Genomic DNA, 56,472 nt, shown 5'->3' with positions numbered 1-56,472 from the left:
ACCTTCATCGAGTTTCTGCACAACCTGCCGTTCTACGGCCTCGCCGTGCTCTGCGTGGACGATCCGGTGGTGCGCGAGCTGCTGCCGCAGGTTGGCCGTCCGACCGTGACCTACGGCTTTGCCGAAGACGCCGATGTGCGCGCGATCAACGTGCGCCAGGAAGGCATGCGTACCTACTTCACCGTGCTGCGCCCGGACTGCGAGCCGCTCGACGTGTCGGTGAACATGCCGGGCAACCACAACGTCCTCAATGCTTTGGCCACCATCGCCATCGCCACCGACGAAGGCATCGACGATGCCGCCATCGTCGCCGGGCTGTCGGGCTTTCAGGGTGTAGGCCGGCGCTTCCAGGTCTACGGCGAACTGCCGGTCGACGGTGGCAGCGTGATGCTGGTGGACGACTATGGTCATCACCCGCGTGAAGTGGCCGCAGTGGTCAAGGCCGTGCGTGGCGGCTGGCCGGAGCGCCGTTTGGTGATGGTCTACCAGCCGCACCGCTACAGCCGTACCCGTGATCTGTACGACGACTTCGTACAGGTGCTCGGCGAAGCCAATGTGCTGCTGTTGGTGGAGGTCTACCCGGCTGGCGAAGAGCCGATTCCCGGTGCCGACAGCCGCCAGCTGTGTCACAGCATCCGTCAGCGTGGCCAGCTCGACCCGATCTACGTCGAGCGTGGCGCCGACCTGGCGCCGCTGCTCAAACCGCTGCTGCGTGCCGGCGACATCCTGCTGTGCCAGGGCGCGGGCGATATCGGCGCGGTGGCACCGCAACTGATCAAACACCCGCTGTTCGTGGGGGAGTCGAAATGAGTTTGCACAGTACCCTCGATCCCAAGGCTTTCGGTCGCGTTGCCGTGCTGTTCGGCGGCAAGAGCGCCGAGCGTGAGGTGTCGCTGAAATCCGGCAATGCCGTGCTTAGCGCCCTGCAGGCCGCAGGCGTGGACGCCTTCGGCATCGACGTGGGCGATGATTTCCTGGCTCGTCTGAACAGCGAGAAGATCGACCGTGCCTTTATCGTGCTGCACGGGCGCGGTGGCGAGGACGGCTCCATGCAGGGGCTGCTCGAATGCGCCGGCATCCCCTACACCGGCAGCGGCATCCTCGCTTCGGCGCTGGCGATGGACAAGCTGCGCACCAAGCAGGTCTGGCACAGCCTCGGCCTGCCGACGCCGCGTCACGCCGTGCTCACTTCGCAGGCCGACTGCGAAGCGGCAGCTGCCGAACTGGGCTTCCCGCTGATCGTCAAGCCGGCCCATGAAGGCTCCAGCATCGGCATGGCCAAGGTCGACAACGTCGAGACGCTGACCGCTGCCTGGCAGGACGCCGCGCGCTACGACAGCCAGGTGCTGGTCGAGCAGTGGATCGCCGGTCCCGAATACACCATCGCCGTGCTGCGTGGCGAAGTGCTGCCGCCCATTGGCCTGGGCACGCCGCACACCTTCTACGACTACGACGCCAAGTACCTGGCCGATGACACCCAGTACCGCATTCCCTGCGGCCTCTCCGCCGAGAAAGAGGCGGAACTGAAAGAGCTGACCGCACGTGCCTGTGAAGCCGTAGGCACCCAGGGCTGGGCGCGTGCCGATGTGATGCAGGATGCCAGCGGCCAGTTCTGGCTGCTGGAAGTGAACACCGTGCCGGGCATGACCGACCACAGCCTGGTGCCAATGGCCGCGCGTGCTGCCGGTCTGGATTTCCAGCAACTGGTGCTGGCGATCCTGGCTGACAGCGTCGAGGCGAGGGGTTAAGCGATGAGCATCGCTCTGCGTCATCAGGACTCGCTGAGGGCTCCGCAACGCGGCAAGCCCGCGCCGCGTGGCGCCAGCCGTCTGGTGGCCAAGGAGCCGATGCGCCTGCGCATGCCCAAGGCGGATTTCTCCTGGGTGGGACGGCTGCTCTGGCCGCTGCTGTTGGTTGGTCTGGGCTTTGGCGCCTACGAGGGCGCGTTGCGTCTGCTGCCCTACGCCGACCGCCCGATCGCCCGCATCAGCGTGCAGGGTGATCTGGCTTATGTCAGTCAGCAGGCGGTGCAGCGGCGGATCGCGCCGTATATCGAGGCGAGCTTCTTCAGCGCCGACCTGCGCGGCATGCGCGAGGAGCTCGAGCGCATGCCCTGGATCGCCCATGCCGAAGTGCGTCGTGTCTGGCCGGATCAGATCGACGTGCGTCTGGAGGAACAACTGCCCATCGCCCGTTGGGGTGACGAGGCGCTGCTCAACAACCAGGGTCAGGCCTTCGCGCCACAGGAGCTGGACAACTACCAGCATCTGCCGCAGCTGTCCGGCCCGAAGCGGGCGCAGCCGAAGGTGATGCAGCAGTACCAGATGCTCAGCCAACTGCTGCGGCCGATGGGCTTCACCGTGGTCGGGCTGCAGTTGCGCGAACGCGGCAGCTGGTTTCTCTCGGCTACCGAGAACGCCAGCGGCCAGCGCATCGACATCCTGCTGGGACGTGATCACGTGGTGGAAAAAATGCGTCGTTTCGCCGCCATCTATGAGCGGGAACTGAAAGAACAGAGCGCGAACATCGCGCGCATCGACCTGCGTTATGCCAACGGCCTGGCCGTGGCCTGGCGTGAGCCGGTGGAGCCGGCCGCGGCCGAGCAGAAAGTGAATTGAGGAGAGGCTGGACTAATGAATAGCGCGCAGAGCGGCAAGATGATCGTTGGCCTGGACATCGGCACCTCCAAGGTGGTGGCGCTGGTGGGCGAGGTGACGGCCGACGGCCAGCTGGAAATCGTCGGTATCGGCACCCATCCGTCGCGCGGGCTGAAGAAGGGCGTGGTGGTCAATATCGAGTCCACCGTGGCCTCGATCCAGCGCGCGGTGGAAGAGGCGCAGCTAATGGCCGGCTGCCGCATTCACTCGGCGTTCGTCGGTGTGGCCGGCAATCACATCCGCAGCCTCAACAGCCACGGTATCGTCGCCATCCGTGATCGTGAAGTGAGCCCGGCCGACATCGAGCGCGTGCTTGACGCCGCGCAGGCCGTGGCGATTCCCGCGGATCAGCGCGTGCTGCACACCCTGGCCCAGGATTACGTGATCGATAACCAGGAAGGCGTGCGCGAGCCGCTGGGCATGTCCGGCGTGCGCCTGGAGGCCAAGGTGCACGTCGTCACCTGCGCCGTGAATGCCGCACAGAACATCGAGAAGTGCGTGCGCCGCTGCGGCCTGGAAGTCGACGACATCATCCTCGAGCAGCTTGCATCCGCTTATTCGGTACTGACCGAGGACGAGAAGGAGCTGGGCGTGTGCCTGGTGGACATCGGCGGTGGCACCACCGATATCGCCATCTTCACCGAAGGCGCGATTCGCCACACCGCGGTGATCCCGATTGCCGGTGACCAGGTCACCAACGACATCGCCATGGCCCTGCGTACGCCGACCCAGTACGCCGAGGAAATCAAGATCCGCTACGCCTGCGCCCTGGCCAAGCTGGCCGGTGCCGGCGAAACCATCAAGGTGCCGAGCGTCGGTGATCGCCCGCCGCGTGATCTCTCGCGCCAGTCTCTGGCCGAAGTGGTCGAGCCGCGTTACGACGAGCTGTTCACCCTGGTTCAGGCCGAGCTGCGCCGCAGCGGTTACGAAGACCTGATCCCGGCCGGCATCGTCATGACCGGCGGCACGGCGAAGATGGAAGGCGCGGTCGAACTGGCCGAAGAAATTTTCCACATGCCGGTTCGACTGGGCGTACCGCACAGCGTCAAGGGCATGGGCGACGTGGTGCGCAACCCGATTTATTCCACCGGTGTGGGTTTGCTGTTGTACGGGCTGCAGAAGCAGAACGACGGCATTTCCATGTCGGTGGGCAGTCTTTACCAGGACGAAAACAAAACCCCGGTACTCGAACGCATCAAGCGTTGGGTGCAAGGCAATTTCTAAATTTGCAGTAGGCGTTACAACTAGAAAGGAAGGAGAGGGATCATGTTCGAACTAGTAGATAACATTCCGCAAAGCGCGGTAATCAAAGTAATCGGTGTCGGTGGTGGCGGCGGCAACGCAGTCAATCACATGGCCGTCAGCAACATCGAGGGCGTCGAGTTCATCTGCGCCAACACCGATGCGCAGGCGCTGAAGAACATCGGCGCACGTACCGTGCTGCAGCTCGGCCCGGGCGTGACCAAGGGCCTGGGTGCCGGTGCCAATCCGGAAGTCGGTCGTCAGGCCGCGCTGGAAGATCGCGAGCGCATCGCCGAAGTGCTGCAAGGCACTGACATGGTGTTCATCACCACCGGCATGGGTGGCGGTACCGGCACCGGCGCTGCGCCGGTGATCGCTGAGGTGGCCAAGGAACTGGGCATTCTCACCGTGGCAGTGGTGACCCGTCCGTTCCCGTTCGAGGGCAAGAAGCGCATGGTCATCGCCGACGAGGGCATCCGCGCGCTGTCCGAGAGCGTCGACTCGCTGATCACCATTCCCAACGAAAAGCTGCTGACCATCCTCGGCAAGGACGCCAGCCTGCTGTCCGCCTTCGCCAAGGCTGACGACGTGCTGGCCGGCGCCGTGCGCGGTATCTCCGACATCATCAAGCGTCCGGGGATGATCAACGTCGACTTCGCCGACGTGAAAACCGTGATGAGCGAAATGGGCATGGCCATGATGGGCACCGGCTGCGCCAGCGGTCCGAACCGTGCGCGCGAAGCCACCGAAGCGGCGATCCGCAACCCGCTGCTGGAAGACGTCAACCTGCAGGGGGCGCGCGGCATTCTGGTGAACATCACTGCCGGTCCGGACCTGTCGCTGGGTGAGTACTCCGACGTGGGTAACATCATCGAGCAGTTCGCTTCCGAGCACGCCACCGTCAAGGTCGGCACCGTGATCGACGCCGACATGCGCGACGAGCTGCACGTTACCGTGGTCGCTACCGGCCTCGGCGCGCGCATGGAGAAGCCGGTGAAGGTGGTCGACAACACCGTTCAGGTCGCCGTCAGCCAGCCGGTTGCCCAGCAGCCTGCCGCGCAGCCGCGCAGCGAGCAGTCGGTCAACTACAAGGACTACGAGCGTCCCACCGTGCAGCGCCAGAGTCATGGCGGTGCGGCCACTGCAGCCAAGCTCAATACCCAGGACGACCTCGATTACCTGGATATTCCGGCTTTCCTGCGTCGCCAGGCTGATTGATGGAATTTATCAGGAGTATATGGGTGATTGGTGTTCAGCAAAGGTCGGTTCTGCTATCATTCCCGACCATTGTTGAAAACAGTTCGCAACTAGCGATATAGCGGCCAAGCCATGATCAGACAACGCACCCTGAAGAACATCATCCGTGCCACCGGCGTTGGCCTGCATTCGGGGGAGAAGGTTTACCTGACCCTGAAGCCGGCACCGGTGGATACCGGTATCGTGTTTCGTCGTACCGACCTCGACCCCGTCGTGGAAATCCGCGCGCTGGCCGGGAATGTCGGTGAAACCACCATGTCGACCACGTTGATCAATGGTGATGTCAAGGTGGATACGGTAGAGCACCTGCTTTCGGCCATGGCAGGCCTGGGCATCGATAACGCCTACGTCGAGCTCTCCGCGTCCGAAGTACCGATCATGGATGGTAGCGCTGGTCCCTTTGTATTCCTGATTCAATCCGCTGGCCTGCAGGAGCAGGAAGCGCCGAAGAAGTTCATCCGCATCCTGCGTGAGGTGACGGTGGAGGAGGGCGACAAGCGCGCCACCTTCGTACCTTTCGACGGCTTCAAGGTGAGCTTCGAGATCGACTTCGATCACCCCGTGTTCCGCAATCGTACGCAGAGCGCCAGTGTGGATTTCTCCAGCACGTCTTTCGTCAAGGAAGTCAGCCGGGCCCGCACCTTCGGCTTCATGCGTGACATCGAGTTCCTGCGTTCGCAGAACCTGGCACTCGGTGGCAGTGTGGAAAACGCCATCGTGGTCGACGAATATCGTGTGCTCAACGAAGACGGCCTGCGTTACGAGGACGAATTCGTCAAACACAAGATTCTCGATGCCATCGGCGATCTGTACTTGCTGGGCAACAGCCTGATCGGCGAGTTCAAGGGCTTCAAGTCGGGTCACGCGCTGAACAATCGTTTGCTGCGTACGTTGATCGAACAGACCGATGCCTGGGAAATGGTGACCTTCGAGGACGCCAAGCTCGCACCGATCTCTTACATGCGCCCGGTTGCGGCGGTGTAAACCTACTCTCTTTCCAGCTTTATTTGAGGCCACCTTCGGGTGGCCTTTTTTATGGCCGGTCACTCTGTGGAGTGGGATTTGGGGTGAGGGTCTCTGGCGCCATTTGTCTGGCGCCTGCCTCGAAACGAGTTTTACCGACGAGCGGAGCGGGGGCTTATTGGTCTTTCTGCGTGTGGCTGGCCAGGCGCTCGAGTGCCGCGCGTAGCCTGGGGTCGCTGATACCTTCGGCCGTTGCCTGGATGCTTTGTGCGGCGCTATTCGACAAGTGCAAGGTGCGACCGGTTCCACGATTCTGGCCGCCTTGAGGTTGCACCTTGAACATGATTTTCGTTAAGGTCGCGAATTCTTCGAGTGCCTGTAGTTGTCGTTGCAGTCTTCTTTGCTGATAACGCAGGCGTGTTGCCCAGTGGCCATCGGTCACGATCAATAACAAGCAGCCGTCGCGCCAGGACGCTACATGACAGTGTTCCCGGGCAGCAGGCTGCAGCTGGCTATCGACAAGACGCTGCAGGTGGGTAAGGCGTTGCGCCTGACCGAACAGCGCTTTCAGGGGCTTGGCTTCGCGTAACAGCTTAGCGGGTGCCTGGGCCGGCAAGGGACGAAACGTCATGGCAGGAAGCCTTAAGTTGCAGAGCCGTCATGGTAGCAGAGCGTGCTACCGGCCTGTGTTCTGCGAAAAGGGGAAGCCATTGCATATCATCTTGCTCAATAGCCGTCACGGTTCGGCGCGAACGATCAATCTGGACCTGCGCTGGTTGCTGCTCTCGGTCGTCCTGCTCCTGGTCCTGAGCCTTGCTGCCGGTGCTGCGATGGGCGCCAAGTGGTTGACCGCCGAACCGGTGGTCGACACCTCGCTGGTCGAAGCCCTCGACCAGCAGCGCGAGCAGGTCGGCGCCGTGCGCCAGGACGCGCAACGTCAGCTCGACGCCTTCGCTGTGCATGTTGCCGAGCTGCAGGCGCGTCTCACCCGGCTCGATGCCCTGGGTGAGCGCCTCACCGAACTGGCGGAACTGGACGCCGGTGAGTTCGACTTCTCCCTCAGTGTCGGTCAGGGCGGCGCGGAAGATCCACTGGGGGCTTCGGCCTATGCGCCGCCGCCTTTCATGAACGCTCTGGATGAGCTGGCACTGCGCGTGGAAAGTCGTGAGCAGCAGTTGGAAGTGCTGGAACAACTGCTTGGCGAGCGCCGCCTGAGTGAAGCGGAAACACTGTCCGGTCGCCCAGTCTTGCAAGGTTATGTATCGTCACCTTTCGGCCGTCGTGTGCATCCGCTGACCGGCCGCGCCAGTGTCCACAAGGGCATCGATTTCGCGGCCAAGCCTGGCAGTGACGTGGTTTCGGTGGCGGCGGGTGTGGTGACCTTTTCCGGCAGGAAGAATGGTTACGGCAATACCGTGGAAATCAGTCACACGGATGGTTACGTCACGCTCTATGCCCACAACCAGAGCAATACCGTGCAGATCGGCGATCTGGTGCAGCGCGGCCAGACCATCGCCAAGGTCGGCCGCAGTGGTCGCTCCACCGGTTATCACGTGCACTTCGAAGTCAGCAAGGATGGCCGACAGGTCAATCCCGCCCTCTATATCGCACGAGCCAACGGCGTCGAGTGAGTCAACGGCGATGGCTGGCCTTGAATTGCCAGCATTCATCCCCATATAAAGTTTCACGCCGCGCCCCTGGCTGACCGGGGATGCGTGGCCTGCGCCATCACACGGCAGCAACGGGCTGACAACGTCACTTTCCTCCCTGAGTTTTCCGGGTAGAATGCCCCCTTCGCCCGCAGCCATGCTGGCTGCCAGGTCGCGATTTGCGCCGACCTCCATCCATTCGCCGGAAGATCCTGTCGATATGTTTGCGCCTCTGTTTAAAAAACTTTTCGGAAGCAAGAATGAGCGTGAAGTCAAACGCTTGCTCAAGGCGGTGCAGTCCGTCAACGTCCTCGAAGAGCAGATGATCGCCCTCTCGGACGAGCAACTGCGTGGCAAGACCGAAGAGTTCAAGGGCCGTCTGGCTCAGGGCGAAACCCTCGACAAGCTGCTTCCCGAAGCCTTTGCCGTGGCCCGTGAGGCCGGTAAGCGAGTGATGGGCATGCGCCACTTCGATGTGCAGCTGATCGGCGGCATGACCCTGCATGAAGGCAAGATCGCCGAGATGCGTACCGGTGAGGGCAAGACCCTGGTAGGTACCCTGGCGGTTTACCTCAACGCGCTGTCCGGCAAGGGCGTGCACGTGGTCACGGTCAACGAATACCTGGCCCGCCGCGACGCCAACTGGATGCGTCCGCTGTACGAGTTCCTCGGCCTGACCGTGGGTATCGTCACCCCCTTCCAGCCGCCGGAAGAGAAGCGCGCCGCTTACGCCGCTGACATCACCTACGGCACCAACAACGAATTCGGTTTCGACTACCTGCGCGACAACATGGCCTTCAGCCTGGAAGACAAGTTCCAGCGCGAGCTGAATTTCGCCGTGATCGACGAAGTCGACTCCATCCTCATCGACGAAGCGCGTACCCCGCTGATCATCTCCGGTCAGGCCGAGGACAGCTCCAAGCTGTACATCGAGATCAACAAGCTGATCCCGCGCCTCAAGCAGCACATCGAGGAAGAGGAAGGCGTGGTGACTCAGGAAGGTCACTACAAGGTCGACGAGAAATCGCGCCAGGTCGAACTCAACGAGGCCGGCCACCAGTACGTCGAAGAGATGCTCACCGCTGCAGGCCTGCTGGCCGAGGGTGAGAGCCTGTATTCCGCGCACAACCTCGGTCTGCTGACTCACGTTTACGCCGGCCTGCGTGCGCACAAGCTGTTCAATCGCAATGTCGAGTACATCGTGCAGAACGGTCAGGTGATTCTGATCGACGAGCACACCGGCCGTACCATGCCGGGTCGCCGCCTCTCCGAGGGCCTGCACCAGGCCATCGAAGCGAAGGAAGGGGTGAACATTCAGGCCGAGAGCCAGACCCTCGCCTCGACCACCTTCCAGAACTACTTCCGTCTCTACAACAAACTGTCCGGCATGACCGGTACCGCCGACACCGAGGCTTTCGAGTTCCGCCAGATCTACGGTCTGGACGTGATGGTGATCCCGACCAACAAGCCGGTTGCGCGCAAGGACTTCAACGACCTGGTCTACCTGACCCAGGAAGAGAAGTACCAGGCGATCATCGCCGACATCAAGGATTGCCAGGCCCAGGGGCGTCCGATTCTGGTCGGTACCGCCACCATCGAAACCTCCGAGTACGTCAGCCAGTTGCTCGACAAGGAAGGCATCGAGCACAAGGTGCTCAACGCCAAGTTTCACGACAAGGAAGCCGAGATCATCGCCCAGGCCGGTCGTCCGGGAGCGCTGACCATCGCTACCAACATGGCCGGTCGTGGTACCGACATCCTTCTCGGTGGCAACTGGGAAGTGGAAGTCGCGGCGCTGGAAAACCCGACCGACGAGCAGATCGCGCAGATCAAGAGCGAGTGGCAGAAGCGTCACCAGCAGGTGATCGAAGCCGGCGGCCTGCATGTGATCGCTTCCGAGCGCCACGAATCGCGTCGTATCGACAATCAGCTGCGCGGTCGTGCCGGCCGTCAGGGTGACCCGGGCTCCAGCCGCTTCTACCTGTCGCTGGAAGACAACCTGATGCGCATCTTCGCCTCGGATCGGGTGAAGAACTTCATGAAGGCTCTTGGTATGCAGCCCGGCGAGGCCATCGAGCACCGCATGGTCACCAACGCCATCGAGAAGGCCCAGCGTAAGGTCGAGGGCCGCAACTTTGACATGCGCAAGCAACTGCTCGAATTCGACGACGTGGCCAACGAGCAGCGCAAGGTGATCTACCACATGCGCAACAGCCTGCTGGCTGCCGAGAGCGTTGGCGACACCATCGCCGAGTTCCGCGAGGAAGTGCTGACCGCTGCGGTCAACAACCACATCCCGCCACAGTCGATGCCAGAGCAGTGGGACGTCGCCGGCCTGGAGTCGACGCTGCAAAGCGACTTCGGCATCAAGCTGCCGATCCAGCAGTGGCTGGATGAAGACGACAAGCTGTACGAAGAAACCCTGCGTGAGCGCATCCTGGCCGAGCTGCTGAGCGCGTACAACGAGAAGGAAACCCAGGCCAGTGCCGAGGCCCTGCGTACCTTCGAGAAGCAGATTCTGCTGCGCGTGCTGGATGACCTGTGGAAAGACCACCTGTCGACCATGGATCACCTGCGTCACGGTATTCACCTGCGCGGTTACGCGCAGAAGAACCCGAAACAGGAATACAAGCGCGAGTCCTTCGCCCTGTTCCAGGAGCTGCTGGAGTCGATCAAGCGCGACACCATTCGCGTGCTCAGCCACGTTCAGGTACGTCGCGAAGATCCGGCCGAAGAAGAAGCCCGACTGCGTCGCGAGGCTGAAGCGATGGCCGAGCGCATGCAGTTCCAGCACGCTGACGCTTCGGCCCTGGCGGCTGAAGAGAGCAATGGCGAAGAGGGCGACGTCGCTGTGGCTGCAGCGCCAGTACGCGCCGAGCCGAAGGTCGGCCGCAACGAACCGTGCCCTTGTGGCTCGGGCAAGAAGTACAAGCACTGCCACGGTCAGATCGGCTGATCATGGCAGCTGCGCGCCGCTAAAGGCGCTTGCAGTAGAGAGGGCTTCGGCTATGCTGTCGCCGCCCTCGATGACGCCGCGACGGCTCTGCCGCTCGCGGCGTTTTACCATCTTTCAGACCGCCTGGCGGTCGGCAACGTCTCACAAGGAGCTCACCTTATGGCTGTTGGTCTTGGCCCGCTGTCTACCCTGCACCCGGTTCCTGGTTTCGAGCTGGGCATCGCCTCAGCCGGCATCAAGCGTCCCGGGCGCAAGGATGTGGTGGTGATGCGCTGTGCCGAAGGTTCGCGTATTGCCGGGGTGACCACCACCAACGCCTTCTGTGCGGCGCCGGTACTGATCACTCGCGAGCGCCTGGGTGGTGAAGTGCGTTATCTGCTGACCAATACCGGCAATGCCAATGCCGGTACCGGCGCCGATGGCCTGGCCCGTGCACGCCGTGCCTGTGCACGCCTGGCCGAGCTGACCGGTGTAACCGAAAGCGCCGTACTGCCGTTCTCCACCGGTGTGATCGGCGAGCCGCTGCCGGTGGAGAAGATCGAGTCCGCGTTGCAGGCCGCGCTGGATGATCTCAAGGCCGACAACTGGCAAGCGGCTGCCACCGGCATCATGACCACCGACACCCTGCCCAAGGGCGCCAGCCGGCAGTTCCAGCATGATGGCGTGACCATCACCGTGACCGGCATCTCCAAGGGCGCCGGCATGATCCGGCCGAACATGGCGACCATGCTCGGCTACATCGCCACTGACGCCAAGGTCGCTCAGGGCGTGCTGCAGGATCTGGTGCGCGACGCGGCGAACAAGTCGTTCAACCGCATCACCATCGACGGTGATACCTCCACCAACGACTGCTGCATGCTGATCGCCACCGGCCAGGCGGCCCTGGCGGAAATCACCGAGGCCTCCGGCGAGTTGTTCGCCAAGCTCAAGCAGGCCGTGTTCGAGGTGTTCATGGAGGTGGCGCAGGCCATCGTCCGTGACGGCGAAGGTGCGACCAAGTTCGTCACTGTTCAGGTCAATGCTGGTGGCACCCATCAGGAGTGCCTGGACGTGGCTTACGCGGTGGCCCACTCGCCGCTGATCAAGACCGCACTGTTCGCCTCCGACCCGAACTGGGGACGCATCCTCGCTGCTGTCGGCTATGCCGGCGTACCGCAACTGGATGTGAGCAAGATCGATGTGTTCCTCGGCGAAGTCTGCATCGCCAGCAAGGGTTGCCGTGCGACCACCTACACCGAAGAGCAGGGTGCTGCGGTGATGGCCCGTGAGGAAATCACCATCCGTATCGAGCTGGGTCGCGGTACCTGCAGCGAGACCATCTGGACCACCGACCTGTCCCACGAGTACGTCAAGATCAACGCCGAATACCGCACCTGATCGCGTCCTGCTCGTCCGTATTCCCGCGCCTCATGACCCTATGACGCGCGGGAATTTGCTATTCGGGAGGCAGGCTTTTAACGTCGAGTGACTTCATTCCCGAGGACGCGCGAGATGGCACTGAAACTGGTGATTGGCGACAAGAACTATTCCTCCTGGTCGTTGCGCGCCGCTCTGGCGGTCGAGCTGGCCGGTGTGGAATGTGAAGAAGTGCTGGTGCGCCTGTATCAGCCCGACAGCCGCGCGCAATTGCTGCGGCACTCGCCCACCGGCAAGGTGCCTGTGCTGCTCACCGAGCAGGGACCGGTGTGGGATTCGCTGGCGATAGCCGAATATCTGGCCGAGTGCTACCCCGAGGCGCAGCTGTGGCCGCAGGATCGCCAGGCCCGCGCCTTGGCGCGTAGTGTCTGTGCGGAGATGCACAGTGGCTTCAGCGCTCTGCGCAGCCACCTGCCGATGGATCTGGCGCGTGACAAGGCACTGACCGAGCTGCCGGACGCGGCGCAGGCGGATATTGATCGTATTTGCGCGATCTGGGCCGATTGCCGCGAGCGCTTCGCCACTTCAGGCAACTATCTGTTCGGTCAGGCCAGCATTGCCGATGCCTTCTATGCGCCGGTCGCCGCGCGTCTGCGCAGTTATCATGTGGCGCTACCGACAACGGCAGCAGCCTATGTCGAAACCATCTACCGCTGGCCGGCGTTCCGGCGCTGGTATCAGGCAGCATTGCAGGAGGTAAAGGGGTGAAGCGTGTGCATGTCGCAGCAGCGGTGATTCGGGGTGTCGATGGACGCATCCTGATCGCCAGGCGACCCGATGATAAACACCAGGGCGGTCTGTGGGAGTTTCCCGGCGGCAAGGTGGAGGACGGTGAGGCCGTGCGCGTCGCCCTCGATCGTGAACTGCAGGAGGAACTGGGGATTCGTCCGCAGGCAGCGCGCCCGCTGATCCAGATTCGCTACGACTACCCGGACAAGCAGGTGTTACTGGACGTCTGGGAAGTCTCGGCCTTCAGTGGTGAGCCGCATGGCGCCGAGGGCCAGCCATTGGCCTGGGTTAACGAACGGCAGTTGCTGGAATACGAATTCCCCGCCGCCAACAAACCCATAGTCGCTGCCGCGCGCCTGCCGGAGCGCTACCTGATCACCCCGGATGGCCTGCAGTCGAGTGAGCTGCTTGCTGGCATCCGCAGTGCTCTGGCGCAGGGGGTAAGGCTGATACAGCTGCGCGCGCCGAACATGTTCGACCCGCAATACCGCGACCTGGCTGTCGACGTGCAGGGCCTGTGTGCCGGCAAGGCGCAACTGATGCTCAAGGGACCGCTGGAGTGGTTGGGCGATTTTCCCGCGGCTGGCTGGCACCTGACGGCCGAGCAGCTGCGCAAGTATGCCGCTGGCGGCCGCCCTTTCCCTGAGGATCGCTGGCTGGCGGCGTCTTGCCATAATGCCGAGGAGCTGTCGCTGGCCATGCAGATGGGCGTGGATTTCGTCACCCTGTCTCCGGTGCAGGCGACCGCCACTCATCCCGAGGCGCAGCCGCTGGGCTGGCAAGCCGCAAGCGAGATGCTGACTCATTTCAACCTGCCGGCTTATCTGTTGGGTGGTGTCGGTCCGGCGGATATCGAGCGCGCCTGGCAGATCGGCGCCCAAGGCGTGGCCGGAATCCGCGCGTTCTGGCCGTAGTAGGGTGCGCCGTGCGCACCGCGAGCAGCTATCGCAGTATTTCAGGTGCACACGGCGCACCCTACGCTCAAGTTTCTGGTTTTAGGGTTTGTCTGCCGCCTTCCACAGCACCTCGGCGATGCCCTGGCGTTTGGCGATCAGGCGAGCCGCGACGAACAGCAGGTCGGAGAGGCGGTTGACGTAGGCGAGGCCCTCACCACGTAGCGGTTCCACGGCGTTGAGGTGCTGACAGCGGCGTTCGCAACTGCGGGCCAGGCTGCGGCAGACGTGAGCCTGGGCGATCAGCTGGGAGCCGCCGGGCAGGATGAAGTTTTCCAGGGGGCCGACTTCTTCGTTCCAGTTGTCGATGGCCGTCTCCAGGCGCTGCACTTCTACCTGCTGCAAGGCCTGGTACTCGGGCATCGCCAGTTCGCCACCGAGGTCGAACAGGCGGTGTTGGCAGGGGCTCAGCACCTCGCTGATCTCCTTGAGTGCCGGCCAGGTCGTGGCGGCATCATCCAGTTCGGCAAGCAGCAGGCCGAGCTGGCTGTTGAGTGTATCCAGCTCGCCGATGGCCTCGATGCGAGGATGGTCTTTGCCGACCCGTCGGCCGTCGGCCAACCCGGTTTCGCCTTTGTCGCCAGTGCGGGTGTAGATCTTCGAGAGGCGAAAGCCCATGTCTCAGAGTCCTGTGTGATCGGGCAGCGAGGCCAGCGGCAGGCGCAGGGTGAAACAGGTGCCCTGGCCTGGCGTGGAGTGCACCTCCATCTGCCCTTTGTGATTGTTGGTGATGATGAAGTAGGAGACCGCCAGGCCGAGCCCGGTGCCCTGACCCACCTCCTTGGTGGTGAAGAAGGGTTCGAAGATGCGTTTGCGCACCGCCTCGCTCATACCGGTGCCGTTGTCTTCCACCTGGACCTCTGCCCAACTACCGGCCTGCCGAGTGCGCAGGATGATGCGGCCGGGCTCGGTATCCTCGTCGCGCTGGTGAATGGCCTGGGCGGCGTTCTTAAGCAGGTTGAGCAGCACCTGCTCCAGTTCGTTGGCGGTGCCGGCTACCGGGCCCAGCAGCGGATCGAACTGGCGCACGATCTCCAGGGTCTTGAAGTCGAAACTGTCGGTCAGGTCGAAGTCGTTACCGGCGATCTCCAGGGCTTGGTCGATCAGCGCCGGCAGATCGCAGGGCGATAGCTGGCGGTCGCTGCGGCGGCTGAAGCTGAGCATGTGGCTGACGATCTTGGCGGCGCGCTGGCCGGCCTGCTGGATTCCGTCGAGCAGGCGCGGTACCTCACGAGCTTCCATATAGTGCTCAATGGCAGGCAGGCTGACGCCGGCCTGCTCGGCCTGTTCGACATTCTTTTCCAGACCCGGGGACAGGCGCCGGCGGATGTTCTGCACGTTATGCAGGATGGCGCCGAGCGGGTTGTTGATTTCGTGTGCCATGCCCGCCGCCAGGCCGCCGACAGAGAGCATCTTCTCCGACTGCACCATCATTTCCTCCAGGGCCAGGCGCTGGGTGATGTCGTCGATACGGATCACCACGCCCCGGCCGGCGCTGCCCATCAGCGGGTAGAAAGTCAGGGCGTAGTGATGGGGTTCCTCGTCCTTGTGCCAGGTCACGCGCTCGATTTTTTCCACACGATGCTGCTCGGCGGTGCGCTTGAGCTGTGGGAGGAAAGGCTTGAGTGGCGGGAAGGCGAGAAACACCGGCTGATTCAGCGCCTCCTCCAGGCGCGTCCCGGACAGGGCGCTGGCCTCCTGATTCCACTGCGTCACATAGAGCTGTTCGTCGAGGGCGATCAGCGCCGAGGGCATGGAGTCGATGATACTGTTGAGGTAGTTCTGAAAGCCGGTGAGTTTCTTCTCGATCTTGCTGCGGACCTGCACTTCCAGCTCCAACTTGCGGTTGGAGTGGCGGGTTTCCTCGGCCAGGCTCTGCGCCTGATCGAAGGCCTGCTGGGCGTCGTCGCGGGCACGCTTGAGCTGCTGCTCGCGGGCCTCCATGCGCATCAGCATAGTGTTGAAGGCATCGGCCAGGCTGCCGATCTCGTCCTGATTGCCGCGATTGGCGCGCAGCGCATAGTTCTCTTCGCGGGTGACCTGGCGTGACAACTCTTCCAGGCGGCGAATGGGTTTGGTCACCAGGCGTTTGATCTGCCTGGCCACCAGCATCCACAGCAGCACGCTGAACGCCAGAATCACCAGGCTCGCGGTCAGGGTGCCGGTATAGAAGGCACCAGGCAATTCGCTGGAAGCCACCAGCAGCAGGGCGCCGGGGCGACCGCTGGGATGGGGCAGGTCGACCAGGAGGTTGGTGCGAAAGGCCGTTTCGCGCCAGTTCTGCAGATGGCTCAGTTGCTGCGGTAGCTGCAGTTTTTCGCCGCGCTGCAGTTGTGCCAGGCTGTTGCCGTTGCTGTCGTAGATAACCGCTGCACGCAGGGGCGCGTAATCGTCGAGGCGTTTGAGCAGGGCCTCGGCCGAGGCGGACGAGTGCAAGGCTTCCTTGCTCAGCGTCGGGCTGGCAATGAGCCGGCCGAGGGTGTGCAGGGCCTGTGGCGCCATGCTTTCCTGGGTGATCCAGTAGGCTGCGCTGATGAAAGCCAGATTGGCCACCAGCATCACGGCGGCGAGCAACACCAGCAGTGCGGCGAGCAGTTTGCGGCCCACCGGCAGGTTTTCGAGGCGCTGACGCAGTCTCATGAGGTTATCGTTGTGGCGAGTGAGGACGGCAGGTTAGCGCGCCAGGGCAGTCATTGCCACGGCTCGGGCCGCTAGTTCAAGGGCAAGCCACGGTCGTCGAGATGCCTGAGCAGGCGCTGCTGCAGATGCTGCAGGTGCGGCACATGCAGTTGATGACGCTGCGCCGCGGCGCAGGCGTAGCCAAGCAGATAGCTGATCTCGGTGCGACGCCCCTGTGCAACGTCCTGATGCATGGAGGAGTAGTTCGCCGCCGTGGCGCTGATCACGCGTTGTACCTCTTCATGCAGATTCTCTGCGGCTGCGGGCTGGCCGCAGCGTTGCAGCAGCTCGTCGAGTTCGATGCACAGGGTGGCGACTTCGGCAGGGTGCTCGATCAGGCCGCCATTGCGACAGTCATGCAGTACGGTGAGCGGGTTGATCGCGCAGTTCAGCGCCAGTTTGCGCCACAGGCGCGTGAGGATATCCGGGCTCCACTGGTGAGCGATGCCTGCGCGCTGCAGTTCGTGCAGCCAGGTTGGTGGTTGGGCATCGCTCGGGTCACCCAGCCAGTTGTGGCCATTGCCGGCGAACACCACCTGAAAATCGGCGGGACGAAAAGCCCCTTCGGTGCTGGAGACGAACAGGCAACGTTGCTTGGGTAGGCGTTGGGCAACTTCATCCTGGCTGCCCAGGCCATTTTGCAACAGCAGCAGCTCGGCGCCCGGGGCGAGCCGTTCGGCGATGGTTGCCACCGCGCTTTGCGCGTCATAGGCCTTGCAGGCCAGCAGCAGGCGATGGATGGGCGTATCGGCTTGCGGCAACTCCGCGGCAATAGCGTATTGCTGAGCCTGGCCTGATTCGATCAGCGTCAGGCCGCCTGCCTGCTGATAGGCTTCGAGGCGTTGCCGGTTGCGCAGGATGAGCCTGACCGGCATGCCGGCACGGGCCAGGCGTGCGGCCCAGAGGCTGCCGAGGCTGCCAGCGCCGAGGATGTGCCAGGTCACGACAGAGGCAGGCGCATGGCTGCTACCCGGCCGCTGGCGTAAGACTCTGGCAGCAGATTTTGCGCGTGCTGAATCAGTTGCTCTGGATCGGTGGGCAGCGCCTTGGCGTCCAGACCGACCAGGCTGATGCCGGCTTTCAGCGTAATGAACCCTTCGCTGGTCTTGAACGCTTTGTAGTTGAGGCCTTCGTGCAGGCGCTTGAAGCTGCTCGGCGAGCACTCGTGCAGGTCGTCGAGCAGGGTGATCAGGCCGAAGTGGTTGTCGTCCAGGCGCGTCAACACGTCCAGTGGCCTGACAAGCTGCTGCAGGCGCCGTGCGACGCCATGCAGCAGCTCGTTGAAGAAGCGGTCACCGTACTGGTGGCGCAGCTGACCGGCGTCCTGCAGGCCGATCAGCAGGTAGCACACGGCGCCGCCGCGCGACTCGATCTGGCGCAGGCTGTCGGTGAGCTTCTGGCGCAGATAGCGCGGGTTGCCAAGGCCGGTGAGCGGATCGACCAGATTGCGCCGCTCCAGGCTGGCGATGTTCTGCGTGAGCATGCGGTTCTCGTGCAGCAGGCGCTGCAGGGTGTTGCACAGGCGATCCGCGGCGTACACGCGTGGCACCAGTTGTTCGTTCATTGCCGCCTTGCTGATGAAGTCATCGACGCCACGGTCGAAGGCTTCGCCCAGGACGTTTTCGCCTTCCTTGCCGGTCAGCAGGATGATGTAGGTGTAGTGGTCGGCGGTCTCGTCCAGCTGGCGCACCCGCGCGGTCAGCTCCAGGCCGTCGATCTCGGGCATCAGCCAGTCGGCCAGAAGCACGCTGGCGGGACGCTGTTCGAGCAACTGCAGCGCTTCGCTGGCGCTGCTGGCGAAACGCACGTCCTGATAGCCGGCCTGGCTCAGTGCACGACCGATCATGGCGCTGGAGAACTTGGCGTCGTCCACCACCAGGATGCTGAGATGGGGGTTGGGCATGTGGCTGGCTCGCAGACAGAGAGGAAGGACGCCAAACGGCGCGTATCAGTCTGGATATAATGGGCCCGCCATAGTTATCGTCAAGTCAGGCGCGTTCACTCCGTGAAGAGGATCGCGCCGTCCATCAGGAGCCCACTCATGCCTTCGTTCGACATTGTGTCTGAACTGGACAAACACGAACTGACCAATGCGGTCGACAATGCCATCAAGGAGCTCGACCGCCGTTTCGACCTGCGTGGCAAATGCAGCATCGAGAGCAAGGACAAGGCGCTGACCTTGACCGCCGAAGCCGAGTTCATGCTCGAGCAAATGCTCGATATCGTGCGCAGCAGCCTGATCAAGCGCAAGATCGACTGCCAGTGCATGGAAACCAAGGAGCCCTACGCCTCGGGCAAGGTGATGAAGCAGGAGGTCACCTTCCGTGAAGGTATCGACAAGGAGCTGGCGAAGAAGATCGTCGCCCACATCAAGGACGCCAAGCTCAAGGTGCAGGCCGCCATCCAGGGCGAGCAGGTGCGCGTCACCGGCAAGAAGCGTGACGACCTGCAGGAAGCCATCGCCCTGCTGCGTGGCCATGACTTCGGCATGCCGCTGCAGTACAACAACTTCCGCGATTGAACCTTTGCGGCGCTGCGGCGTCGCAGGCTAGGTTGATAGCATTTTGACCGCCATGGCATGCCATGGCGGTTTCGTTTCATGCACAGGAAAACGGGAGTACCCCTATGGAGATGAACGTCGACGAACTGGTCAAGCTGTCCGAGGCCTGGCTGCCGGTGGTGCTTGAGTACAGTGGCAAGCTGACCCTGGCCGTGATCACGTTGCTGGTAGGCTGGTGGCTGATCAGTCGGCTGACGTCGAGCATCGGGCGCATGCTCGAAGCGCGCAAGGTCGATCGCGCGCTGAGCAGCTTTATCAGCAGTCTGGTCAGCATCGTGCTGCGCATTCTGCTGCTGATCAGCGTGGCGTCGATGATCGGCGTGGAGACCACTTCGTTCATCGCCATGATCGGTGCGGCGGGGCTGGCCATCGGCCTGGCGTTGCAGGGCAGCCTGGCCAACTTCGCAGGCGGCGTGCTGATCATGCTGTTTCGTCCCTTCCGCGCGGGTGACTGGATCGAGGCTCAGGGGGTGTCCGGCAGCGTCGATAGCATCCAGATCTTTCATACCACGTTGAAGACGGCGGACAACAAGGTGGTGATCGTGCCCAATGGCGCGCTGTCCAACGGACATATCACCAACTACTCGCGCGAGCCGCGTCGGCGTGCCGACATCAATATCGGTATCGATTACTCCAGCGACATCAAAAAAGCACGCGAGGTGCTGCTGGAGATTGCCCAGGACCCGCGCGTGCATGTCGAGCCGGCGCCAGTGGTATTCGTCACTGGGCTGGGTGACAGTGCGGTGAACCTGTCGCTGCGCGTGTGGGTGGCGACTGGCGACTTCTGGCCGGTGACATTCTCCTTTACCGAACTGGCCAAGGAGCGTCTGACCGAAGCGGGGATCGGCATTCCGTTCCCGCAGCGCGTGGTGCATCTGGCCAAGGCTGATTGAGGCACCTGGAAAGGTTTTTCTTCGCGTAGTTTGGGAGAGGTGCCGATTGATACCGGACTGGAAATTAAGTGTTAGCTGTCGAAGAGTTGGCACTCTCCATTAGCACGCGGCCTGGCTTGATGGGTTTCGCCCCTTACGGGCGACTCACTTTCTTTGCTTGTGCAAAGAAAGTAAGCAAAGAAACACACCCCTACATACGGCCCCGGCTGCGCCGGGGTTCCCTCGCTCCATCACCACTCCAGGGGCCCGCCACGAAGGGCCATCCCTGGCCCATCGTGGCTCTCGCGACATCCATGTCGCTCAACCCCTTACGTGGCGATTCCACTCGGCCTCCTGAAGGGGATTTGGGCGTCGTCTGTACCATCGCAGTTGAAGAGCAAAGGCCAGACGCCTCCAATTCCGCAAAGATTACGCAGGCTCGCGAACTGGTCCCCTTCAGGAGGCCGAGTGGAGGTGTTGCGTAGGGGAGCGAGCCGCATGGATGCGGCGAGAGGCTTAATGGGCCAGGGATGGCCCATGTAAGCCGGCCCCCGGAGCGGCGCCGGAGCGAGGGAAGTTTCGCGTAGCGAAACCCGGATATCGGGGTGCCCTTCTTTGGCACACCTTTCTTGGGCAAGCAAGAAAGGTGTGGCGCCCGTAAGGGGCGCAACCCAAACGCTCAGCGCACGCGGTAATGGATAGTGCTAAGTCAGCAAGCAAGACGCACACAAACTTGCCAGTCCGGTATCAAGCCCGTTCCACCGGGGCCACCGGGGCATCGCCGTTGGGCTGGCGCTTGTCGCGGCGCCACTGAATGACGATCAGCAGCAGTGTCGGTATACCCATCAGCGCCGTGGCGAGGAAGAAGTGGGCGTAGCCGAGGCTTTCCACCATCACGCCGGAATAGCCACCGATCAGGCGCGGCAGCAGCAGCATGATGGAACTGAGCAGGGCGTACTGGGTGGCCGAGAATTTCAGGTTGGTCAGGCTCGACAGATAGGCGACGAACGCCGAGGTGGCCAGGCCTGCGCTGAAGTTATCGCAACTGATGGTGACGATCAGCATGTTCAGGTGCGGGCCCATGCCCACCAACAGCATGAACATCAGGTTGGTGGCCGCCGATGCGGCTGCACCGATCAGCAGAATCGGCATGATGCCGAAGCGCACGATCAACAGGCCGCCGACCCCGGCGCCGAGCAACGTCATCACCAGGCCGAATACCTTGCTGACACTGGCGATCTGCTCCTTGGTGAAACCCTGGTCGATGTAGAAAACGTTGGCCATCACGCCCATCACAGTATCGGACAGGCGATAAGTGGCGATCAGACTCAGCAGCAGCAGTGCCTGCCAGCGGTAGCGCACGATGAAATCGTTGATCGGCGTGAGCACGGGGGCCATACCGCCCCAGAACAGGCTGGAGATCGACAGGCTGGTGAGCAGGGTATAGAGCAGCGCACGCAGGAAGGCGCGGTCGTAGTACAGCAACTCCTGCAGGCTTATCTGGCCCTGGAACAGCAGCATCAGGTCACTTTCGTAGAATTGGGTGACCATGGCCGGTACGGCGATCAGCAGGATGATAAGCAGCAGCACGGAGAGTAACTGGTGGAAGAACCCGTACCTCGCTGCCGCGGTTTTCAGCACCGGTGCCAGCCCGCCCCAGAACAGCCCGGATGCACAGACGCAGGCCAGGGTGCTGTAGAGCATGGCGCGGAGGAAGGCGCGGTCGTTGTAGAGCAGCTCTTGCATGCTGACGTCGCCGAGCAGCATCGGCACCAGATCGCTCTGGTAGAACTGGATGAACATGGTCGGCACGGCGATGATCAGCATGATGACCGCGCTGATTGCCAGCAACTGGTGGAAAAATCCGTGCTTGGGCGGTGCGACATGGATGTGCGGCGGTGCTGGCGGCTCGCGCATCCAGATGGAGGTGAGCAGGCCTGGCAGCATCAGCAGGGCGAAAAGCATATAGGTACCGGTCCAGGCGCTGAACTGGTAGTCCTTGGCGGTCGAGCCGAAGCCTTCGGCGAAATACAGCGCGCCGGCGGTGGCCAGCAGCGCGGCCACCCGGTAACCGGTCATGTAGGCGGCAGCCAGCGCGGCCTGATGTTCGTCGCCGAGAATTTCCAGGCGGTAGGCGTCGACGGCGATGTCCTGAGTGGCCGAGGCGAAGGCCACCAGTACGGCGAGGGCGATCAGCGAGGACAGGTGCGTTTGCGGGTCGTAATTGGCCATGCCGATCAGGCCGATGGCTACCAGACCTTGCGACAGCACCAGCCAGGAGCGGCGCCGGCCAAGCTTGCCCAGCAATGGCAGGCGCCACTGGTCGAGCATGGGCGCCCACACCCATTTGAAGGCGTAGGCCAGGCCGATGAGGCTGGCGAAACCGATGGTTTCACGCGCCACTCCGGCTTCGCGCAGCCATACCGACAGGGTGGAGAACACCAGCATGTAGGGCAGGCCGGCGGCGAAGCCCAGAAGCAGCAGCGCCATTGTGGCGGGGTTGGCGTAGGTCGCGAGGGCTTCTCGCCAGGATTTGCGTGGCATCAGGCTCGAATCTGGGCTGGGGGGAGTCTTGGTAGGGCGCACTCTAACTGCTGTGCTCCATCGGACGCCAGCCGTGACGGCGCATATCCACCCGTTCGTTCAGGATGCTGATGCCCTCCGCACGCAGGCGCGCCCGTTGTTCGGCCCCGGAAGGATTGTCGGCAGCCAGGCTGAGGCGTCCGCCAGCGGCAATCACCCGATGCCAGGGCAGCGTGGTGCCGTTCGGTAATTGGCTCAGCGTACGACCAACCCAGCGTGCAGCGCGGCCAAGACCGGCCAACTGGGCCAGTTCGCCATAGCTGACGACCTTGCCTTCCGGTACCTGTGCCAATACCAGATACAGCGCTTCGCGACGCGCCTCGACGCTTGCCGGTGGTGGTGCCTGCCATGCAGACTCTGGCGGTTTCGTCTTGCCCATAGGGTTCGTCCTTATCATGCGCGTACTGATCGCCTTGTTCTTTCTTATCCTGGCCGCCCCGGCCTGGGCCGATACCGTGTGGCTGGACAACGGTGATCGACTCAGTGGTGAGATCATCCTGCTCGACGGCGGCAAGCTGGCGCTCAAGACCAAATATGCCGGCCAGGTGCTGATCGACTGGAAGGATATCGATACCCTCAGTTCGGACAAGCCCCTGCTGGTGCGCCTTAGCGGCTTCGACAACGAACGCAGCGAAAGGTTGTCGGCTGCTGGTAGCGGTATGGTAAGGGTGCAAGGCGAGCGCGAGTACACCCTGCCGCTGGCGCAGATCAAACGCCTGGTGCCGCCGCGGCCGCTGCTGGAGGACCGTCTCTGGGAAGGCAACCTCGATGCCAAGCTGGACATGAAGCGCAACCAGAACGATGTCGATGAATGGAAGCTCAAGGGCAATACCCGTGTCGAGCACGGGCGCTGGCGCCATGTGCTCAGTGGCGAGCTGGAGCGTGAAACCAAGAACGACAGAAAGGTCGAGGACAACTGGGAACTGGAGTACGACCTCGATCGCTTTTTCACCGAGCACTGGTTCTGGCGGGTGGGCGTGGAGCAGGCCGAGGACGAATTCGAGACTGTCGATCGCCAGCGCATCGTCGGTACCGGCCCCGGTTATCGCTTCTGGGATGACGAACTCGGGCGTTTCGACCTGATCGGCCAGTTCAATCGCGTGCGTCTGGAGTCGGACGTTGCCGACCTGGCGTTCAACACCACATCATTGGAACTGGATTACAAGCGCCTGCTGTGGGGCACGCGGCTGGAATTCTATGCCAACGCTCAGCTGCAGATCCCGCATATCGAAGAAATCGACTACGTGCTCGATAGCGAATTCGGCCTGCGCTACCGCCTCAACCAGTGGGCGCGCTTGTCGCTTTTGTACGAGCTGGATCAGTTGCGTGCCCCAGGGCAGACGGTTTCGGATCGGCATTATCTGATCGGTATCGGCGTGGGGTGGTGATACCGCCGGGCGGCGCGCTGCCCAACGGCACGCCGCCCGACGGAAAAAGCTGAACTCTGCGTATTCGGCCCGGTCAGCTGTTGCTCTGGCGCCGGGGTTGCGGATAATGCCCGGCTTTCGCCCACCAACGCCATTACCCAACTTATGTCGCGCTCTACATCGCTGTCCCTGCTAGGCCTGAGCATCGCTCTGTGCAGCTCCGCCACCTTCGCCGATATCGTCTGGTTGAAGAACGGTGACCGTCTCTCCGGCACCATCCGCTTCTTCGACGGCAGCAAACTGCTGCTGGAAACCGACTACGGTGGCTCCATTCCGCTGGACTGGAAGAAAATCGCCACCCTGGAAAGTGATCACGAGCTGCTGGTCAAGCTCGGGCCGGTAAATGGCGAGCGTGCCAAGTCGCTGCTGGCGGCTGAGCCGGGCAAGGTCACCCTGGCCAATGGCGAGTCGCCGAAGACCATCGAGCTGTCGCAGATCGAACAGATCATGAAGCCCAAGCCGCTGGTGGAGGATTTCACCTGGAAGGGCAACATCGACCTTGGTCTCGACTACAAGCGCGGCGAGCGCGACTCTGATGATTACGACGTCGATATCAAGACCCAGGCCCGCCACGGTCTCTGGCGGCACAATGCGCTTGCCGACTACAACCGCGAGCTGAAAGACGACGTTGTCAGTACCGACAACTGGAGCGCCGAGTACGCGCTCGACCGCTTCCTCACGGAAAAATGGTTCTGGCAGGGGCGCTTCGAGTACAAGCGCGACCGTATCGAAGAGGTGGAGCGTCAGCGCACTCTCGGTACCGGCCCGGGTTACCAGTTCTGGGATGACGAGCTGGGTGCGTTCTCCATTGCTACCCTGGCCAACCGCAGCGATTACCGCTACAGCAATGGCGAGCAGGATCGCTTCTACGCCATGAGCGTGAAGTGGGACTACAACCGCTACCTGATCGGCAAGACCGTCGAGCTGTTCAGTGTCGGTGAGCTCGGGCGTCCGCTCAGTGGGGCGGCGGACTACAGCCTGGATGCCGAGGTCGGTCTGCGCTACAAGGTGACCGACTGGGCGTCGCTGAACATGAAGGCCGAGAAGGATATCGTCAGTGGTGCCGAGGGCGATCTGGACGAAACCCGCTATACCCTTGGCTTCGGTGTCGGCTGGTAGGTTCTGGCATTGCAAACGAAAAGCCCGCGATCTGCTCGCGGGCTTTTTATTGGGCGGCAGACTCAGGCTTCTTCCGGTTCCCGTTGTTTCCAGCCAGCGCCACCGGGCAGCACCAGATTGAGCAGCAGCGCAGTGATCGCGCACAGGGAAATCCCTGACAGGGCGAATTCCTTGCCGCCGATGACCATGCCGCCGATGCCGAACACCAGGGTCACCGAGACAATGATCAGGTTGCGCGCTTCGGAGAGGTCGACCTGGTGGCGAATCAGGGTGTTTAGGCCGACCACGGCGATGGAGCCGAACAGCAGGCAGAGAATGCCGCCCATCACCGGGACCGGAATACTCTGCAGGGCCACACCGAACTTGCCGATGAAGGCCAGGGCGATGGCGAATACCGCAGCCCAGGTCATGATCTTCGGGTTGTAGCTCTTGGTCAGCATCACCGCGCCGGTGACTTCGGCGTAGGTGGTGTTGGGTGGACCACCGAACAGGCCGGCTGCCGAGGTGGCGAGGCCGTCACCGAGCAGGGTGCGGTGCAGGCCTGGCTTCTTGACGAAGTTCTTGCCGGTGACGTTACCGATCGCCACCACGCCGCCGATGTGCTCGATGGCTGGCGCCAGGGCGACCGGGACCATGTACAGAATGGCGCCCCAGTGCAGTTCCGGGGTGACGAAGTTGGGTATGGCGAGCCAGGCGGCTTGTTCAACGGCACTGGTGTCGATCACGCCGAGCACCGCGGCGATGGCGCAGCCAACGGCGATGCCGGCGAGGATCGGCACCAGGCGGAAGATGCCGCGCCCTAGCACTGCCACCAGCAGGGTGGTGATCAGCGCCGGCATCGAAATCATCATCGCCGTGCTGTACGGCACCAGTTCGACGCTACCATCACCGGCCTTGCCCATGGCCATGTTCACCGCTACCGGCGACAGCGCCAGGCCGATGGAGATGATCACCGGGGCGATCACCACTGGTGGCAGCAGGCGGTCGATGAAGCTCGGGCCGCGCAGCTTGACCAGCACCGAGAGCAGGATGTAGACCACACCGGCCGCGATCACGCCGCCCATCACCGCCGGCAGGCCGAACTCGCCTTTGGCCGCCAGAATCGGTGCGATGAAGGCGAAGCTGGAGGCCAGGAAAACCGGCACCTGGCGCTTGGTCACCAATTGGAACAGCAGGGTACCGATGCCGGCGGTGAACAGCGCGACGTTGGGGTCCATGCCGGTGATAAGCGGCATCAGCACCAGGGCGCCGAAGGCCACGAACAGCATCTGTGCGCCGGAAATGCCCTGGCGCCACAGCGGATCGTTGAATTCCGTTTGCGACATGTCAGGCGTCCTTCTGCTTGGTGCCGAAGATCTTGTCACCGGCATCGCCCAGGCCCGGAATGATGTAGCCGTGTTCGTTCAGGCGCTGATCGATGGAGGCGGTGAATATGGTCACGTCCGGGTGAGCCTTCTCGACCGCCTTGATGCCTTCTGGCGCGGCGACCAGGACCATGGCGCGAATGTCCTTGCAGCCAGCTTTCTTCAGCAGGTCGATGGTGGCGACCATCGAGCCGCCAGTGGCCAGCATCGGGTCGATGATCAGTGCCAGGCGCGAGTCGATTTCCGGCGCGAGCTTTTCCAGGTAGGTGTGCGCTTCCAGGGTTTCCTCGTTGCGTGCCACACCCACGGCGCTGACCTTGGCGCCGGGGATCAGACTGAGCACGCCATCGAGCATGCCGATGCCGGCGCGCAGGATCGGAACCACGGTGATTTTCTTGCCGGCGATCTTCTCGACTTGCACGGTGCCCGCCCAGCCTTCGATGTCGTAGGCTTCCAGCGGTAGGTCGTTGGTAGCTTCATAAGTCAGCAGGGCGCCCACTTCCTGGGCCAGCTCACGGAAATTCTTGGTGCTGATATCGGCGCGGCGCATCAGGCCGATCTTGTGACGGATCAGCGGGTGGCGGATCTCGCGAGTGGGCATGGGCTGGGATCTCCAACGGGGCTCTGGGAAAAATCGCGTTAGATTAAAGCATTGCTCATGCCAAGTGGTGGGTGACTGATGAGTCACGCCACCCTGCGCCGTGCATCGGCTACGCTGGTCAGTCGATACTTGGCAAGCGTTGCCCGGGTCTGTACCTTTGCCCGCTTTTATTTGACGGCTCGATCAGCTTTCAGGCTGTTCGCCGCCATTCATCAGCCCGATCAAGAGAGAACACATCATGTCCGCCGATCTCGCGCACATTCGCCAAATCATGGCGGAAGCCGACTGCCTGTTCACCGAAGCCGAGGTGGAAGCGGCCATCGACAAGGTCGCCAGCCAGATCAACGCCGAGCTGGCTGAGCGCAACCCGGTGGTGTTCTGCGTGATGAATGGCGGGCTGATCTTCTCCGGCAAGCTGCTGACCAAACTGAACTTCCCGTTGGAAGCGTCTTACCTGCACGCCACCCGTTATCGCAACGAAACCAGCGGTGGCGAGCTATTCTGGAAGGCCAAGCCGGAAGTGTCGTTCATCGACCGCGACGTGCTGATCATCGACGACATCCTCGACGAAGGGCATACCCTCGGCGCGATCATCGATTTCTGCCGCCATGCCGGCGCGCGTGCCGTGCACACGGCGGTGCTGATCGACAAGGAGCACGAGCGCAAGGCTCGTCCTGATCTGAAGGCCAATTACGTGGGCCTGCAGTGCATCGACCGTTATATCTTTGGCTACGGCATGGATTATAAGGGCTACTGGCGTAACGCCGCCGGCATCTACGCGGTCAAGGGGCTGTAAGCGGTCTTAACGCGTAGGGTGCGCTGCACCTTTCCCCGGTGCGCACGGCGCACCCTACGTGACGTGCTGCGTGTCGTGGCTCGCCTCGAGCCAGCGCAAGGCCTTTTCCCGCGCCTGCGCCAGATCCCGCACATATACCAGCTCGCCTTCGCGGCGCTGCACGCCGGCACGCCGCAGTTGCAGGCGTACCTGGGCAGTGGGACCGCTGAGGATCAGCGCCACGCCCTGCTGGCGATAGTCGCGCAGCACGTTGTCCAGCGCCGCCAGGGCGGTCATGTCCAGCAGCGGCACGGCGCTGATATCGACCACCACCACTTTCACGCCGGGCGTGAAGCGGCGCAGCACGCTCAGGGCCTTCTCTGCCGCGCCGAAGAACAGCGGGCCGCGAATGGCGTAGGCCAGTACGTGCTCGGGCAGGTCTTGCAGCGCTTCTCGCTGTTGGCGGTTCAGGGCGGCCGTATCGGTCAGCTCGCTCATGCGCTTGATGAACAGTCCGGCCGCCAGCAGCAGGCCGACGCCAACGGCCAGCACCATATCGAACAGCACCGTCAGCACCAGGCAGGTCAGCAGCACCAGCACATCGCTGCGTGGGGCGATGCGCAGGGTGTGGGCAACATGGTGGGGTTCGCTCATGTTCCACGCCACCATCAGCAGCAGCGCCGCCAGGGCGGCCATGGGTAGATAACTGAACAGCGGTGCGAGCAGCAGAATCGCTGCCAGCACCACGCCGGCGTGAACCAGTGCTGCCATCGGCGAAAAGGCGCCAGCGCGCACGTTGGCGGCGGTGCGGGCGATGGCGGCGGTGGCGGTGATGCCGCCAAAGAAGGGCGCGGCCAGATTACCCAGGCCCTGGCCGATCAGTTCGGCGTTGGGGTCATGCTTGCTGCCGGTCATGCCGTCGGCCACCACCGCGCACAGCAGCGACTCGATGGCGCCGAGCATGGCGATGGCAAATGCCGGGGCGAGTAGCTGGCGGATCAGTTCGAACGACAATACCAGCGGCTGGCCGTCAGGACCTGGCAGGTTCCAGGGTAGCGCGAGGTCCGGCAGGAAAGGCGGAATGCCGGGATGATCGATACCGTCGAGCTGATAGCTGAAGCGCTCGCCCAGTGTCGCCACAGGCAGCCCGAGCCGTTCCAGAGCCAGCGCCAGCAGCGCGCCGACTGCCAGGGCAACGAGGTGGGCGGGGATCTTCGGCGCTAGGCGTGGCCAGATCAGCAGTGTCGCCAGGCAAGCGACGCCAACCAGAGTGTCGCCGGGTTGCAGGCTGGGCAGGGCGCGCACCAGCAGGTTCACCTGTTCCAGCAGATGTTGTGGCGCACCGGCCAGGTGCAGGCCGAACAAGTCCTTGATCTGCAGGACGGCGATGACGATACCGATACCGGCGGTAAAGCCCAGGGTTACCGGGTAGGGCACGAACTCGATCAGGCGGCCGGCGCGCAGCAGGCCCAGAGAGATCAGGATGACGCCGGCCATCAGCGTGCACAGCAGCAGGCCGCCGAGTCCGTACAGGTGGGTAATCGGCAGCAGGATCACCACGAAGGCGGCGGTGGGGCCGGAAATATTGAAGCGCGAGCCGCCGCACAGAGCGATCAGTGGCGCGGCGATCAGTACGGTATAGAGCCCGTGCTGCGGCGCCACACCCACGGCGATGGCCAGCGCCATGGCCAGTGGAATGGCAATGATGCCCACCGTCAGGCCGGCGCTCAGGTCTCCGCGCAGGGCCTTCCAGGAGTAGCCGGCGCGCAGCGTCTGGCGCCAGGCGGCGAACAGCGGTAACGATGGACCTGACATGCTGGCTCCCTAATGGCTCGGCGCATTATAGGGCTCAGTTTGCACTGCGCGGCATGACCTAGGTCGGCTGTCGTGTCGATTGTTCGCATGTTAGCCTGCTTGGCTACGCGTTGAGCCGCGCGCGGCGCGGCGGTACACTGCCGGCCCTCTGTAATGCTGGCGGGAGCGGGCGATGCGTAAAGACAAGAAGCAGGTGATTGGCGAAGAAATCAGCGATGACTCGATCAAGCTGTTCCTTGCGGTGGAACCAGCGGACGCCACACCGCCTTCGCTGCACAAGCTGATCAAGGCTTATCGCGGTCTGCGTATCGATGATTTCGAGCGTTTCGTGGGCTTCTTCGTGGCCGAGGGCTACGACCTCTCCGCCACCGATGCGCAGGGCAATGATTTCATCGCGCTGATTCAGGATCAGCGTAATGCCGAGCCCTACATCGAAGTGATCAAGGCCGCTCGCGGCTGATTCTGGCCGGCATAGGCAAAAATGCCCGCGTTCCATTGAGGAGGCGGGCATTTTTTATGGGCTGCTGATCGTGAACTCGGGGCAATAAAAAACCGGCCTCCTGGGCCGGTTTTTCAAGAACCTGTCGCGATTAGGCGGCAGCAGCTTCGCCCAGCGCCTTGATGTGCGCGTTCAGGCGGCTCTTGTGACGAGCGGCTTTGTTCTTGTGGATGATGCCTTTGTCAGCCATGCGGTCGATGACCGGAACGGCTGCGGTGTAAGCGGTCTTGGCAAGCTCGAGATCTTTGGCAGCAATAGCCTTGACCACGTTCTTGATGTAGGTACGAACCATCGAGCGCAGGCTGGCGTTATGGCTACGGCGCTTCTCAGCCTGTTTGGCGCGTTTTTTGGCAGAAGGTGAGTTGGCCACCGTCAAGCTCCTCGAAAACTGGGGGGTTACGACAAATAAGGCCGCGAATCATGCCGATCCATCTGCCTGCTGTCAAGTCTGATGACGCTTTCCTGTGCTGGCCTGACCAGTGGTGGCTCGCTACACTCGACGCCTTCGTTGGGCGGCGGATTGTCCGCTACTGCACCTCTTTATGGAAGCCGAAATACCCCATGAATCTGCTCAAGTCCCTGGCTGCCGTCAGTTCACTGACCATGGTTTCGCGCGTGCTGGGGTTCGTGCGCGATACCATCATCGCCCGCACCTTCGGTGCCGGGGTGGCGTCGGATGCCTTCGTGGTGGCGTTCAAGCTGCCCAATCTGCTGCGCCGTATTTTTGCCGAAGGGGCATTCTCGCAGGCCTTCGTGCCGATCCTGGCCGAGTACAAGATGCAGCAGGGCGAGGAGGCCACGCGCACTTTCGTTGCCTATGTCTCCGGTTTGCTGACCCTGGTGCTGGCGCTGGTCACGGCCATCGGCGTGCTCGCAGCGCCCTGGATTGTCTGGGCCACGGCTCCGGGGTTTGCCGATGAGGCCGAGCGTTTCGAACTGACGGTCGATCTGCTGCGGGTGACCTTTCCTTATATATTGCTGATCTCCCTGTCATCGCTGGCCGGGGCCGTGCTCAATACCTGGAACCGTTTTTCGGTACCGGCGTTCGTGCCGACCTTGCTCAATGTCAGCATGATCGTCTTCTCGCTGTTTCTGACGCCCTATTTCGACCCGCCAATCATGGCCCTGGGCTGGGCGGTGCTGGTCGGCGGGCTGGCACAGTTGCTCTGGCAACTGCCGCATCTGAGGAAGGTCGGCATGCTGGTGCTGCCGCGCCTGAGTTTCGGTGACATGGGTGTCTGGCGCGTGCTCAAGCAGATGGGGCCGGCCATCTTCGGCGTCTCGGTCAGCCAGATTTCGCTGATCATCAACACCATCTTCGCCTCCTTCCTGGTGGCCGGCTCGGTATCCTGGATGTACTACGCCGACCGCCTGATGGAGTTACCTTCGGGCGTGCTGGGCGTGGCGCTGGGCACCATCCTGCTGCCGGCGCTATCGAAAACCTATGCGAGCAAGAATCGCGACGAGTACCGCCGCCTGCTCGATTGGGGGCTGCGTTTGTGCTTTCTGCTGGTGCTGCCCTGCACCCTGGCGCTGGCGATTCTCGCCGAGCCGCTGGTGGTGTCGCTGTTCCAGTACGGCAAGTTCGGTGCAGAGGACGCGCTGATGACCCAGCGGGCACTGGTGGCTTACTCGGTCGGCCTGCTGGCGTTGATTCTGATCAAGATCCTCGCGCCCGGCTTCTACGCCCAGCAGAACATCAAGACGCCGGTGAAAATCGCTGTGGTCAGCCTGCTGGCGACCCAGGCGATGAACGCGCTGTTCGTCTTTGGTCTGAATATGGCGCACGTCGGCCTGGCGCTGGCGATCAGCCTGGCGGCCTGTCTGAACGCCGGCCTGCTGTATTGGCAGCTGCGCCGTGCCGATATCTTCCAGCCGCTGCCGGGCTGGGGGCTGTTTCTGCTCAAGCTGGTGGTCGCGGTGGCGGTGATGGTCGCCGTGTTACTGGGGCTGCTGCAGGTCATGCCAGCCTGGGCGGAAGGGGAAATGCTCGTGCGCCTGTTGCGTCTCGGCGCGCTGGTGGCTGCTGGGCTGGTCGCCTATTTCGGCATGCTGCTCATATTGGGCTTCCGTCCGCGCGATTTTGCCCGGCGGGCCCTGTAGCGGTTTCACGTATCGCGATGCCTGTTGTGCATGGCCTGCTGTGCGTATAATCGGCCACTTTGTGAACAAGAAGCGTGCTATGCAGCTGGTTCGAGGTCTTCATAACCTGCAGCCCCAGGCGCGGGGCTGTGTGGTCACCATCGGTAATTTCGACGGCGTTCATCGTGGGCACCAGGCCATCCTGGCGCGCCTGCGCGAGCGTGCCGCGGAATTGGCCGTGCCCAGCTGCGTGGTGATCTTCGAGCCGCAGCCGCGTGAGTTCTTCGGCCCGGACACTGCGCCGGCGCGTCTCACCCGCCTGCGTGACAAGCTCGCCCTGCTGGCCGCCGAAGGCGTCGACCTGGTGCTGTGTCTGGCCTTCAACCGCCGCCTGCGCGAGTTGTCGGCCGCCGAGTTCGTCCAGCGTGTGCTGGTCGACGGCCTGGGCGTGAAGGATCTGGAGATCGGCGACGATTTCCGCTTCGGCTGCGACCGTGCAGGGGATTTCGAATTCCTCAAGGCCGCCGGCCAGCGCCACGGCTTCAGCGTCGATGCCTCGACCACAGTCGAAGTGCTCGGCGGTCGGGTCAGCAGCACGCGCGTGCGCCAGGCACTGGCCGATGGCGATTTCGAACTGGCCGAAGCCTTGCTCGGGCGGCCGTTTCGTATCGCCGGGCGCGTCCTGCACGGGCAGAAGCTCGGCCGCCAGCTCGATGCGCCCACTGCCAATATCCAGCTCAAGCGGCGCAAGGTGCCGCTGACCGGGGTCTATCTGGTGAGCTGCGAAATCGATGGCGTGATTCAACCGGGCGTCGCCAATATCGGCGTGCGCCCCAGCGTTGCCGGTGACGGCCGCGCCCATCTGGAAGTGCACCTTCTGGATTTTGCCGGCGATCTGTATGGCCGGCGCCTCTCGGTGGCTTTCCACCACAAGCTGCGTGATGAGCAGCGTTTCGCCTCGCTCGAGGCCTTGAAGGCGGCGATTGCCGCTGATATCGCCGCTGCCCGTGAATATTGGCAGAGCCACCCGCTGATGAAGAGCCCGAAATGACCGACTACAAAGCTACGCTGAACCTGCCCGATACCCAGTTCCCGATGAAGGCCGGCCTGCCGCAACGCGAGCCACAGACCCTGCAGCGCTGGAATGAGATTGGCCTGTATAGCAAGCTGCGCAAGATTGGCGAAGGTCGGCCGAAGTTCGTCCTGCACGACGGCCCACCCTATGCCAACGGCAGCATCCATATCGGTCATGCGGTGAACAAGATCCTCAAGGACATCATCACCCGCTCCAAGACCCTGGCCGGCTTCGACGCGCCCTACGTGCCGGGCTGGGACTGCCACGGCCTGCCGATCGAGCACAAGGTCGAAACCACCTTCGGCAAGAACCAGCCGGCGGACCTGACCCGCGAGCGCTGCCGCACCTACGCCACCGAGCAGATCGAAGGGCAGAAGGCCGACTTCATCCGCCTCGGTGTGTTGGGCGACTGGGACAACCCCTACAAGACCATGGATTTTGCCAACGAGGCCGGCGAGATCCGCGCCCTGGCCGAGATGGTCAAGCAGGGCTTCGTGTTCAAGGGCCTGAAGCCGGTGAACTGGTGCTTCGACTGCGGCTCGGCGCTGGCCGAGGCCGAGGTGGAGTATCAGGACAAGAAGTCCGATGCCATCGACGTCGCCTTCCCCATCGAGGACGCAGACAAGCTGGCCGCCGCTTTCGGTTTGAGCGAGCTGAGCAAGCCGACCGCCATCGTCATCTGGACCACCACGCCCTGGACCATCCCGGCCAACCAGGCGCTCAACGTACACCCGGAATTTACCTACGCCCTCGTCGACACCGGCGAGCGCATCCTGCTGCTGGCCGAGGAACTGGTCGAGTCCTGCCTGCAGCGCTACGACCTGCAAGGTCAGGTGATCGCCACCGCGCCGGGCGCGGCGCTGGAGCTGATCCGTTTCCGCCATCCGTTCTACGAGCGTTTCTCGCCGGTGTACCTGGCCGAGTACGTCGAGCTGGGCGCCGGTACCGGCATCGTCCACTCGTCGCCGGCCTATGGCGAGGACGACTTCCGCACCTGCAAAGCCTACGGCATGAGCAACGACGACATCCTCAGCCCGGTGCAGAGCAATGGCGTCTACACCCCGGATCTGCCGTTCTTCGGCGGCCAGTTCATCTGGAAGGCCAACCCGGCCATCGTCGAGAAGCTGGCCGAAGTCGGTGCGCTGCTCAAGCACCAGCCGATCCAGCACAGCTACATGCATTGCTGGCGCCACAAGACGCCGCTGATCTACCGCGCCACTGCGCAATGGTTCGTCGGCATGGACACTCAGCCCAAGCAGGGCGGTACTCTGCGTGATCGCGCGCTGGCCGCCATCGAGCAGACCCAGTTCGTCCCGGCCTGGGGCCAGGCGCGCCTGCATAGCATGATCGCCGGCCGTCCCGACTGGTGCATCTCGCGTCAGCGCAACTGGGGCGTGCCGATCCCGTTCTTCCTGCACAAGGCCACCGGCGAGCTGCACCCGCGCACCGTCGAGCTGATGGAAGAGGTCGCCAAGCGTGTCGAGCAGGAAGGTATCGAAGCCTGGTTCAAGCTTGACGCTGCCGAGCTACTTGGCGCTGAAGCGGCTGACTACGACAAGATCAACGACACTCTCGACGTCTGGTTCGACTCCGGTACCACCCACTGGCATGTGCTGCGTGGCTCGCACGGCCTCGGCCACACCACCGGCCCGCGCGCCGACCTGTACCTGGAAGGCTCGGACCAGCACCGCGGCTGGTTCCACTCGTCCCTGCTGACCGGCAGCGCCATCGATGGTCATGCGCCGTACAAAGCGCTGCTGACCCACGGCTTTGTGGTCGACGAGAACGGCCGCAAGATGTCCAAGTCGCTGGGTAACGTGGTCGCCCCGCAGGAGGTCAACGACAGCCTGGGCGCCGACATCATGCGCCTGTGGGTCGCTTCCACCGACTATTCCGGCGAGATGGCCGTTTCCAAGGTGATCCTGCAGCGCAGCGCCGATGCCTACCGGCGCATCCGCAACACCGCGCGCTTCATGCTGGCCAACCTCAACGGTTTCGATCCGGCCAAGGACCTGCTGCAGCCCGAGCAGATGCTCGACCTCGATCGCTGGGCCGTCGACGCAGCCCTGCGCCTGCAGGAAGAGATCATCGAGGCCTACGCCGACTACCGCTTCTGGAACGTCTATTCCAAGGTGCACAACTTCTGCGTGCAGGAGCTGGGCGGTTTCTACCTGGACATCATCAAGGACCGCCAGTACACCACCGCCGCCGACAGCGTGGCGCGCCGCTCCTGCCAGAGCGCGCTGTTCCACATCAGCGAGGCGCTGGTGCGCTGGATCGCGCCGATCCTGGCCTTTACCGCCGAAGAGATCTGGCAGTTCCTGCCCGGCGAGCGCAACGAGTCGGTGATGCTCAACACCTGGTACGCCGGTCTGCAGCGCCTGCCGGAAGGCTTCGAACTGGATCGTGCCTATTGGGATCGCGTCATGGAGGTCAAGGCCGCGGTCAACAAGGAGCTGGAGAACCTGCGCACTGCCAAGGCCATCGGTGCCAGCCTGCAGGCCGAGGTCACCCTGTTCTGCGACGACGCCAAGCAGGCCGACCTGGCCAAGCTCGGCGACGAGCTGCGTTTCGCCCTGATCACCTCGGCGGCGCAGACCGCACCGCTGGCTGATGCGCCGGCCGATGCGGTGGTGACCGAGGTCGAAGGCCTGAAGCTGAAGATCCTCAAGTCCGCCCACGCCAAGTGCGGCCGTTGCTGGCACTTCCGCGCCGACGTCGGCAGCCATGCCGCGCATCCGGAGCTGTGCGGCCGTTGCGTGAGCAATATCGAAGGCGAGGGTGAGGTGCGCAAGCATGCCTGAGTCTTCGCGTTTCGGGCATCTGCCCTGGCTGCTGCTGAGCGTGCTGATCCTGGTCGCCGACCGGGTGACCAAGGACATCTTCGAGGGCACGCTGAGCATGTACCAGCGCATTGAGGTCATTCCGGGCTACTTCGACTGGACCCTGGCCTACAACACCGGCGCCGCTTTCAGCTTCCTGGCCGATGCCGCCGGCTGGCAGCGCTGGTTCTTCGCGGCCATCGCCATCGTCGTCAGCGTCGTGCTGGTGGTCTGGCTCAAGCGCCTCAAGCGTCACGAGACGTTGCTGGCCGTGGCGCTGGCCATGGTCCTGGGTGGTGCGCTGGGTAATCTGTATGACCGCGTGGTGCTTGGTCACGTGGTCGACTTCATTCTGGTGCACTGGCAGAGCCGCTGGTTCTTCCCGGCGTTCAACCTGGCCGACACCTTCATCACCATCGGCGCCATCCTGCTGGCGCTGGATATGTTCAAGAGCGACAAGTCCGCGAAGGAGGCTGCGCAATGACAGACGTACGCATCGGTCCGGACAGGGAAGTGACCCTGCATTTCGCCCTCAAGCTGGAAAACGGCGATGTGGTCGACAGCACCTTTGAAAAGCAGCCGGCCACCTTCAAGGTCGGCGACGGCAACCTGCTGCCTGGCTTCGAACAGGCGCTTTACGGTTTCAAGGCCGGCGACAAGCGCAGCGTGCAGGTGCAGCCGGAGCAGGGCTTCGGCCAGCCCAACCCACAGAACGTACAGATCATGCCGCGCAGCCAGTTCGAGGGCATGGAGCTTTCCGAAGGCCTGCTGGTGATCTTCAACGACGCCGCCAACGCCGAGCTGCCGGGCGTGGTCAAGGCGTTCGATGACAAGCAGGTCACCATCGACTTCAACCATCCGTTGGCCGGCAAGACGCTGCAGTTCGACGTGGAAATCATCGAGGTCAAGGCGCTCTAGCCTGCGCTGCCGCTCTTGTAGGAGCGGCTTCAGCCGCGAAGCTCTAGTTGCAGCCTGCGCTTATCCCGCGCAGGCTGTACCTTTCCGGGATCGCCCCATCGCGTCGTGCGATCCCCGATCAATACCGAGACAGCCAGCATGCATATCAAACTCGCCAATCCCCGTGGCTTCTGCGCCGGCGTCGATCGCGCCATCGAAATCGTCAACCGTGCGCTGGAAGTGTTCGGCCCGCCGATCTACGTGCGCCATGAAGTGGTGCACAACAAGTTCGTGGTCGAAGACCTGCGCGCCCGCGGCGCGGTATTCGTCGAAGAGCTGGATCAGGTGCCGGACGATGTCATCGTCATCTTCAGTGCCCACGGCGTGTCCAAGGCCGTGCGCGACGAGGCGGCCCGGCGCGGCCTCAAGGTATTCGACGCCACCTGCCCGCTGGTGACCAAGGTGCATATGGAAGTGGTGCGCTATAGCCGTGAGGGCCGCGAGTGCATCCTGATCGGCCACGAAGGCCACCCGGAAGTCGAAGGCACCATGGGCCAGTACGACGCCAGTAACGGCGGCGCCATCTACCTGGTGGAAGACGAGGCGGACGTCGCCGAACTGCAGGTGCGCAACCCCGAAAATCTGGCGTTCGTCACCCAGACTACCCTGTCCATGGACGACACCAGCAAGGTGATCGACGCCCTGCGCGCCAAGTTCCCGGCCATCGGCGGCCCACGCAAGGACGACATCTGCTACGCCACGCAGAACCGCCAGGATGCAGTGAAGCAACTGGCCAGCGAGTGCGACGTGCTGCTGGTCGTCGGCAGTCCCAACAGCTCCAACTCCAATCGCCTACGGGAACTGGCCGAGCGCATGGGCACCCCGGCCTACCTGATCGACGGCGCTGAGGATCTCCAGCGTGAGTGGTTCGATGGGGTGAACGGCATTGGCATCACAGCAGGTGCCTCGGCCCCGGAAGTGTTGGTGCGCGGTGTGGTCGAACAACTACGCGCCTGGGGGGCGGCAGGGGAGACGGAGTTGGATGGGCGGCCGGAGAATATTACGTTTTCGATGCCGAAGGAGTTGCGGGTCAAAGCCTTGTGATCGCCCCTATAGCGGGGGCGAAGTTCACTTTTACAGCGAGCCTGTGTCTTAGCCCCCTATAAGGCACACGCTCAGAGCACGTTACCGCCAGCACTCTTCGACACCATTGGCACCTGTGACGGTGCGTGTGCCCTGCTGGTTCAGGGCAAGAGTACCGCATCCGGTGTCTCTGGTTTGCGAGTTGATAGGTGTTGCGGTCATGGTGAATTGCACGGGGTTAGCATTGGCGGTGATGGCTAACTGGTAAAGTGCATTCTGCGAGTTTGCAGAGGCGAAGCCTAGTTCCGCAATGGTTGTGGCGTAGCGACTGTTCTGAGTGAAGAAGCGCTCTTGTCGAGCAGCCGCTTCCGCCAGTAATGCCTGCCCTTCCGTCCTATTGGAGCGTAGAACATAATTCTGATAACTGGGGATCGCGATACTTGCCAACACGGCAATGACCATGACCGCGATCATAAGCTCGATGAGGGTGAAACCCGACTGTTTATTCATTATCCATCTCACTTTGAATCTGTATTTGCTCTTCAGGGCTAGGTTGTCTGAGGATGGCCACTGAGTCGAGTTTCGGGAACGGCGTCGCGTGAGTGCCGGATGCCGCTATGACGCTTCCTGGGCGCAGCTGATAGATAACCGGTCCGCCGGTCGGCATAAGGCTTTCCGGGATGCGGTTGGGAAGCTGGTAGCGCTTTCCTTCGATAGTGATAAGGGACTTTTCCAGTTCGATTCGCTGTACAGCACCGGAAATCTCAAAGGTTTCGGCGTTTGCAGTGGAGGCTACGAGCAGAAAAAGTGCGCTGCTGATCAAGGCTTTCATACTCACTCTCCCAGGATCCGCCAGTTCTGGCGTCCGCGAGATGCGGGGCCGAAATCGAGGCGTTCACGCTGAATGCTGTCAGAAGTGTTGAAGAATGCGTCTTTACCGACAATGGCGGGGCTGCCGAAGCCGGGGATGCGAACGCTGGAGACGGTACGGCCCTGATAGGAGTCCTGTGCGGTGACGTAATTGTTCCCGCTCAGGTCCAGGACGTTGAACTGGGTGGCGCCTCCCGTGTAGGCATCGATTGCCATGAACCAGCGATCAATACCGGAGCTGCACGGGTCAGCATTGGGTGTGGTCGTTGCCGCGAACAGCACATTGGATCGAGCGCTCATGTCGGTTACGACCATTTCACCTTTCAAGGTAGAACCTTCTTTCAGATCTAGGAACCAGCCATATTTGCTCACTCCTTCGGCTGGATTGCCGTTGACGTACCATTCCACCGGGTTCTGGCTTAGCAGTCGGATCTCCCGACTGGTCGAGGTGCTGCTGTCAGTATCCTCGAAGGTGGCCGTGATTGCTGTCTCCATGTTCTGCTGAACCAACTGGTTGCGAGTGACGCTGGGCGTGGTTGTCGCATTCTGGCCAGCGGTTTGCCTATCCCAGATGCCATAGATAGTCATCGCCTGGCTGGTGTTGGCCTGGGCGTCGGTGGTTTCTATGTATTTACCGGTACCCACAGATACGATGTGGCCGAGACCGGTTGGGTGGCGAACGATGGTGGGTGCCGCAGTGATTGGTTGGCGGTTGGTATTCGTGGCGCTGAAGAGTGGCCTTGCGCCAAAGGCTGCGCGGAAGGTGTTGGCCGAAACCGGGGCAGCTGGGTTCACCACGAATGGCTCGCTTCTCGAGGCATCGAACAAGTCGAAGCGCCACAGATTGCCTTGCAGATCCCCTGCATACACGTAATCGGTAACTAGGTCGCCATTAATGTCGACAGCGCGTGGGGTTGAAAGGCCATTAATGACGTTATCTGCGCCAACGGTGATTTTTTTGGAAACACTACCATCTGCGGCATCGAGAATGAACAGTGCTGCTCTGTCGTTGGTACTGTTGTAACCGTTACTTAGGATCACGCTCCATTTGCCGTTGTGCAGCTTGGTAATGATTGGTTCGGGGAAGCTGAAGCCCAGATCGGTATCATCGGTGGAGCTGAACTCCCACAGCAGGCGTACGTCGGTCGGAACAGTAATATCCAATGCGAACACCGAGCGGCCACCGCCACGAAGCGTGCCGACCAGGATGGTGCGCCAAGCCCCATTGATAAATACATCACCGGTAACCGGAGTTCCATCTACATAGAACTCATGGGTGGTGCCATAGCTCTTATCCGTCAACCTATTCAGTTTGGGGATGACTGCTGTGGGGATATAGGCGAAAACCTCATTACCATTTTGATCAAAGCCGTGCAGCATGCCGTCATTGGCACCGACATAAATGCGCTTGGGCCGTTCGGCGTTAGCGGTGCGGAAGTTGGCGTAGGAAGTATTTCCTGAGGTGCCGGCGGCCTGATCCATCAAGTAAGCCAGGCGATCAGGTGCACCGACAACAACTGGGCTGGAGTGAATGATGTCGCCCAGTAGATAGGTGCGCTCGCGAAAGGTGGTGTTCTCTCGGGAGCGATCACCGCGAAGGAAGTTGACGCGCAGAGATCCCAGGCTATCGACGACGCCGTTGACGTTACGGTTCAGTACATCCTGTTGGGCAGCGCTGAGATTGTTCCAAGTGAAGTCAGCAAGGGACGAGTTCCTGTTGATCTTTATGTTGCGTGTTCCGGGACTCTGTGCCTGCAATTTGCTGCGGGCATTCCAGTCGAGTGTCAGCGCTCCGTTGGAGTCCACGTCGTACTTGATCAACTCACCGCTCCAGTTATCGCTGGAGAAGCGCGCATAGTAGGCCTCGTTGCCGGCGCTGGTAACGGCTGACTCCAGGGAGACAGCCGATGCCGATGTGTCTCGATCCGCGATGCGACTGAGAATGGTCTTGAACGCAGTAACCATGTCTTCAGGTGAGTCCACGCTGAAAAACTCGCCACGAGAGTTGACTGCTGCGTGCCAAAGGTCATAGACATTGTTGGCACTGTCAGAGCCGGCGTTTGGCCAGGCGGTGGTGCCGGCGGCAAGATTTTCATAACCACCTGCGAAGGTGCTGCCAGCCCATGCCGGATTGCTCAGACTGCGGGTCAGGCCAAGCCCGAGTGTGTAGGTGACCAGATGCTGCCAGGTTGCCGGGTTGTTGCGTGCATCCCAGTATTCGGTCGCAGCGTTGGCATTCTTGTAGGGAATGTAGGGTTTCAGTTCGTTGGCAATGTTGGGCTGTGCATCCTCGGCCCAGTACTTGAAGGCCACGTCTGCCACGGTGTTCGAGACAGAGTCTCGGAAAGGCGCTCGGGGGGTGTACGCAGTGCCGTCTGGCAGTGCCGCTATCGAAGTATTGTCGACGTTGCCGACGTTGAAGCCGCTGTCACCGTTCCAGACACCGTCCGTCATCAGAATGTGATAAGACGGGCGGCAGGCGTATTGGGGAGCGGTCGTAACTCCGGGTTCCGCCGCGAACGGACCGTTGACGCCTGTGTTCTTGAGAAATTCACCCGCGCGTCGCGCGGCGCCGCGTAACGGCGTGCCGCCGCTACCGCGAATATCGGCTAACCAGGAGAAGAATGTCTGACGGTGGCTGCCGGCAAAGTTACGCAAGGCGTTGTTGTAGCTGGTATTGGAGATCCCGCGACAAGCAGTACTGGTCAGATTGCCGATATCCGTGCAGGAGTTGAGCATCTGCCAAGTTACCCGGACATTCTCGGGCAAGGTATAAAACGCCAAGTTGGCGGCACTTGCGGTAGCCAAGGAGCGTGTGCGGTAGAAGGCATACCAGTTGGCGAAGTTCTGTTGCTCGCTCGCACCTACGTTGACGCGGCGGTAGCACGCATTGTTGGTGATTGCACCGTTGTTGCAGAGGCTGCCGTCATATACGTAGTAATAAGCAGCAGTGCCATTATCGTACCGGCCACTCACCAGGAATGGATGGCTTGCCAGCGTCTGGCTGGTGTCGCCTGGAGTGTAGACCGTCGTTGCCCGGAAGTTGTTGCTCAGGTTTACCCGAGTACCCAGGCTTGGGTTGAAGCCATCGAGGGGGGCACTGGTAAATGATGGCGTAGCGTGGCTACCCACAGTTGTTAGACCGGTCGCAGAATTGAATGTAACGGTCTTTGGGATCTCATAGACGGCCGATGGATTGTAATACATCGGGTTATAGGTGGATGAAAAGAAGCGAGCCTGAGAAGCGTTGTTGTTGGTTCTGGCGTCGCCGGAAATACCGTCCGGCGCGTACCCCCAGGCCATGGAACCCGAGTCGTCGAGCGTAACCAGCAGATTAGGGGCTACGCCTTCGGTCAGGAACAAAGGCTCCTGGCTGATGGTCAGGCCCGCGGCGCTAACACTCTGGGCTGCGCTGCAGATTGCTATCGTCAGAGCGGCACTGAAACCTGATTTGCTGAAAGCTTTGATATTCATGATTGATTGTCTCGGTCAGTATCGCTGGACAACTACAGATTGCAGGGTTTCGGTCATGCGCTGGGAGCGTCCAGGTGAGCGTGCATTGACCTGGTAGTAGTAGGGGCCGACTCCACGGCTGCGTTCCTCCGGGTCGGTGACCTCGACGCGGCCAGTCGAGTCGGCCGGGTCGAAGCCGATCAGGGCGCTAAACCAGCGGGGGTCGTCAGCAACACTATAAAGATCGGTCTGTTGTGCGGTTGAGCCCTTGTAGGCCATGACCGAGCCGCTCTCGAACACACTGTCGACATCGCTTGGTATCGTTGCCAGTACGCAGTTTTCTGCGCTCGTCGAGCAAGCGGCGCTGGTGTCGGCAGGCCCAATCGAGTTGGCGAGACGGATCTCTCCCTCACGCAGCGCGGATTCGGCAGCGTTGAATGCAGTCTGCTTGTCACGCAGGTTGCCGACGATGCGTTCTTCGAGCGTCACTTCGCGCATGCTGGATATGGCCAATAAAGTGATGATCAGCAGCAAAACCAAGCTGATGATCAGCGTTGCACCTCGTTGCGAATGTCTAGTCTGCAGACTCATGGAGCGATGTTCCTCAAGGTGGTTGTGCCTTGAACCGACTTGTAGAGTTTCTTGTCGGTGGCTGTCGTTGCCGTAGCGTTCGCCAGAGGGTAGTTGTAGTTGGTCGTATTCAACGCGACGTTGGCAGATTCGCTCTCATGCAGTGACGCGTATCGGACCGCAACAATGTTATTGGCCGATGCTGCATCGCTTGCTGACAGGTAGGTATCTGCCTGCCTGTTTGCATTAAGGTCCACACCATATTCGAAGGTGATCTGGTTCAACCCGGAAAGCATGGTTTGTCCTCGGCCGTTCACGTAGCAGTTGAGATCGCTGCCAACCCGCTCTATGCGGATAGTGATTGGGTCATCATTCGCGATGAGATCTCCATGACAGTCCCGCTCGCCGACATCTGCGCGTTGATAGCGGAAACAGACGCCCAGGCCATTGGTGGTTGGCCGGATGATCTGGCCCGCCGAGAAGGTCGGGCAGGCGGCGTCGGTGCTGGAACTTTTGAAAACGAAGTCACGGCTATCCTGGGCAAGCTGCCTGTAGCCGGCCTTGTAGAGTTCCTTCTCGAGTAGCAATAGCGCGAAACGGCTGTTTTCCAAGTTGGCGGACTGATTTTGCTGGTAGATGTAGTTGCGCTTGTTATCGATGTAGATCTGTGTGATTCCCAAAATCAGAAAGCTGCTGATGAGTAGGGTGATCATCAGCTCGACCATGGACAGGCCGGTTTGCCGTGTTGCGTTCATAATACTGGCCTCAGGGTTCGAAGCTGATTCGGTAGAATTCGCGGCTGTTCGCGTTGTCCACTTCGCCAGCGTTGGTACAGGGGGTGTTCGGGGCACACTCCGAATTGCGGCTCAGCCAGGCAATCTGGATCTTGATAGCCGAACCGAGGTTGTCGCAGGCTGCTGAATTGGGAGTGCTATCCCGACAAATTACGAACTCGGCCAAGGTTGAGTTATCCACCGGTAAGCTGTTGCGTACCTGTTGGGCCCAGAGATTCAGATGATCCGTCGCCATATCATCTGGTGTACAGCCGCTGGCTGTGCGGCAGTCAGCAACACCGCTGGCAGGAAAGCTCGCAGACGCTGCTTTGTAGTAATTGGATGTCCCCCTCAACAGACCATTGGATGCGACGACACCGTCTCTGTTGCTGCGAATAAGCTCGATTAGATCGTCGGCCAGCATAGATGCCGTGTTGCGTTGCGCGGAATCTTGCGTGTACTGGATAGTTCGACCCTGCATAGCAACCAGGCCGAGAATGCCGATACTGATGATGACGATGGCGACCAGCACTTCGATCAGGCTGAAGCCCTCTGACCGGTTGGATTTAAACATGGAGGTCCTCATGGCGTGCAGTCTGTCGGAGTCGTGGCGGGCTGAGTGATGCGGCCACTCGGTTGCAGGGCGATTGATCGAGCATTGCCGGTGTTGCCGTCCTGGCATAGCACTATGACGGGATTACCAGTTACATCCAGGGTGCCGTTTGGGCGAAACGACAGCCATTTCTGGGCGCCCGCACTGCCGGAAGCAGTGAGGTTGGCCTGATTGAAACCTGTGTGTTCACGCAGTTCTTCGTCGACAGAGGCGTTGAAGGCCCGATTGGTGCCTTGATCGCCGCTGACGTAGATGCGGATCTGCTGATCCCAGCGACCGTCACTACCGGAGATGTTCTCCAGCGTAACTACGCGGTTCCGCATCACTGCCTCGTTCTTCGCGTACTGCATTAGGCCATAGAGCTCGTCGCTTGCACTTTGCACTCTGTTGGACTGGATGAGATTGGTGAAGCTGGGCATTGCGACACTAGCCATAATGGACAGCAGGATCAGAACGATCAGCAGTTCAATGAGCGAGAAACCGGCCGCACCGTTTGAGCGATTCATGACGCCTCCTTTGTATGCGATATGATTCTGGAGGCTGTGGCGTTCATCTGTCCCGGTCGGCGGGATGAGTGGAGTGAAGCTCCGGATAACCGGTTAGCAGCCCTGGATATCCTGTCCCGAACTGCTCTCTGCTTTGATTCGCCCTGGCTTGTTGAGGACAATTTCCCAGCGTTTGGGGCTGGCTGGGTGGCATAGATGGAAACGCCCGTTTGCTGCTGGTGCGGTACCGTTGGGGTAGAAAATTATTGATTTGTTGAAGCCTTTCCATTGCAGCGCGAGAGGTGGCGGGAGGGTATGTTTGGCCAGCACCTCCGAGGTAGACTTGTTCCTAGTCAACCATCCGGCTTGCCAGTCTCCACTACAATCGCGTCCATTCGCTGAGCCGCAGAGTTCGATCTGCATGGCGTACTGTATTGCTTGCGCACGCGCAGCATTCATATGACCGATGAGTAGGTTGGCCTGAGTATCGCCCTGGAGTCGAGCGCTAAGTATTGAAAAGTTGGGAATGCCCAAACTGCCGATAATTGTAATCAGGGCGAGTACCACGAGCAGTTCGTGCAGCGAGAATGCGGCTTGTTTGGTATGCATGGATGGTCCCTTTCATCTGTAGCGTCTTCCTGACGTTGTTTAGTTAAGTCCCCTTTCGATAGAAGGCAAGCAAAGCGTGATAAAAGCGGCTGTGGTGGGTGCGGGTGCGCTAGGTCTGCTCAGTGCTTATCAGCTGGCGTTGGGGGGGGGGCAGGTCTGTGTGTTGGAGCGTTGTCGCGCCGGCCGCGAAGCCTCTTGGGCGGGCGGCGGCATTGTTTCGCCGCTCTATCCCTGGCGTTACAGCGCGGCGGTGACGGCGCTGGCGCATTGGTCGCAGGATTTCTATCCGGGGTTTGCGCGGCAGTTGCTGGAAGACACCGGCGTCGATCCCGAGGTGCATGTCACCGGCTTGTATTGGCTTGATCTGGATGACGAGGCCGAGGCGCTGGCCTGGGCTGCGCGCGAGGCGCGCGCGCTGTTTCCGGTGGATATTGCTGAGGCTTATCAGCAGGTGCCTGTTCTGGGTGGCGGTTTCAAGCGCGCCATTCATATGCCGGGTGTGGCCAATGTGCGCAACCCGCGGCTGGTCAAAGCGCTGCGGGCGGCTTTGGCGGCCATGCCGAACGTGGAGCTGCGTGAGCATTGCCCGGTCACTGGTTTCATTCAGGAGAATGGGCAGATCCGGGGTGTGACTACCGCAGGTGGTGAGATTCGTGCCGAGCGGGTGGTCCTGGCGGCCGGCGCTTGGAGTGGCGAGTTGCTCAAGACGCTTGGGCTGGAGTTGCCGGTCGAGCCGGTGAAAGGGCAGATGATTCTCTACAAGTGCGCGGATGATTTCCTACCGAGTATGGTGTTGGCCAAGGGGCGCTATGCGATCCCGCGGCGCGATGGGCATATCCTGATTGGTAGCACGCTGGAATACGCCGGCTTCGACAAGACGCCGACCGATAATGCGCTGGAAAGCCTGAAAGCCTCGGCCGAAGAGCTGCTGCCTGCACTCAAGGATGCCGAAGTGGTGGGGCATTGGGCAGGTTTGCGGCCCGGTTCGCCCGAGGGCATTCCCTTCATTGGCGAGCTGCCTACTCATCCCGGGCTATGGCTCAACTGCGGGCATTTCCGCAACGGATTGGTGCTGGCGCCAGCCTCCTGCCGGCTGCTGGCTGATCTGATGCTTGGGCGTGAGCCGATCATCGATCCGGCGCCTTATGCGCCAGCGGGGCGGTTGCACTAGTGGTTCGTCATCCCCGCATCAAGGGATTGCGGGGCGTGAAACGGACTAGCTTGATCGCCAGCAAGTCGGCTCCTACACAAGAATGATCTGTGATCGCAGGTGTCAGTCGATACCTAGTTTCTTCAGGCGATAGCGCATCGAACGGAAGGTCAGGCCCAGACGTTGGGCCGCCGCCGTGCGGTTCCAACGTGTTTCTTCCAGTGCCTGCATGATCAGCTTGCGTTCGATGTCCTCGAGGTAGTCCTCGAGGTTGTCGATCTGCGCCAGGCTGGTTTCGCCGCCCTCGTTGCTGGGGCCGCTGGCATCGGCCAGGCGCAGGTCGCTGGGTGTGATCTGGTCGTCTTCGCAGAGGGTGTAGGCGCGTTCGAGCATGTTTTCCAGCTCGCGCACGTTGCCGGGGAAGCGATAGTTCTTCAGCTTCTCCAAGGCATCGGGATGCAGTTTGGCGGCGGCCAGGCCAGTGCCATCGGCCAGGCGCGCGAGCATCACGTCAGCCAGTTGAGCGATATCTTCGCGACGCTCACGCAGCGGCGGCACGCGCAGTTCGATGACGTTGAGCCGGTAGTAGAGGTCCTGGCGGAAACGGCCAGCAGCAACTTCGGCTGCCAGATCCTTGTGGGTGGCGCAGAGGATGCGTACATCGACCACCACTTCCTGCTGGCCACCGACGGCGCGCACGGCTTTTTCCTGAATCGCGCGCAGCAATTTGACCTGCATCGGCAGCGGCAGGTCGGCGACTTCATCGAGGAACAGGGTGCCGCCATTGGCCGCCTGGAACAGGCCCTGCTTGTCTTCGATGGCGCCGGTGAAGCTACCTTTCTTGTGGCCGAAGAACTCGCTTTCCATCAGCTCCGAGGGAATCGCGCCGCAGTTGACCGGTACGAACGGCTGCTCCACGCGTGGGCCCTGTTCGTGGATCAGGCGGGCGACCAGTTCCTTGCCGCTACCCGATTCGCCGCTGATGTAGACCGGTGCCTGGCTGCGCGAGAGTTTCTGGATCTGCTTGCGCAGCGACTTCATCGGTGGCGAGTCGCCGAGCAGACGACTGTCGACCGGGGTTTCCTCACCTTCGGGGGAGCGAATGCGCAGGGCGGTGGCGACCAGTTCGCGCAGGCGACCGAGGTCCACCGGTTTGGTGAGGAAGTCGAAGGCGCCGGCCTTGAGCGAGTTGATCGCGGTGTCCAGGCTGCCGTAGGCGGTGATCATCGCCACGGGCACTTGCGGATGGCGCTGCTGGATATGCTGCACCAGATCCAGGCCGGTGCCATCGGGCAGGCGCATGTCGGTCAGGCACAGGTCGAACGGCTCGCGCGCCAGCCACTCGCGCGCTTCCTTGACGTTGCGGGCGCTGCGGGTATCCAGCTTCATGCGCCCGAGGGTGATTTCCAGCAGCTCGCGGATATCGGGTTCGTCGTCGACGATCAGGGCTCTCTGACGGTTCATGCTCAGCTCAGTTTGCGCGGATGGGCGAAGGTGATACGGAAGCAACTGCCGCCCCCTTCACGAGGTTTATAGTCGAGGCGGGCCTGGTTGCCTTGGCACAGCTCGCGAGAAATATACAGGCCGAGGCCGGTGCCCTTGTTCTCGGTGGTGTAGAAGGGCTCGAAGATGTGCTGCTCTTGCTCGGGCGGCACACCGGGGCCGTCGTCGAGGATTTCCAGCACCGGCAGGTCGCTGTTCTCGTCGCGGAAAAGGCGCAGCCAGACCTGGCCGATCTTGTGCTGCTTGGCACTATAGCGCAGGCCGTTCTGGACCAGATTGGTCAGCACTTGGGTCAGTTGATGCGGGTCCATGCGTGTCTGCAGGCTGCCGCCCTGGGTCTCCAGGTGGATCTGCCGGTCAGTCGGTGCCGAGCTGCGAAACTCGCTGGCGAAGCGGTGCAGCCAGTACTTCAGGTCGAGCAGTTGCGGTTCGGCTTGGCGCCTGCGTGACAGTTGCAGAACGTTCTCGATCACCAGGTTCATGCGCTTGGAGTGATCCTGAATGATCTGCGCCAGGCGCTGGTCTGGGCCGTGCAGATCCTCCGACTCCTGCAGCAATTGCGCGGCATGACTGATGGCGCCGAGCGGGTTGCGAATTTCGTGGGCGATACCGGCGGTCAGGCGGCCGAGCGAGGCCAGCTTGAGTTGCTGCGCCTGCTGGGCGATCTGCGAGATGTCGTCGAGAAACACAAGGGTGTGCTGCTGGTCACCGCGTTGCAGGGAAATGAAGCTGGGCTGCAGTACCGGGCCATCGACCTGGGCCTGCAGGCTGTCCGGGCGCAAGGTCGGGTTGTGCAGCCACTGTTGCAGGCGTTTGACCAGCTCCGGGCTGTGTGGGTCGATGATCTTGCCGGTCAGTTCGCCGCGCCCCAGCAGTTGGGTCGCGCCCTGGTTGGCCAGCAGCACACGATGCTGGGTATCGAGCACCAGGATGCCGGTGCGCATGCGCTGCAGGATCTGCGCGTTGAGCTCTTCCAGGTTGGCCACGTCGGCCGCGCGTTGCTCGGCCAGGTTCTCGCTGACTTGCAGGCGGCGGGTGATGCCTTGGATGAACAGCGCCCCGGCGAAGCACAGCGCGCCGAGGGCGCCAGCCTGCACGTACTGGGCGGCGGCAGCCGGGCGGCTGAGGCTGAGGTAGAAGGTCAGGTAGATCAGCGCCATGGCGGCGACGGCGGCGATCAGCAGACCAACGCGTCCGCGCAGGAGGATATTGGCGATGGCCACCGCTACCACCAGCAGGTTGCCTATGCCGCTGGGCGTGCCGCCGGCGGCGTAGAACAGGGCCGAGAGAAAGATCACGTCGACCAGCGCCAGGCTGAACAGCTGCATCAGGTGCTTGGGTTTCTGCACCAGTACGGCGATGAAGATGTTGAGGATCAGGTAAACCCAGCTGCCGGTGCGAAACAGCTCGATATGCACGACGTCCAGCAACTGCTCGTCGAGGTTGCTGGAGATCATCAGTATCAGCGCCAGGCCGATGCTCAGGCGATAGAAGTGATAAAGCCTGAGGATGCGTCGCCCCTGGGTGTTGCCGGGTGCGCTGATATCAGCGGTCACCGGTGTGCGGGCCTTGTTCGAGGTGGGCCTGGCTGCAGTACCACTGCTGATCCTGGCTCAGCGCCTGGGTCTTGGGAATGTGCACGCCGCAGTGCGCGCAGCGCACCATGGGGGCTGCGGTGTCCTCGGTGGGTCGAGTGCTTTTGGCTTTGCTGATGAAGCGACGCCAGATCCAGATTGCGGCGAAGATCACTGCAACCCAGAACAGCAGGCGGAACAGGCCCATGGTGTGCTCTTTTATCCGGTTAAAGCCGGCAGTTTAGCCAAGCTGAGACCATCGGCACAGGGGGGCGGTGGCAGGCTGTGAGCTGATTCCGAGGGGACGGGCTGCAAGTCGGAGGTGAGCCCGTAGCCAGGATGAAATCCGTGGGCAGAAAAAAGGGAGGCCGGGGCCTCCCTTCTGCGTTGACGTGTCGATCAGTCGAACAGACCGAAGGTCAGGTAGCTCCAGATCGAACGCTTCTTGGCGGTTTCGCCGGTCTTGGCGTCCTGCTGCAGTTCGCGCGGTATCTGCTGCTCGGCTTCCTCGTACTGACGAACCACGTCCTGGCTGGCGCGGGTTTCGCCCGGCGGCAACGGCGTGTCGGTTTCGATCAGGCCCAGGGTGGCTTTGGCCAGCCAGGAGCGGTTGTCGGCTTCCTCTTCGAGCGGCACGAACTCGCCGCTTTCCAGGCTCGGATGGTCAGGGTAGTTGAGCTTGAGGGTTTCCAGGCTGGTGGCAGCCAGGTCGTCCAGGGACAGGCGCTGATAAGCCTCGGTCATGATTGCCAGACCGTCACCGACCGACGGGGTTTCCTGGAAGTTTTCCACCACGTAGCGGCCACGGTTGCCGGCGGCGACGTAGGCCTGGCGGGTCAGGTAGTAGTGGGCGACGTGCACTTCATAGGCGGCCAGCAGGTTGCGCAGGTAGATCATGCGCTGTTTGGCGTCCGGGGCGTAGCGGCTGGTCGGGTAACGGCTGGTGAGCTGAGCGAACTCGTTGTAGGAGTCGCGCGCGGCGCCCGGGTCACGCTTGGTCATGTCCAGCGGCAGGAAGCGCGCCAGCAGGCCACGGTCCTGGTCGAAGGAGGCCAGGCCCTTGAGGTAGTAGGCGTAGTCGACGTTGGCGTGCTGCGGGTGCAGACGAATGAAGCGCTCGGCGGACGACTTGGCGGCCTCCGGCTCGGCATTCTTGTAGTAGGCGTAGATCAGCTCCAGCTGCGCCTGCTCGGCATAGCGCCCGAACGGATAGCGCGACTCCAGCGCCTTCAGTTTGGCGATGGCCTGGGTGTAGCTGCGGTTGTCCAGGTCGGCCTGGGCCTGCTGGTACAGCTCCACCTCGCTGAGGTTTTCATCGACCTCCGGCTGCTTGGAAGAGCAGGCGGCGGTAAGGGCGAGGATGGCGATCAGCAGCAGGTGTTTCACTTGCATGGCGGCTTGCGTCCCTGTGACGGCCGCGCGGCCGTCCTGTTATGATGAGCGCCCCCGGAAAACCCTGGGGCAAAGACGCCGTATTTAACCACAAGCCTGTCGCCGAAACCAAAGGCCAGGCTCCCGCCGTTGCCGAAGATGACTTCTATAAACAAACAGCTGATCCAACTCCAGGCCATTGTCCCCTTTGAACAGGGCGGTCAACGCCTCGACCAGGTGGCTGCGCAGCTGTTTGGCGAGTTCTCCCGTTCGCGCCTTTCCACCTGGATCAAGGAAGGTCGCCTGACTGTCGATGGCGCCGTGGCGCGTCCGCGCGACACCGTGCATGCTGGCTCGACGCTGGTACTGGATGCCGAGCAGGAAGCGCAGGGCGAGTGGATCGCGCAGGACATCGAACTGAACATCGTCTATGAAGACGAACACCTGCTGGTGATCGACAAGCCAGCCGGTCTGGTGGTGCACCCGGCCGCGGGGCATGCCGACGGCACCCTGCTCAACGCCCTGCTGCACCACGTACCGGACATCATCAATGTGCCGCGCGCCGGCATCGTCCATCGTCTGGACAAGGACACCACCGGCCTGATGGTGGTGGCCAAGACCCTGCAGGCGCAGACCAATCTGGTCGAACAACTGCAGAAGCGCAGCGTCAGCCGCATCTATGAATGCATCTGCATCGGCGTGATCACCGCCGGCGGCACCATCGATGCGCCGATTGGCCGCAGCTCCAGCCAGCGTCAGCGTATGGCAGTGACCGATGGCGGCAAGCCGGCGATCAGTCACTACCGCGTGCTCGAGCGCTACCGCTCGCACACCCATGTACGGGTCAAGCTGGAAACCGGGCGTACCCACCAGATTCGTGTGCACATGACCCACGTTGGCTACCCGCTGGTGGGCGATCCGGTCTACGCCGGCCGTTTCCGCATTCCGCCAGCCGCCAGCCCGACACTGGTGCAGAGCCTCAAGGAATTCCCGCGTCAGGCGTTGCATGCACGCTTTCTCGAGCTGGATCATCCGGCTACGGGCAAGCGCATGAAGTGGGAGTCGGAGCTGCCGGATGATCTGGTCTGGCTACTGACCCTGCTGCGCCAGGATCGTGAGGCTTTCGTCGGGTGAGTGCCCACGATTGGTTGACTCCCGACTGGCCTGCGCCGGCTAACGTGCGCGCCTGCGTCACCACCCGTAGCGGCGGCGTCAGCGCGGCACTGTTCGATACCTTCAACCTGGGCGATCATGTCGAGGACGACCCGATTGCGGTGGCAAGCAACCGTCAGTATCTGGTCGATGCCCTGGGTTGCCAGCCAGCCTGGTTGCGCCAGGTGCACGGCATAGTGGTGGCCGAAGCCAATCCGGCGGTGGTCATCGAAGCCGATGGCAACTGGACGGCCACGCCTGGTATCGCCTGTACGGCGATGACTGCCGATTGCCTGCCGGCATTGTTCTGCGACCGCGCCGGTACGCGTGTGGCGGCTGCCCATGCGGGTTGGCGCGGGTTGGCCGGTGGTGTGCTGGAGGCGACCGTGCAGGCGATGAAAGTCGCGCCGCAGGAATTGCTGGTCTGGCTTGGCCCAGCCATCGGCCCGGCCGCGTTCGAGGTCGGGGCTGAAGTACGCGAGGCCTTCGTACAACAGCACGCCGGGGCTGCCAGCGCATTCGTGCCCAGCGCCAATGCCGGCAGGTTCATGGCCGATATCTACCAACTGGCACGTATCCGCCTGGCTGCCATCGGCGTCACCGCCGTCAGCGGCGGTGGCCTGTGCACCTACAACGACCCGCGTTTCTACTCCTATCGCCGCAGTGCCCGCACCGGACGTTTCGCTTCGCTGATCTGGCTGCAGTCCTGATCTGTTGGAGCGAGCTCTGCTCGCGAATTCTGTAAGCCAACGGCTTCGCGAGCAGAGCTCGCTCCTACGTTTTCTGGCGCCGTTTGTTGTGGTGCTTAATCACCAGCATCAATAGTGCTGTGCCGAGCGAGACGACCGGTCATATGCTCGGCGTCATGAACAGCATTCGACTCGACAAGCGCGACCTGATCCTCAGCAAGGGCTCGGCGGTGATGACCCGGCGCGGTTATCACGGCACCGGCGTGCTGGAGATCGTCCAGGCGGCCGGGATTCCCAAGGGCAGCTTCTATCACTACTTCGCCAGCAAGGAAGATTTCGCCCTGCAGGCGCTAGCTTTCATCTATCGGCCGCGCCTGACGCGCTATGCCCAGGCGCTTAATGACCCGGCATTGAGCCCGCGTGCACGCATCCTTGGCTATTACCGCGACCTGCTGGCGCACTTCGCCCGCCAGGAGACGCCGCAGTACCACTGCTTCATCGGCAGCCTGAGTTTCGAGATGAGCGAGATGCTGCCGGCCATCGGTGCCGAGGTCGCGGCCATCCAGCAGGCCTCGGTGGATATCCTGCGCGACTGCCTGGAGCAGGCGCAGGCCGCCGGTGAACTGCCGGCCGACGAGGACTGCGGCAACCTCGCTACCTTCATCAGCGACGCCTGGCAAGGCGTGCTCGCCCGTCTCAAGGTGGGGCGCAACCTGCAGCCGCTGGAAGCTTTCGTCACCCGCCTGGAGCGTTTGCTGCAGGCCTGATTACCGTTCAACCCCAGAGGAAAGATGATGAGCGCTCCCGTTCAAGCCCTGTTCGCCCCGTTCCGCCTCGGTAACCTGGAGCTGCCGACCCGTGTGGTCATGGCGCCGATGACCCGCTCCTTTTCGCCCGGTGGTGTGCCCAATGCCAAGGTCATCGAGTATTACCGTCGCCGTGCGGCTGCGGGCGTGGGCCTGATCGTCACCGAGGGCACCACCGTCGGTCATAAGGCCGCCAATGGTTATCCGAATGTGCCGCGTTTCTACGGCGAAGACGCCCTGGCCGGCTGGAAGCAGGTGGTCGACGCCGTGCATGCCGAAGGCGGCAAGATCGTTCCGCAGCTCTGGCACGTGGGTAACGTGCGCAAGCTGGGCACCGAGCCGGATGCCAGCGTGCCGGGCTTTGGCCCGATGGAGAAGACCAAGGACGGCCAGGTGGTCGTGCATGGCATGACCCAGGCCGATATCGATGAGGTGATCGCCGCCTTCGCCCAGGCTGCGCGCGATGCCAAGGCCATCGGCATGGATGGTGTGGAGATTCATGGCGCCCATGGCTACCTGATCGACCAGTTCTTCTGGGAAGGCAGCAACCAGCGAACCGACCAGTACGGTGGTGACCTGGCAGCGCGTTCGCGTTTTGCCATCGAGCTGATCCAGGCGGTGCGCGCTGCGGTCGGCCCGGACTTCCCGATCATCCTGCGGTTCTCGCAGTGGAAGCAGCAGGACTACACCGCACGCCTGGTGCAGACCCCGGAGCAGCTGGAGGCCTTCCTCAAGCCGCTGTCCGATGCGGGCGTGGACATCTTCCATTGCTCGACGCGCCGTTTCTGGGAGCCGGAGTTCGAAGGCAGCGACCTCAACCTGGCCGGCTGGACACGCAAGCTCACTGGCAAGCCGACCATCACCGTCGGCAGTGTCGGCCTGGATGGCGAGTTCCTGCAGTTCATGGTCAAGACCGACAAGGTGGCCGAGCCGGCCAGTCTCGAGAATCTGCTCGAGCGCCTGAACAAGGAGGAGTTCGATCTGGTCGCCGTGGGCCGCGCGCTGCTGGTCGACCCGGATTGGGCGCTGAAGGTGCGTGAAGGCCGCGAGCAGGACATCCTGCCGTTCAGCCGCGATGCGCTGACCACGCTGGTCTGAGTCCGTTTCTGGCGGGCGTCGCGATCCGGCGCCCCGTTTTCAGCCCCGGCACGTCGGGGCTTTTTTACGCCCGCTGGTTGAGGTGGCGCCGCGCGAACCTGCTCGGTATCGCGTCAGGTTCGCGGTGCGCATGGCGCACCCTACGGGGAGTGTGTCAGTGCTCCGGCGTTTTGCTCGGGATCGCCACTGGGGTGTCGATGTTTACCGGCTTCGTCCGCTCGGGCGCCGGCTGCATGGCGCTGCGCAGGTGCTGTTCGAACAGCGCGACGATGCCGTCCCAGCTGAGGTGGCTGGCATGCCTGCGGGCATTGAGGCGGATGCGGCGGAAGACTTCCGCATCGTCCAGCAACTCACAGGCGGCTTCGCAGAAACCGGCTTCGTCGCCAGGGCGGGCGAGCATGCCGTTGTGCCCGTGATGGATATGCTGGGCGGCCGCAGCCTGGTCGAATGCCACCACGCCGAGGCTCGATGCCAGGGCCTCCAGCACCACATTGCCGAAGGTTTCCGAGAGGCTGGGGAACAGGAACAGATCGCCCGAAGCGTAGTGCGTGGCCAACGCTTCACCGCGCTGCAGGCCGCAGAACAGCGCGTCTGGTAGTTGCGCCTGGAGGTTGGCGCGCAGTGGTCCGTCGCCGACCAGGACCAGGCGCATACGGCGCTGCGGGTGAGCCGTCTGCAGGGCGTGGAAGGCTTTTACCAGCAGACCGAGATTCTTCTCTGCCGCCAGGCGACCTACATGCAGCACGGCCAGGTGATCCGGCCCCAGGCCCCAGCTTTCGCGCAAGGCGTCGCAGCGTCTGCGTGGGTGGAACAACTGGCTGTCGACGCCACGGGCAAGCAGGGCCAGGCGCTCGAAATCACGGCGCTCAAGATCGACCTTCTGGCCGATGCTCGGCACCAGCGTCATCTGCGTGCGGTTGTGGAACCAGCGCAGGTAGTTGGTCATCGCTCGGGTCAGCAGGCCGATGCCGTAGTGCCCGGTGTACTGCTGGAAATTGGTGTGAAAACCGCTGACCACTGGGATCGCCAGGCGCCTGGCCGCGCGCAAAGCGGACAGGCCAAGCGGGCCTTCGGTGGCGATGTAGAGCACGTCCGGTCGCTGCCGTTGCCAGCGCCTGAGCAGCTTGTGCAGGGATGACTGACCCCATTGCAGGCCGGGGTAGCCGGGCAGCGGCCAGCCGCGAGTGAGCAGCAGGTCATTGCCGGCGTCCTGCTCCTGATCGACCTCCTGGCGTGGCCGTATCAGTTGTACGCGATGGCCACGGCCACGCAGGCCGTCGACCAGGCGGCCGAGGGTATTGGCCACGCCGTTGATTTCCGGCGGGAAGGTTTCGCTGATCAGCGCGATGTGCAGAGAAGGTGCGTTCATGTAAGCAGTCTCTGCCCAGGTCATGTAGTGAACATGACGTTTCGATTGCGTTTATATGTCAGGCAAGCAGGCCGTGAAGTTGTTCTCGCAGCCAGAGGTGCGCCGGGTCATGGTGCTGCTGGCGATGCCAGATCAGGCTGATCTGCACGGCCGGCATGTCGAAGGGGAGCGGCGCCACCTGCAGGGCGAATAGCGGTGCGAAGGCTTCGGCCAGGCGCGCGGGTATGGTGCCGAGTAGATCGGTGTGAGCGACGATGGCCGGAATCGGCAGGTAATTGGGCAGGTGCAGCGCTGCCTGGCGCCTGACCTTGG

At 62.3% G+C, this 56,472-nt stretch carries 52 protein-coding genes and 1 pseudogene (2 of these 53 cut by a window edge); 28 read left to right on the top strand and 25 right to left on the bottom strand.

Annotated elements, in window-relative coordinates:
* From murC to lpxC, 6 genes are all read left to right on the top strand, one after another.
* On the top strand, positions 1–810 hold the 3' portion of the coding sequence (gene murC / locus BM186_RS03025) for a UDP-N-acetylmuramate--L-alanine ligase (protein WP_239690036.1). It extends 591 nt beyond the left edge of the window; 810 of the gene's 1,401 nt are visible here — the last part of the coding sequence; the start codon falls outside the window, past its left edge; its stop codon occupies positions 808–810.
* Complete coding sequence (locus BM186_RS03020) at positions 807–1,748, top strand: D-alanine--D-alanine ligase (RefSeq protein ID WP_074913495.1); 942 nt, start codon at positions 807–809, stop codon at positions 1,746–1,748. Before murC ends, BM186_RS03020 begins: the two co-directional genes overlap by 4 nt.
* Positions 1,749–1,751: 3 nt before the next feature.
* Positions 1,752–2,618: a cell division protein FtsQ/DivIB gene (locus BM186_RS03015; RefSeq protein WP_021488110.1), complete on the top strand. Its 867-nt coding sequence runs from the start codon at positions 1,752–1,754 to the stop codon at positions 2,616–2,618.
* Positions 2,619–2,633: 15 nt separating this feature from the next.
* Positions 2,634–3,881, top strand: coding sequence for a cell division protein FtsA (gene ftsA / locus BM186_RS03010; RefSeq protein WP_074913494.1), 1,248 nt, complete (start codon positions 2,634–2,636; stop codon positions 3,879–3,881).
* 42 nt (positions 3,882–3,923) lie between these two features.
* Positions 3,924–5,117, top strand: coding sequence for a cell division protein FtsZ (gene ftsZ / locus BM186_RS03005; protein ID WP_021488111.1), 1,194 nt, complete (start codon positions 3,924–3,926; stop codon positions 5,115–5,117).
* A 111-nt stretch (positions 5,118–5,228) separates the two neighbouring features.
* Complete coding sequence (lpxC, locus tag BM186_RS03000) at positions 5,229–6,140, top strand: UDP-3-O-acyl-N-acetylglucosamine deacetylase (RefSeq protein WP_013714156.1); 912 nt, start codon at positions 5,229–5,231, stop codon at positions 6,138–6,140.
* Between the two features lie 154 nt (positions 6,141–6,294).
* On the opposite strand, the gene BM186_RS02995 is transcribed toward lpxC, so the two are convergent.
* Positions 6,295–6,750, bottom strand: a complete 456-nt coding sequence (locus BM186_RS02995; protein WP_021488112.1) for a DUF721 domain-containing protein — start codon at positions 6,748–6,750, stop codon at positions 6,295–6,297.
* A gap of 79 nt (positions 6,751–6,829) precedes the next feature.
* Here BM186_RS02995 and BM186_RS02990 point away from each other — a divergent pair, with 79 nt between their 5' ends.
* From BM186_RS02990 to BM186_RS02970, 5 genes are all read left to right on the top strand, one after another.
* Positions 6,830–7,750 (top strand): M23 family metallopeptidase, encoded by a 921-nt coding sequence (locus BM186_RS02990; RefSeq protein ID WP_045734160.1) that lies wholly within the window; start codon positions 6,830–6,832, stop codon positions 7,748–7,750.
* A 238-nt stretch (positions 7,751–7,988) separates the two neighbouring features.
* On the top strand, positions 7,989–10,724 hold the full coding sequence (gene secA, locus BM186_RS02985) for a preprotein translocase subunit SecA (RefSeq protein ID WP_074913493.1): 2,736 nt from the start codon (positions 7,989–7,991) through the stop codon (positions 10,722–10,724).
* Positions 10,725–10,883: 159 nt separating this feature from the next.
* Positions 10,884–12,101 (top strand): bifunctional glutamate N-acetyltransferase/amino-acid acetyltransferase ArgJ, encoded by a 1,218-nt coding sequence (gene argJ / locus BM186_RS02980; RefSeq protein ID WP_074913492.1) that lies wholly within the window; start codon positions 10,884–10,886, stop codon positions 12,099–12,101.
* 114 nt (positions 12,102–12,215) lie between these two features.
* Positions 12,216–12,848, top strand: a complete 633-nt coding sequence (locus BM186_RS02975; protein WP_072423030.1) for a glutathione S-transferase family protein — start codon at positions 12,216–12,218, stop codon at positions 12,846–12,848.
* Positions 12,845–13,783: a Nudix family hydrolase gene (locus BM186_RS02970; RefSeq protein ID WP_074913491.1), complete on the top strand. Its 939-nt coding sequence runs from the start codon at positions 12,845–12,847 to the stop codon at positions 13,781–13,783. Before BM186_RS02975 ends, BM186_RS02970 begins: the two co-directional genes overlap by 4 nt.
* Before the next feature lie 81 nt (positions 13,784–13,864).
* Here the strand turns inward: BM186_RS02970 and BM186_RS02965 are convergent, their stop codons facing one another.
* The 4 genes and pseudogenes from BM186_RS02965 to BM186_RS02950 form a co-directional block, all read right to left on the bottom strand.
* Positions 13,865–14,440, bottom strand: coding sequence for a cob(I)yrinic acid a,c-diamide adenosyltransferase (locus BM186_RS02965; RefSeq protein ID WP_074913490.1), 576 nt, complete (start codon positions 14,438–14,440; stop codon positions 13,865–13,867).
* A gap of 3 nt (positions 14,441–14,443) precedes the next feature.
* Complete coding sequence (locus tag BM186_RS02960) at positions 14,444–16,462, bottom strand: ATP-binding protein (protein ID WP_074913489.1); 2,019 nt, start codon at positions 16,460–16,462, stop codon at positions 14,444–14,446.
* A 71-nt stretch (positions 16,463–16,533) separates the two neighbouring features.
* A complete protein-coding gene (locus tag BM186_RS02955) occupies positions 16,534–17,445 on the bottom strand; it encodes a putative 2-dehydropantoate 2-reductase (protein WP_074913488.1) in 912 nt (303 codons plus the stop codon).
* Positions 17,442–18,407 (bottom strand): annotated as a pseudogene (locus BM186_RS02950) (response regulator); the annotation flags it as partial. The gene BM186_RS02955 and the pseudogene BM186_RS02950, both read right to left, overlap by 4 nt.
* A 135-nt stretch (positions 18,408–18,542) precedes the next feature.
* Here BM186_RS02950 and BM186_RS02945 point away from each other — a divergent pair.
* Both BM186_RS02945 and BM186_RS02940 read left to right on the top strand, forming a co-directional pair.
* Complete coding sequence (locus BM186_RS02945) at positions 18,543–19,022, top strand: YajQ family cyclic di-GMP-binding protein (RefSeq protein WP_074913486.1); 480 nt, start codon at positions 18,543–18,545, stop codon at positions 19,020–19,022.
* A 104-nt stretch (positions 19,023–19,126) separates the two neighbouring features.
* The gene (locus BM186_RS02940) at positions 19,127–19,954 is read left to right on the top strand and encodes a mechanosensitive ion channel family protein (RefSeq protein ID WP_064494083.1); all 828 of its coding nucleotides are present in this window, start codon (positions 19,127–19,129) and stop codon (positions 19,952–19,954) included.
* A 726-nt stretch (positions 19,955–20,680) separates the two neighbouring features.
* Here BM186_RS02940 and BM186_RS02930 read toward each other — a convergent pair.
* Positions 20,681–22,477, bottom strand: coding sequence for an AmpG family muropeptide MFS transporter (locus BM186_RS02930; protein WP_074913485.1), 1,797 nt, complete (start codon positions 22,475–22,477; stop codon positions 20,681–20,683).
* 43 nt (positions 22,478–22,520) lie between these two features.
* Positions 22,521–22,895, bottom strand: coding sequence for an MGMT family protein (locus BM186_RS02925; protein ID WP_074913484.1), 375 nt, complete (start codon positions 22,893–22,895; stop codon positions 22,521–22,523).
* A gap of 16 nt (positions 22,896–22,911) precedes the next feature.
* Between BM186_RS02925 and BM186_RS02920 the strand changes: the two genes are divergently transcribed.
* Both BM186_RS02920 and BM186_RS02915 read left to right on the top strand, forming a co-directional pair.
* Positions 22,912–23,904 (top strand): DUF481 domain-containing protein, encoded by a 993-nt coding sequence (locus tag BM186_RS02920; RefSeq protein ID WP_074913483.1) that lies wholly within the window; start codon positions 22,912–22,914, stop codon positions 23,902–23,904.
* A 144-nt stretch (positions 23,905–24,048) separates the two neighbouring features.
* Entirely contained in the window at positions 24,049–25,062 is a 1,014-nt protein-coding gene (locus BM186_RS02915; RefSeq protein ID WP_074913482.1) for a DUF481 domain-containing protein, read from the top strand.
* Positions 25,063–25,124: 62 nt separating this feature from the next.
* Here BM186_RS02915 and BM186_RS02910 read toward each other — a convergent pair whose 3' ends face one another.
* Entirely contained in the window at positions 25,125–26,387 is a 1,263-nt protein-coding gene (locus BM186_RS02910; protein WP_074913481.1) for a uracil-xanthine permease family protein, read from the bottom strand.
* A gap of 1 nt (position 26,388) precedes the next feature.
* Positions 26,389–27,027 (bottom strand): uracil phosphoribosyltransferase, encoded by a 639-nt coding sequence (upp, locus tag BM186_RS02905; RefSeq protein WP_021488127.1) that lies wholly within the window; start codon positions 27,025–27,027, stop codon positions 26,389–26,391.
* A gap of 238 nt (positions 27,028–27,265) precedes the next feature.
* Here upp and BM186_RS02900 point away from each other — a divergent pair, with 238 nt between their 5' ends.
* Positions 27,266–27,823 (top strand): hypoxanthine-guanine phosphoribosyltransferase, encoded by a 558-nt coding sequence (locus tag BM186_RS02900; protein WP_045734172.1) that lies wholly within the window; start codon positions 27,266–27,268, stop codon positions 27,821–27,823.
* 54 nt (positions 27,824–27,877) lie between these two features.
* Here BM186_RS02900 and dauA read toward each other — a convergent pair whose 3' ends face one another.
* Positions 27,878–29,617, bottom strand: a complete 1,740-nt coding sequence (gene dauA, locus BM186_RS02895; protein WP_074913480.1) for a C4-dicarboxylic acid transporter DauA — start codon at positions 29,615–29,617, stop codon at positions 27,878–27,880.
* 172 nt (positions 29,618–29,789) lie between these two features.
* Between dauA and BM186_RS02890 the strand changes: the two genes are divergently transcribed.
* Positions 29,790–30,077: a PA4642 family protein gene (locus tag BM186_RS02890; RefSeq protein ID WP_021488129.1), complete on the top strand. Its 288-nt coding sequence runs from the start codon at positions 29,790–29,792 to the stop codon at positions 30,075–30,077.
* 130 nt (positions 30,078–30,207) lie between these two features.
* Here BM186_RS02890 and rpsT read toward each other — a convergent pair whose 3' ends face one another.
* Positions 30,208–30,486, bottom strand: coding sequence for a 30S ribosomal protein S20 (rpsT, locus tag BM186_RS02885; RefSeq protein WP_003243036.1), 279 nt, complete (start codon positions 30,484–30,486; stop codon positions 30,208–30,210).
* Positions 30,487–30,677: 191 nt separating this feature from the next.
* On the opposite strand from rpsT, the gene murJ reads away from it, so the two are divergent.
* From murJ to ispH, 6 genes are all read left to right on the top strand, one after another.
* Positions 30,678–32,219: a murein biosynthesis integral membrane protein MurJ gene (gene murJ / locus BM186_RS02880; protein WP_074913479.1), complete on the top strand. Its 1,542-nt coding sequence runs from the start codon at positions 30,678–30,680 to the stop codon at positions 32,217–32,219.
* Between the two features lie 79 nt (positions 32,220–32,298).
* Positions 32,299–33,249 (top strand): bifunctional riboflavin kinase/FAD synthetase, encoded by a 951-nt coding sequence (gene ribF / locus BM186_RS02875; protein WP_074913478.1) that lies wholly within the window; start codon positions 32,299–32,301, stop codon positions 33,247–33,249.
* Positions 33,246–36,077, top strand: a complete 2,832-nt coding sequence (ileS, locus tag BM186_RS02870; RefSeq protein WP_074913477.1) for an isoleucine--tRNA ligase — start codon at positions 33,246–33,248, stop codon at positions 36,075–36,077. Before ribF ends, ileS begins: the two co-directional genes overlap by 4 nt.
* Positions 36,070–36,579 carry a signal peptidase II gene (lspA, locus tag BM186_RS02865; RefSeq protein ID WP_011921045.1) on the top strand — a complete coding sequence of 170 codons (510 nt, stop codon included), beginning with the start codon at positions 36,070–36,072 and terminating at the stop codon, positions 36,577–36,579. The genes ileS and lspA overlap by 8 nt, the downstream gene beginning before the upstream one ends.
* Positions 36,576–37,013: an FKBP-type peptidyl-prolyl cis-trans isomerase gene (locus BM186_RS02860; protein WP_074913476.1), complete on the top strand. Its 438-nt coding sequence runs from the start codon at positions 36,576–36,578 to the stop codon at positions 37,011–37,013. Before lspA ends, BM186_RS02860 begins: the two co-directional genes overlap by 4 nt.
* A gap of 138 nt (positions 37,014–37,151) precedes the next feature.
* Positions 37,152–38,096 carry a 4-hydroxy-3-methylbut-2-enyl diphosphate reductase gene (gene ispH, locus BM186_RS02855; protein WP_072423012.1) on the top strand — a complete coding sequence of 315 codons (945 nt, stop codon included), beginning with the start codon at positions 37,152–37,154 and terminating at the stop codon, positions 38,094–38,096.
* 81 nt (positions 38,097–38,177) lie between these two features.
* On the opposite strand, the gene BM186_RS02850 is transcribed toward ispH, so the two are convergent.
* The 8 genes from BM186_RS02850 to BM186_RS02815 all read right to left on the bottom strand — a co-directional run bounded on the left by BM186_RS02850 (position 38,178) and on the right by BM186_RS02815 (position 45,448).
* Positions 38,178–38,585, bottom strand: a complete 408-nt coding sequence (locus tag BM186_RS02850) for a type IV pilin protein (protein ID WP_011912156.1) — start codon at positions 38,583–38,585, stop codon at positions 38,178–38,180.
* Positions 38,578–38,907, bottom strand: coding sequence for a PilY2 family type 4a fimbrial biogenesis protein (locus BM186_RS02845; RefSeq protein ID WP_072423011.1), 330 nt, complete (start codon positions 38,905–38,907; stop codon positions 38,578–38,580). The genes BM186_RS02850 and BM186_RS02845 overlap by 8 nt, the downstream gene beginning before the upstream one ends.
* A gap of 2 nt (positions 38,908–38,909) precedes the next feature.
* Entirely contained in the window at positions 38,910–42,419 is a 3,510-nt protein-coding gene (locus BM186_RS02840) for a pilus assembly protein (RefSeq protein WP_074913475.1), read from the bottom strand.
* Between the two features lie 15 nt (positions 42,420–42,434).
* Positions 42,435–42,989 (bottom strand): pilus assembly PilX family protein, encoded by a 555-nt coding sequence (locus BM186_RS02835; RefSeq protein ID WP_011912159.1) that lies wholly within the window; start codon positions 42,987–42,989, stop codon positions 42,435–42,437.
* Complete coding sequence (locus BM186_RS02830) at positions 42,986–43,681, bottom strand: PilW family protein (protein WP_158234266.1); 696 nt, start codon at positions 43,679–43,681, stop codon at positions 42,986–42,988. Before BM186_RS02830 ends, BM186_RS02835 begins: the two co-directional genes overlap by 4 nt.
* 52 nt (positions 43,682–43,733) lie before the next feature.
* A complete protein-coding gene (gene pilV, locus BM186_RS02825) occupies positions 43,734–44,315 on the bottom strand; it encodes a type IV pilus modification protein PilV (protein ID WP_011912161.1) in 582 nt (193 codons plus the stop codon).
* An 8-nt stretch (positions 44,316–44,323) separates the two neighbouring features.
* Positions 44,324–44,860, bottom strand: coding sequence for a GspH/FimT family pseudopilin (locus BM186_RS02820; RefSeq protein ID WP_011912162.1), 537 nt, complete (start codon positions 44,858–44,860; stop codon positions 44,324–44,326).
* 93 nt (positions 44,861–44,953) lie between these two features.
* Positions 44,954–45,448, bottom strand: a complete 495-nt coding sequence (locus BM186_RS02815; RefSeq protein ID WP_072423007.1) for a GspH/FimT family pseudopilin — start codon at positions 45,446–45,448, stop codon at positions 44,954–44,956.
* Between the two features lie 76 nt (positions 45,449–45,524).
* On the opposite strand from BM186_RS02815, the gene thiO reads away from it, so the two are divergent.
* A complete protein-coding gene (gene thiO, locus BM186_RS02810) occupies positions 45,525–46,619 on the top strand; it encodes a glycine oxidase ThiO (protein ID WP_074913474.1) in 1,095 nt (364 codons plus the stop codon).
* A gap of 102 nt (positions 46,620–46,721) precedes the next feature.
* Here the strand turns inward: thiO and BM186_RS02805 are convergent, their stop codons facing one another.
* The 4 genes from BM186_RS02805 to BM186_RS02790 form a co-directional block, all read right to left on the bottom strand.
* Positions 46,722–48,062: a sigma-54-dependent transcriptional regulator gene (locus BM186_RS02805; RefSeq protein ID WP_074913473.1), complete on the bottom strand. Its 1,341-nt coding sequence runs from the start codon at positions 48,060–48,062 to the stop codon at positions 46,722–46,724.
* A 2-nt stretch (positions 48,063–48,064) separates the two neighbouring features.
* On the bottom strand, positions 48,065–49,657 hold the full coding sequence (locus tag BM186_RS02800) for a sensor histidine kinase (protein ID WP_074913472.1): 1,593 nt from the start codon (positions 49,655–49,657) through the stop codon (positions 48,065–48,067).
* A complete protein-coding gene (locus BM186_RS02795; protein ID WP_072423004.1) occupies positions 49,647–49,883 on the bottom strand; it encodes a PP0621 family protein in 237 nt (78 codons plus the stop codon). The genes BM186_RS02800 and BM186_RS02795 overlap by 11 nt, the downstream gene beginning before the upstream one ends.
* A 191-nt stretch (positions 49,884–50,074) precedes the next feature.
* Complete coding sequence (locus BM186_RS02790; protein WP_021488146.1) at positions 50,075–51,067, bottom strand: outer membrane protein assembly factor BamD; 993 nt, start codon at positions 51,065–51,067, stop codon at positions 50,075–50,077.
* Positions 51,068–51,205: 138 nt separating this feature from the next.
* On the opposite strand from BM186_RS02790, the gene rluD reads away from it, so the two are divergent.
* The 4 genes from rluD (at position 51,206) to BM186_RS02770 (ending at position 54,791) form a co-directional block, all read left to right on the top strand.
* Positions 51,206–52,180, top strand: coding sequence for a 23S rRNA pseudouridine(1911/1915/1917) synthase RluD (gene rluD / locus BM186_RS02785; RefSeq protein ID WP_072423003.1), 975 nt, complete (start codon positions 51,206–51,208; stop codon positions 52,178–52,180).
* On the top strand, positions 52,177–52,908 hold the full coding sequence (gene pgeF / locus BM186_RS02780; RefSeq protein WP_074913471.1) for a peptidoglycan editing factor PgeF: 732 nt from the start codon (positions 52,177–52,179) through the stop codon (positions 52,906–52,908). The genes rluD and pgeF overlap by 4 nt, the downstream gene beginning before the upstream one ends.
* Before the next feature lie 155 nt (positions 52,909–53,063).
* On the top strand, positions 53,064–53,654 hold the full coding sequence (locus BM186_RS02775) for a TetR/AcrR family transcriptional regulator (protein ID WP_239692293.1): 591 nt from the start codon (positions 53,064–53,066) through the stop codon (positions 53,652–53,654).
* Between the two features lie 27 nt (positions 53,655–53,681).
* Positions 53,682–54,791: an NADH:flavin oxidoreductase gene (locus BM186_RS02770; RefSeq protein WP_074913470.1), complete on the top strand. Its 1,110-nt coding sequence runs from the start codon at positions 53,682–53,684 to the stop codon at positions 54,789–54,791.
* 154 nt (positions 54,792–54,945) lie between these two features.
* Here the strand turns inward: BM186_RS02770 and BM186_RS02765 are convergent, their stop codons facing one another.
* Positions 54,946–56,160, bottom strand: coding sequence for a glycosyltransferase family 4 protein (locus BM186_RS02765; RefSeq protein WP_083431555.1), 1,215 nt, complete (start codon positions 56,158–56,160; stop codon positions 54,946–54,948).
* A gap of 58 nt (positions 56,161–56,218) precedes the next feature.
* On the bottom strand, positions 56,219–56,472 hold the end of the coding sequence (bsrA, locus tag BM186_RS02760) for a LysR family transcriptional regulator BsrA (RefSeq protein ID WP_074913468.1). 649 nt of this gene lie beyond the right edge of the window; 254 of the gene's 903 nt are visible here — the last part of the coding sequence; the start codon falls outside the window, past its right edge — the gene reads right to left on this strand; it ends in the stop codon at positions 56,219–56,221.

It is taken from the genome of Ectopseudomonas toyotomiensis (assembly GCF_900115695.1).
Taxonomy (GTDB): domain Bacteria; phylum Pseudomonadota; class Gammaproteobacteria; order Pseudomonadales; family Pseudomonadaceae; genus Aquipseudomonas; species Aquipseudomonas toyotomiensis.
The sequence above is the reverse complement of the archived record's forward strand: the minus strand, read 5'-3'. Positions and strand labels throughout refer to the sequence as shown.

Excerpts from the sequence above, each read along its gene's own strand:
- BM186_RS02975 (WP_072423030.1), top strand. The coding sequence starts at position 12,216 with ATGGCACTGAAACTGGTGATTGGCGACAAGAACTATTCCTCCTGGTCG.
- BM186_RS02765 (WP_083431555.1), bottom strand. The coding sequence starts at position 56,160 with ATGAACGCACCTTCTCTGCACATCGCGCTGATCAGCGAAACCTTCCCG.
- pilV (WP_011912161.1), bottom strand. The coding sequence starts at position 44,315 with ATGTTTAAATCCAACCGGTCAGAGGGCTTCAGCCTGATCGAAGTGCTG.
- rluD (WP_072423003.1), top strand. The coding sequence starts at position 51,206 with ATGACTTCTATAAACAAACAGCTGATCCAACTCCAGGCCATTGTCCCC.
- ftsA (WP_074913494.1), top strand. The coding sequence starts at position 2,634 with ATGAATAGCGCGCAGAGCGGCAAGATGATCGTTGGCCTGGACATCGGC.
- BM186_RS02775 (WP_239692293.1), top strand. The coding sequence starts at position 53,064 with ATGAACAGCATTCGACTCGACAAGCGCGACCTGATCCTCAGCAAGGGC.
- BM186_RS02995 (WP_021488112.1), bottom strand. The coding sequence starts at position 6,750 with ATGACGTTTCGTCCCTTGCCGGCCCAGGCACCCGCTAAGCTGTTACGC.
- BM186_RS02850 (WP_011912156.1), bottom strand. The coding sequence starts at position 38,585 with ATGAATAAACAGTCGGGTTTCACCCTCATCGAGCTTATGATCGCGGTC.
- BM186_RS02770 (WP_074913470.1), top strand. The coding sequence starts at position 53,682 with ATGAGCGCTCCCGTTCAAGCCCTGTTCGCCCCGTTCCGCCTCGGTAAC.
- BM186_RS02860 (WP_074913476.1), top strand. The coding sequence starts at position 36,576 with ATGACAGACGTACGCATCGGTCCGGACAGGGAAGTGACCCTGCATTTC.
- ispH (WP_072423012.1), top strand. The coding sequence starts at position 37,152 with ATGCATATCAAACTCGCCAATCCCCGTGGCTTCTGCGCCGGCGTCGAT.
- BM186_RS02960 (WP_074913489.1), bottom strand. The coding sequence starts at position 16,462 with ATGAGACTGCGTCAGCGCCTCGAAAACCTGCCGGTGGGCCGCAAACTG.
- secA (WP_074913493.1), top strand. The coding sequence starts at position 7,989 with ATGTTTGCGCCTCTGTTTAAAAAACTTTTCGGAAGCAAGAATGAGCGT.
- BM186_RS02835 (WP_011912159.1), bottom strand. The coding sequence starts at position 42,989 with ATGAGTCTGCAGACTAGACATTCGCAACGAGGTGCAACGCTGATCATC.
- ileS (WP_074913477.1), top strand. The coding sequence starts at position 33,246 with ATGACCGACTACAAAGCTACGCTGAACCTGCCCGATACCCAGTTCCCG.
- lpxC (WP_013714156.1), top strand. The coding sequence starts at position 5,229 with ATGATCAGACAACGCACCCTGAAGAACATCATCCGTGCCACCGGCGTT.
- argJ (WP_074913492.1), top strand. The coding sequence starts at position 10,884 with ATGGCTGTTGGTCTTGGCCCGCTGTCTACCCTGCACCCGGTTCCTGGT.
- BM186_RS02930 (WP_074913485.1), bottom strand. The coding sequence starts at position 22,477 with ATGCCACGCAAATCCTGGCGAGAAGCCCTCGCGACCTACGCCAACCCC.
- BM186_RS02805 (WP_074913473.1), bottom strand. The coding sequence starts at position 48,062 with ATGAACCGTCAGAGAGCCCTGATCGTCGACGACGAACCCGATATCCGC.
- ribF (WP_074913478.1), top strand. The coding sequence starts at position 32,299 with ATGCAGCTGGTTCGAGGTCTTCATAACCTGCAGCCCCAGGCGCGGGGC.
- ftsZ (WP_021488111.1), top strand. The coding sequence starts at position 3,924 with ATGTTCGAACTAGTAGATAACATTCCGCAAAGCGCGGTAATCAAAGTA.
- BM186_RS02920 (WP_074913483.1), top strand. The coding sequence starts at position 22,912 with ATGCGCGTACTGATCGCCTTGTTCTTTCTTATCCTGGCCGCCCCGGCC.
- BM186_RS02830 (WP_158234266.1), bottom strand. The coding sequence starts at position 43,681 with ATGATCACCCTACTCATCAGCAGCTTTCTGATTTTGGGAATCACACAG.
- BM186_RS02940 (WP_064494083.1), top strand. The coding sequence starts at position 19,127 with ATGGAGATGAACGTCGACGAACTGGTCAAGCTGTCCGAGGCCTGGCTG.
- BM186_RS02840 (WP_074913475.1), bottom strand. The coding sequence starts at position 42,419 with ATGAATATCAAAGCTTTCAGCAAATCAGGTTTCAGTGCCGCTCTGACG.
- BM186_RS02790 (WP_021488146.1), bottom strand. The coding sequence starts at position 51,067 with ATGCAAGTGAAACACCTGCTGCTGATCGCCATCCTCGCCCTTACCGCC.
- BM186_RS02910 (WP_074913481.1), bottom strand. The coding sequence starts at position 26,387 with ATGTCGCAAACGGAATTCAACGATCCGCTGTGGCGCCAGGGCATTTCC.
- BM186_RS02915 (WP_074913482.1), top strand. The coding sequence starts at position 24,049 with ATGTCGCGCTCTACATCGCTGTCCCTGCTAGGCCTGAGCATCGCTCTG.
- BM186_RS02845 (WP_072423011.1), bottom strand. The coding sequence starts at position 38,907 with ATGAAAGCCTTGATCAGCAGCGCACTTTTTCTGCTCGTAGCCTCCACT.
- BM186_RS02890 (WP_021488129.1), top strand. The coding sequence starts at position 29,790 with ATGCGTAAAGACAAGAAGCAGGTGATTGGCGAAGAAATCAGCGATGAC.
- BM186_RS02925 (WP_074913484.1), bottom strand. The coding sequence starts at position 22,895 with ATGGGCAAGACGAAACCGCCAGAGTCTGCATGGCAGGCACCACCACCG.
- upp (WP_021488127.1), bottom strand. The coding sequence starts at position 27,027 with ATGCCCACTCGCGAGATCCGCCACCCGCTGATCCGTCACAAGATCGGC.
- BM186_RS02820 (WP_011912162.1), bottom strand. The coding sequence starts at position 44,860 with ATGAATCGCTCAAACGGTGCGGCCGGTTTCTCGCTCATTGAACTGCTG.
- lspA (WP_011921045.1), top strand. The coding sequence starts at position 36,070 with ATGCCTGAGTCTTCGCGTTTCGGGCATCTGCCCTGGCTGCTGCTGAGC.
- BM186_RS03020 (WP_074913495.1), top strand. The coding sequence starts at position 807 with ATGAGTTTGCACAGTACCCTCGATCCCAAGGCTTTCGGTCGCGTTGCC.
- murJ (WP_074913479.1), top strand. The coding sequence starts at position 30,678 with ATGAATCTGCTCAAGTCCCTGGCTGCCGTCAGTTCACTGACCATGGTT.
- BM186_RS02795 (WP_072423004.1), bottom strand. The coding sequence starts at position 49,883 with ATGGGCCTGTTCCGCCTGCTGTTCTGGGTTGCAGTGATCTTCGCCGCA.
- BM186_RS02815 (WP_072423007.1), bottom strand. The coding sequence starts at position 45,448 with ATGCATACCAAACAAGCCGCATTCTCGCTGCACGAACTGCTCGTGGTA.
- BM186_RS03015 (WP_021488110.1), top strand. The coding sequence starts at position 1,752 with ATGAGCATCGCTCTGCGTCATCAGGACTCGCTGAGGGCTCCGCAACGC.
- BM186_RS02965 (WP_074913490.1), bottom strand. The coding sequence starts at position 14,440 with ATGGGCTTTCGCCTCTCGAAGATCTACACCCGCACTGGCGACAAAGGC.
- dauA (WP_074913480.1), bottom strand. The coding sequence starts at position 29,617 with ATGTCAGGTCCATCGTTACCGCTGTTCGCCGCCTGGCGCCAGACGCTG.
- BM186_RS02945 (WP_074913486.1), top strand. The coding sequence starts at position 18,543 with ATGCCTTCGTTCGACATTGTGTCTGAACTGGACAAACACGAACTGACC.
- BM186_RS02900 (WP_045734172.1), top strand. The coding sequence starts at position 27,266 with ATGTCCGCCGATCTCGCGCACATTCGCCAAATCATGGCGGAAGCCGAC.